Annotated in this window: 37 protein-coding genes; 26 read left to right on the plus strand and 11 right to left on the minus strand. The window is 74.6% G+C overall.

Going from position 1 to position 41,899, the window contains the following annotated elements; genetic code table 11:
- The 4 genes from ACFY0X_RS35730 to ACFY0X_RS35745 all read left to right on the plus strand — a co-directional run.
- Positions 1–96: acyl-CoA dehydrogenase family protein (locus ACFY0X_RS35730; protein ID WP_157849844.1), on the plus strand; the 96-nt coding region annotated here is incomplete at its 5' end.
- A 166-nt stretch (positions 97–262) separates the two neighbouring features.
- A complete protein-coding gene (locus tag ACFY0X_RS35735; protein ID WP_387760688.1) occupies positions 263–1,129 on the plus strand; it encodes an oxidoreductase in 867 nt (288 codons plus the stop codon).
- Positions 1,130–1,232: 103 nt separating this feature from the next.
- Complete coding sequence (locus ACFY0X_RS35740) at positions 1,233–1,721, plus strand: GNAT family N-acetyltransferase (RefSeq protein ID WP_387760689.1); 489 nt, start codon at positions 1,233–1,235, stop codon at positions 1,719–1,721.
- Between the two features lie 85 nt (positions 1,722–1,806).
- Positions 1,807–2,460, plus strand: coding sequence for a class I SAM-dependent methyltransferase (locus tag ACFY0X_RS35745; RefSeq protein WP_387760690.1), 654 nt, complete (start codon positions 1,807–1,809; stop codon positions 2,458–2,460).
- Positions 2,461–2,496: 36 nt separating this feature from the next.
- Here the strand turns inward: ACFY0X_RS35745 and ACFY0X_RS35750 are convergent, their stop codons facing one another.
- Positions 2,497–2,880 carry a MerR family transcriptional regulator gene (locus ACFY0X_RS35750; protein ID WP_387760691.1) on the minus strand — a complete coding sequence of 128 codons (384 nt, stop codon included), beginning with the start codon at positions 2,878–2,880 and terminating at the stop codon, positions 2,497–2,499.
- 203 nt (positions 2,881–3,083) lie between these two features.
- Here ACFY0X_RS35750 and ACFY0X_RS35755 point away from each other — a divergent pair, with 203 nt between their 5' ends.
- Both ACFY0X_RS35755 and ACFY0X_RS35760 read left to right on the plus strand, forming a co-directional pair.
- Positions 3,084–3,578 (plus strand): peptidylprolyl isomerase, encoded by a 495-nt coding sequence (locus ACFY0X_RS35755; protein ID WP_387760692.1) that lies wholly within the window; start codon positions 3,084–3,086, stop codon positions 3,576–3,578.
- Positions 3,579–3,862: 284 nt separating this feature from the next.
- Entirely contained in the window at positions 3,863–4,438 is a 576-nt protein-coding gene (locus ACFY0X_RS35760; RefSeq protein ID WP_387760693.1) for a hypothetical protein, read from the plus strand.
- Between the two features lie 77 nt (positions 4,439–4,515).
- On the opposite strand, the gene ACFY0X_RS35765 is transcribed toward ACFY0X_RS35760, so the two are convergent.
- The gene (locus ACFY0X_RS35765; protein ID WP_387760694.1) at positions 4,516–5,004 is read right to left on the minus strand and encodes a hypothetical protein; all 489 of its coding nucleotides are present in this window, start codon (positions 5,002–5,004) and stop codon (positions 4,516–4,518) included.
- A gap of 38 nt (positions 5,005–5,042) precedes the next feature.
- The gene (locus ACFY0X_RS35770; protein ID WP_387760695.1) at positions 5,043–6,356 is read right to left on the minus strand and encodes an LCP family protein; all 1,314 of its coding nucleotides are present in this window, start codon (positions 6,354–6,356) and stop codon (positions 5,043–5,045) included.
- Between the two features lie 415 nt (positions 6,357–6,771).
- Here ACFY0X_RS35770 and ssuE point away from each other — a divergent pair, with 415 nt between their 5' ends.
- The 5 genes from ssuE (at position 6,772) to ACFY0X_RS35795 (ending at position 14,375) form a co-directional block, all read left to right on the plus strand.
- Complete coding sequence (ssuE, locus tag ACFY0X_RS35775; RefSeq protein ID WP_387760696.1) at positions 6,772–7,326, plus strand: NADPH-dependent FMN reductase; 555 nt, start codon at positions 6,772–6,774, stop codon at positions 7,324–7,326.
- A 323-nt stretch (positions 7,327–7,649) separates the two neighbouring features.
- Positions 7,650–8,435, plus strand: a complete 786-nt coding sequence (locus tag ACFY0X_RS35780; RefSeq protein WP_387760697.1) for an ABC transporter ATP-binding protein — start codon at positions 7,650–7,652, stop codon at positions 8,433–8,435.
- Between the two features lie 19 nt (positions 8,436–8,454).
- Positions 8,455–11,022 carry an ABC transporter permease gene (locus ACFY0X_RS35785; protein ID WP_387760698.1) on the plus strand — a complete coding sequence of 856 codons (2,568 nt, stop codon included), beginning with the start codon at positions 8,455–8,457 and terminating at the stop codon, positions 11,020–11,022.
- A gap of 159 nt (positions 11,023–11,181) precedes the next feature.
- Positions 11,182–13,173, plus strand: coding sequence for a hypothetical protein (locus tag ACFY0X_RS35790; protein ID WP_387760699.1), 1,992 nt, complete (start codon positions 11,182–11,184; stop codon positions 13,171–13,173).
- A gap of 161 nt (positions 13,174–13,334) precedes the next feature.
- Positions 13,335–14,375, plus strand: a complete 1,041-nt coding sequence (locus ACFY0X_RS35795; protein WP_387760700.1) for a glycosyltransferase family 2 protein — start codon at positions 13,335–13,337, stop codon at positions 14,373–14,375.
- A gap of 212 nt (positions 14,376–14,587) precedes the next feature.
- Here ACFY0X_RS35795 and ACFY0X_RS35800 read toward each other — a convergent pair whose 3' ends face one another.
- The 3 genes from ACFY0X_RS35800 to ACFY0X_RS35810 form a co-directional block, all read right to left on the minus strand.
- The gene (locus ACFY0X_RS35800; RefSeq protein ID WP_387760701.1) at positions 14,588–16,207 is read right to left on the minus strand and encodes an LCP family protein; all 1,620 of its coding nucleotides are present in this window, start codon (positions 16,205–16,207) and stop codon (positions 14,588–14,590) included.
- 224 nt (positions 16,208–16,431) lie between these two features.
- On the minus strand, positions 16,432–17,601 hold the full coding sequence (locus tag ACFY0X_RS35805; RefSeq protein WP_387760702.1) for an LCP family protein: 1,170 nt from the start codon (positions 17,599–17,601) through the stop codon (positions 16,432–16,434).
- Positions 17,602–17,766: 165 nt separating this feature from the next.
- The gene (locus ACFY0X_RS35810) at positions 17,767–18,558 is read right to left on the minus strand and encodes a TIGR03089 family protein (protein ID WP_387760703.1); all 792 of its coding nucleotides are present in this window, start codon (positions 18,556–18,558) and stop codon (positions 17,767–17,769) included.
- 104 nt (positions 18,559–18,662) lie between these two features.
- Here ACFY0X_RS35810 and ACFY0X_RS35815 point away from each other — a divergent pair, with 104 nt between their 5' ends.
- The 4 genes from ACFY0X_RS35815 (at position 18,663) to ACFY0X_RS35830 (ending at position 21,491) form a co-directional block, all read left to right on the plus strand.
- Positions 18,663–19,910 (plus strand): peptidoglycan recognition protein, encoded by a 1,248-nt coding sequence (locus ACFY0X_RS35815; RefSeq protein WP_387760704.1) that lies wholly within the window; start codon positions 18,663–18,665, stop codon positions 19,908–19,910.
- 84 nt (positions 19,911–19,994) lie between these two features.
- Positions 19,995–20,906: a DNA-3-methyladenine glycosylase family protein gene (locus ACFY0X_RS35820; RefSeq protein ID WP_387760705.1), complete on the plus strand. Its 912-nt coding sequence runs from the start codon at positions 19,995–19,997 to the stop codon at positions 20,904–20,906.
- Between the two features lie 46 nt (positions 20,907–20,952).
- Positions 20,953–21,225, plus strand: coding sequence for a type II toxin-antitoxin system Phd/YefM family antitoxin (locus ACFY0X_RS35825; protein WP_387760706.1), 273 nt, complete (start codon positions 20,953–20,955; stop codon positions 21,223–21,225).
- Positions 21,222–21,491: a type II toxin-antitoxin system RelE/ParE family toxin gene (locus ACFY0X_RS35830; protein WP_387760707.1), complete on the plus strand. Its 270-nt coding sequence runs from the start codon at positions 21,222–21,224 to the stop codon at positions 21,489–21,491. The genes ACFY0X_RS35825 and ACFY0X_RS35830 overlap by 4 nt, the downstream gene beginning before the upstream one ends.
- A gap of 3 nt (positions 21,492–21,494) precedes the next feature.
- On the opposite strand, the gene ACFY0X_RS35835 is transcribed toward ACFY0X_RS35830, so the two are convergent.
- From ACFY0X_RS35835 to ACFY0X_RS35845, 3 genes are read right to left on the minus strand one after another with little or no spacing between them, the layout of a single operon-like run.
- Complete coding sequence (locus tag ACFY0X_RS35835) at positions 21,495–22,787, minus strand: coenzyme F420-0:L-glutamate ligase (RefSeq protein ID WP_387760708.1); 1,293 nt, start codon at positions 22,785–22,787, stop codon at positions 21,495–21,497.
- On the minus strand, positions 22,784–23,743 hold the full coding sequence (gene cofD / locus ACFY0X_RS35840) for a 2-phospho-L-lactate transferase (RefSeq protein ID WP_387760709.1): 960 nt from the start codon (positions 23,741–23,743) through the stop codon (positions 22,784–22,786). The genes ACFY0X_RS35835 and cofD overlap by 4 nt, the downstream gene beginning before the upstream one ends.
- A 42-nt stretch (positions 23,744–23,785) precedes the next feature.
- Entirely contained in the window at positions 23,786–24,454 is a 669-nt protein-coding gene (locus tag ACFY0X_RS35845; protein WP_387760710.1) for a cysteine dioxygenase, read from the minus strand.
- A gap of 624 nt (positions 24,455–25,078) precedes the next feature.
- Between ACFY0X_RS35845 and ACFY0X_RS35850 the strand changes: the two genes are divergently transcribed.
- The 3 genes from ACFY0X_RS35850 (at position 25,079) to ACFY0X_RS35860 (ending at position 31,163) form a co-directional block, all read left to right on the plus strand.
- Positions 25,079–25,351 carry a WhiB family transcriptional regulator gene (locus tag ACFY0X_RS35850; RefSeq protein WP_030062195.1) on the plus strand — a complete coding sequence of 91 codons (273 nt, stop codon included), beginning with the start codon at positions 25,079–25,081 and terminating at the stop codon, positions 25,349–25,351.
- Positions 25,352–25,577: 226 nt separating this feature from the next.
- On the plus strand, positions 25,578–29,429 hold the full coding sequence (locus tag ACFY0X_RS35855; protein WP_387760711.1) for a glycosyltransferase: 3,852 nt from the start codon (positions 25,578–25,580) through the stop codon (positions 29,427–29,429).
- A gap of 6 nt (positions 29,430–29,435) precedes the next feature.
- Entirely contained in the window at positions 29,436–31,163 is a 1,728-nt protein-coding gene (locus ACFY0X_RS35860) for a DUF5719 family protein (protein ID WP_387760712.1), read from the plus strand.
- Between the two features lie 58 nt (positions 31,164–31,221).
- Here ACFY0X_RS35860 and ACFY0X_RS35865 read toward each other — a convergent pair whose 3' ends face one another.
- Entirely contained in the window at positions 31,222–31,674 is a 453-nt protein-coding gene (locus ACFY0X_RS35865; RefSeq protein WP_049659268.1) for a metallopeptidase family protein, read from the minus strand.
- 164 nt (positions 31,675–31,838) lie between these two features.
- Here ACFY0X_RS35865 and ACFY0X_RS35870 point away from each other — a divergent pair, with 164 nt between their 5' ends.
- The 7 genes from ACFY0X_RS35870 to ACFY0X_RS35900 all read left to right on the plus strand — a co-directional run bounded on the left by ACFY0X_RS35870 (position 31,839) and on the right by ACFY0X_RS35900 (position 39,103).
- Positions 31,839–32,204, plus strand: coding sequence for a DUF3499 domain-containing protein (locus ACFY0X_RS35870; RefSeq protein ID WP_280686050.1), 366 nt, complete (start codon positions 31,839–31,841; stop codon positions 32,202–32,204).
- A gap of 129 nt (positions 32,205–32,333) precedes the next feature.
- On the plus strand, positions 32,334–33,719 hold the full coding sequence (locus tag ACFY0X_RS35875) for a phosphomannomutase/phosphoglucomutase (RefSeq protein ID WP_387760713.1): 1,386 nt from the start codon (positions 32,334–32,336) through the stop codon (positions 33,717–33,719).
- A 120-nt stretch (positions 33,720–33,839) separates the two neighbouring features.
- Positions 33,840–34,022: a Trm112 family protein gene (locus ACFY0X_RS35880; RefSeq protein WP_387760714.1), complete on the plus strand. Its 183-nt coding sequence runs from the start codon at positions 33,840–33,842 to the stop codon at positions 34,020–34,022.
- 190 nt (positions 34,023–34,212) lie between these two features.
- Positions 34,213–35,469, plus strand: coding sequence for an SIS domain-containing protein (locus tag ACFY0X_RS35885; protein WP_387760715.1), 1,257 nt, complete (start codon positions 34,213–34,215; stop codon positions 35,467–35,469).
- Positions 35,470–35,564: 95 nt separating this feature from the next.
- Positions 35,565–36,542 carry a cation diffusion facilitator family transporter gene (locus ACFY0X_RS35890; protein ID WP_387760716.1) on the plus strand — a complete coding sequence of 326 codons (978 nt, stop codon included), beginning with the start codon at positions 35,565–35,567 and terminating at the stop codon, positions 36,540–36,542.
- A 318-nt stretch (positions 36,543–36,860) separates the two neighbouring features.
- Complete coding sequence (ahcY, locus tag ACFY0X_RS35895) at positions 36,861–38,309, plus strand: adenosylhomocysteinase (RefSeq protein WP_387760717.1); 1,449 nt, start codon at positions 36,861–36,863, stop codon at positions 38,307–38,309.
- Between the two features lie 155 nt (positions 38,310–38,464).
- Complete coding sequence (locus ACFY0X_RS35900) at positions 38,465–39,103, plus strand: hypothetical protein (RefSeq protein ID WP_387760718.1); 639 nt, start codon at positions 38,465–38,467, stop codon at positions 39,101–39,103.
- 60 nt (positions 39,104–39,163) lie between these two features.
- Here the strand turns inward: ACFY0X_RS35900 and ACFY0X_RS35905 are convergent, their stop codons facing one another.
- Positions 39,164–40,177 (minus strand): RDD family protein, encoded by a 1,014-nt coding sequence (locus ACFY0X_RS35905; RefSeq protein ID WP_387760719.1) that lies wholly within the window; start codon positions 40,175–40,177, stop codon positions 39,164–39,166.
- Positions 40,178–40,484: 307 nt separating this feature from the next.
- On the opposite strand from ACFY0X_RS35905, the gene ACFY0X_RS35910 reads away from it, so the two are divergent.
- On the plus strand, positions 40,485–41,489 hold the full coding sequence (locus ACFY0X_RS35910) for a stage II sporulation protein M (RefSeq protein WP_387760720.1): 1,005 nt from the start codon (positions 40,485–40,487) through the stop codon (positions 41,487–41,489).
- Positions 41,490–41,899: the final 410 nt, after the last annotated feature.

A 41,899-nucleotide genomic window follows, 5' to 3' on the forward strand; every position in this document is an offset into this window, starting at 1 on the left:
CCGGTGGAGCGGATGATGCGGGACGCGAAGATCACGCAGATCTACGAGGGCACCAACCAGGTCCAGCGGATCGTGATGGCCCGCAACCTCCCGTAGTCCGTCACCTGCGACGACGTACGTCCACGGCCCCCGACCGCCCTTCCGCGGTCGGGGGCCGTATGTCGTCCGGCGTCGAACCGTCCTGGACGCGGCGCCCGCGCCGGTGTCATAAATGATCGTCAATTCGTTGCCGAGGCACGACGATTGCGGGATATCGACGATCATGGGAAACACCTCCGAGCAGCACCCCGCCGGCCGGGTCTGGCTGGTCACCGGCGCCAACTCCGGCTTCGGCCGGGCGATCGCCGAGGCCGCGCTGGCGGCCGGCGACACCGTGGTGGCCGCCGCCCGGCGCCCCGGGACGCTGGCGGACCTGGCCGCCGCGCACCCGGACCGGCTGTTCCCGGTCGAGCTGGACGTCACCGACCAGGAGCGGATCCCGGCCGTCGTCGAGGAGACGGTGCGACGGCACGGCCGGATCGACGTCCTGGTGAACAACGCCGGGCGCGGACTGATCGGCGCCGTCGAGGAGTCCACCGACCGCGAACTGCGGGACCTGATGGAGCTGCACTTCTTCGGCCCGGCCGCGCTCACCCGGGCCGTGCTGCCGCACCTGCGGGCCCAGGGCTCGGGCGCGGTGGTGCAGATGAGCAGCATGGGCGGCCGCTTCAGCTTCCCCGGGGTGGGCGCCTACTCGGCCACCAAGTTCGCCCTGGAGGGGCTGTCCGAGGCGCTGGCCAAGGAGGTGGCCGGCTTCGGGATCAAGGTGCTGATCGTCGAGCCCGGCGCGTTCCGGACCGGCTTCGCGGGCGGCGGCGCGCTCGCCCACTCCACCCCGATCGAGGCGTACGAGCCGGTGGTCTCCCCGGTCCGCACCGGGCTGCCGGACACCGACGGCAAGCAGCCCGGGGACCCGGCGCGGGCCGCCGGGGCGATCCTGGCCGCGCTGGCCGCCGAGCGGACCCCGCTGCGGCTGGCGCTCGGCAGCGACGCGGTGGACGGCGTCCTCGGCACCCTCGAAGCGGCGCGGCAGGAGGCCGAGGAGTGGGCGGAGGTCGGCCGCGGCACCGACTTCCCGGCCGGCGAGTAGCGGCCTCCCGGCGGGGCGGCCCGCCGTCGGGGCGACCCCCGGGCCCGCCGCCGGGCGGAAAAGCACGCGACGGCGGGCGGCCGTGCTCCGTAGGCTGCCCGCCATGTCGATCACGCCCGCCGAGCTCAGCCTGGCCCCCGTCACCCCCGAGAACGTCGATGCCGCCCTCGCCCTGCGGGTCCGCCCCGACCAGGAGGGCCTGGTCGCGCCGGTGGTGAAGTCGCTGGCCGAGGCGTACGCGTACGGGGAGACCGCCTGGCCCCGGCTGATCCTGGACGGCGAGCGGCCGGTCGGCTTCGTGATGGCCTTCTTCGACATCACCTTCTACCCGGACCGCCCCGGCGACCGCCCGCGCTCCGGCCTGTGGCGGCTGCTGATCGACGCCGGGCAGCAGCGCGGCGGCTACGGCCGCTTCGCCGTCGAGCAGGTCTGCGAGGAGGTCCGCCGCCGCGGCGGCACCCGTGCGACGGTCAGCTACGTCCCCGGCCCGGACGGCCCGGAGGGGTTCTACGCCCGTCTGGGCTTCCGCCCGACCGGGGAGCTGAGCGGGGACCAGACCGTCGCCGAGCTGGACCTCCCGCCGCTCGGCTGAGCGGCGGCGCCGCCCGTCTCCCGCCCCCGGGCCGGTCCGCGCGACCGGTGCCGCCGGCGGCGGCCGCCGGGTAGGGTCCCGGACCATGACCGAGCCGGACTTCCTCGCCGAGACCAGGGTGTTCTACGACGCCATCGCCGCCGAGTACGCCGACCGCTACCGGGACGCGCTGGGCGGGATGCCGATGGACCGGGCGATGCTGGCGCTCTTCGCCGACCTGGTCCGCGCCGAGCGGCCGGACGCCAGGACGGCCGAAGTCGGCTGCGGTCCGGGCCGGATGACCGGCCCGCTGCACCGGCTCGGCCTGGACGTGCACGGGATCGACCTCTCCCCGCGGATGGTCGAGCTGGCCCGGCAGGCCCACCCGGAGGTGCCGTTCAGCGTCGGCTCGATGTTCGACCTCCCCTTCGGGGACGGGGAGTTGACCGGTGTGGTGGCCTGGTACTCGATCATCCACACCCCGTCGGAGCGGCTCCCCGAGGTGTTCGCCGAGTTCGCCCGGGTGCTCGCCCCCGGCGGCCACCTGATGCTCGCCTTCCAGGTCGGCGAACGGCCCCTGCACCTGGAGCGGCCGTTCGGCCGCCCGGTGTCGCTGGACTTCCGCCGGCTGCGGCCGGAGCAGGTCGAGGAGCTGGCCCGGGAGGCCGGTCTGCCGGTCACCTCCCGTACGGTCCGCGAGCCGGAGGGGGACGAGAAGACCCCGCAGGCCTACCTGCTGGCCCGCAAGCCGAAGGGCTGAGCCCCCGGCGGGCCCCGAGCGGCCCTCGGGCGGCCCTCAGGCGGCCTCGGAGGCGGCCGGCGGCTGCCCGGAGGCGGCCGCGATCACCTCGTCCAGCACCTCGCGGGAGCGCAGCAGGTCGCTGATCGTCCGGTCGATCCGCTCGCGCTCGGCGGTGAGCTCGTCGACCAGCAGCGGGGTGGCGATCTCGCTCGGGCTGCCGTCGGAGTCCCGCATGCAGGGGAGGATCTTGTAGATGGTGCGGCTGTGCAGGCCGGCCGCGAACAGCTCCTGGATGTGCACGACCCGGTCGACGGCGGCCTCCGGGTACTCCCGGTGGCCGCCCTCGGTGCGGCGGGCGGCCAGCAGGCCCTGCTGCTCGTAGTAGCGCAGCGAGCGCTCGCTCACGCCCGTCCGCCGGGCCAGTTCGCCGATCCGCATGCCGTCCACCCCACCGTCCCGGTCATCCTGGTCGTCCCGCGCCAAGGCCTGAAGCCGGCATCGATGGTAGCTTCCCCGGCCCCGCTCGGGGGTGTGAACCGGACGACATGCCCGGGCCGAGCGGCCGGATAACACAGCCGCGTCCGAACTCGCCCGACCGGGGGTACCGAGCGTCGGGCAGATGATCGTGCCATCATCCCTGCATGTCTTCCAACGTTTTCTTCGACATCACGGTCAACGACGAGCCGGCCGGCCGGATCGTCTTCAAGCTGTACGACGACGTCGTTCCGCAGACCGCCCGCAACTTCCGCGAGCTGGCCACCGGCCAGAACGGCTTCGGCTACGAGGGCTCCGGCTTCCACCGCGTGATCCCCGCCTTCATGCTCCAGGGCGGTGACTTCACCAACCACAACGGCACCGGCGGCAAGAGCATCTACGGCGAGAAGTTCGCGGACGAGAACTTCCAGATCAAGCACACCCGCCCGGGCCTGCTGTCGATGGCCAACGCCGGCCGCAACACCAACGGCTCGCAGTTCTTCATCACCACCATCGTCACCGACTGGCTGGACGGCAAGCACGTCGTCTTCGGCGAGGTCGTCGAGGGCATGGACGTCGTGAAGAAGATCGAGGGCCTCGGCTCGCAGAGCGGCCGCACCTCGGCCAAGGTCACCATCGCCAAGTCCGGCGTGGTCGAGTAGTCACCGCCGCCACCTGGCACACACCGCCCCGGAGCGGGACGTCGGATCTTCCGGCCTCCCGCTCCGGGGCGGTTTCGTACCCGTTCGCTCCCGCTTCTGCTCCCGCTCCGGCTTCGGCGACCGGGCGCGGTGCGGTGCGGTGCGGCGGGCAGGGTATCCCGGAGCGCCGCCCTCCGGGCCGGAACCGGGCAATCCTGTCGCCCTGCTTCGCCGGGGCCCTACGCTCGACTTCGGACGCGGCCCGACCGCGGCCGAACTCGACTCTGCGGCAAGGTGGTTGACCGATGATGGAGCAGGGCGCCGACGACGGCGAGGTGACCTACGAACAGGTGACGGTGGTCTCCCTGGGCGGCTGCGAGCCGGTCGCCCCCGCGCGGTTCGCCGTCCGGGTCGTCCGCGAGGGCATGACCGTCAAGCGCGTGGCGGGCTACTGGGTGCGCTGGGACGAGCGGTGGGGCCCGGAGGAGGTCCGCCACCACGCCCGCTGGGTCGCGGACGAGGAGTACGTACGGCCGGAGACCGGCAGCCTGGACGGCACCCTCGCGGTGATGGTCGCCGCGTACTGGACGGACCCGGCGGGCGGCTTCCCGCGCCGCCCCGGCACCGAGACCGTGGTGACCTTCCGGCCCGGCGAGACCGAGCACGAACTGGTGCTGGAGCAGCCCGCCCCGCCCGTCCCGGCCGTCGCCCCGCACCGCCCGGCCTCGCTGTCGGTGCAGCTGACCCACGCGCGGTGGCTGAGCGGCGAGGAGCAGCCGATCCACTACGGTTTCTCGGGTGCCACCGAGGCGGCCGGCGGTGAGGGGGAGTGGCTGGTCCGCTTCCCGGAGTGCGGTACCGGCCTTCTGCCGTACGTCTAGCCGTACCCGCCCGGCGGTACCTCACAGCGGTACGCCACGGCCGTACGTCCGGTCCCGCGGCCGGCCGTGGGGGCGGTTCAGGAGGGGCTCGCGGCCGGCTGGGCCGGCACCGGCGAGGGCCGCCCCCAGTCGCCCGCCCGCAGGCCCACCCTGCGGGCCGGAACGCCGGCCCAGATCTCGCCGGGCCCGGTCGAGCGGGTGAGCACCGCGTTGGCCCCGACGACGGTGCCCGCGCCGACGGTCAGCACACCCTCCTTGCACACCACCTTGGCGCCCGCGCACAGCACCGCGCCGTCCTCGACCACCACCCGCCGCATCGCGCTCTCCTCCTGCGGCACCCAGGGGTCGGCCCGGCCGATGGTCACGCCGTTGTAGAGCGTCACGCCGGCGCCCAGGGTGGTGTACGGGTGCAGCACGGTGCCGAAGCCGCGGTGGAAGACGAGCAGCCCGGGCCCGATCTCGCAGGCGGCGGGCACCTCCATCCCGTAGAGCGCGAGCGCCTCCTGGACCAGGCGGCCCAGGAGGCGGTGGCGACGGCGGCGGATCAGTGCGGTGACGAGGGACATCCACCCATTGTGGTGGCGCGGTCACGGGAAGTGGCGGACTACTTGGACTCCGGCACCGGGGTGTCGTTCCGGAAGGCGTCGAAGAGCTGCTTGGACTGCTTGGCGTCCCACAGCACGGCGGACTCGCCGGTCTTGGTCCGGAAGTCCGGGTTGCCGATCGGCACGGTCACCGACTTGCCGCTGCCGCCGTTGACGTCCTTCATGGCGAGGAAGAGCGAGCCGAGGTCGGTCAGTCCGCAGTCCTCGTCGACGATCAGGGTGCCGAGCCCCGCGTCGACCAGCGGGTAGAAGGTGAACGGGTTCAGCAGGTTGCCCGGGGAGGCGGCCTGGTGGGCCAGGGCGCCGAGGAACTTCTGCTGGTTGCGCATCCGGCCGAGGTCCTGGTCGGCCATCTGGTGGCGCTGGCGGACGAAGGCCAGGGCCTGCTTGCCGCTGAGGGTCTGGTCGCCGGCCTTGAGGTCGAGGCCGGAGTCCTTGTCCTTGATGTCCTGGTCGATGTGCATCTCGACGCCGCCGATCGAGTCGACGATGCCGACGAAGCCGCCGAAGCCGATCTCGGCGTAGTGGTCGATCCGCAGGCCGGTGTTCTGCTCGACGGTCTGGACCAGCAGCCGGCCGCCGCCGTTGCCGAAGGCCGAGTTGATCTTCGCGGTGGTGCCCTTGACCGGCTTGCCGTTGGCGCCCGGGTGCTCGGGGATCGGCACCCAGGAGTCGCGCGGGATGCTCATCAGGGTGTTCCCGTTGTCCCCGACGTGCAGGATCATCATCGAGTCGCTGCGCTTGCCCTCGGTGTCGTGCCCGGTGTGCAGGTCGTCCTGCTCGGCGTCGGTGAGGCCCTGGCGGCTGTCGGAGCCGACGATCAGCCAGTTGGTGCCCTTGCCCGCGGCCGGGCGGCCGGGGTAGTCGGCGAGCACGTTCTCGTGGTTGATCTTGGAGTCCGCCCAGAACCAGGTGGAGACGGCGGTCACCATGACGGCGATCAGCACGCCGAAGACCGACCACTTCACGATCCGCCGGCGCGGCCAGCGCCGGGCCGCCGGGGGACCGGCCGGGCGGGAGCCGCCGGGACCACCAGGGCCACCGGGACCGCCGGGGCGGGCACCGGGGGCGCCGGGCCCCTGCGGCGGGACGCCGCCGAGCCGGGACGGCCCCGGCTGTCCCGGGTGTCCGGACTGCCCGGGGTACCCCTGGTGCCCCGGCTGCGCCGGGTGGTGCGGCTGCCGTGGCGCGGGTGCCCCCGGCCCGCGCGGGTTCAGCGAGGACGGCAGCGGCGGCTCGGCCGAGCCGCCTCCACCGTTGCCGCCGTACGGGTTCCCGCCGCCCCCCGGGCGGCCCTCCTGCCACGTGTTCATGCCGACGAGGATGCCCGACCCCGGTCGGGCTGACTCCCCCCGGGGTGCCCGCCGGGCCTCTTGTAGCAGTTTTGATGCACGTACCGGATCGTTCCGCCGCAACGTCCGGACATCCGGTGTTCCAGCTGCTGAAACGTTTCTTGACCAGCTCGAACGCCGCGTGCTTGCATTCCGGGCATGGACCAGCGTTGGGCACTCACGCGTCGGCGGCACGTCGACCTGCGGCGCGGTGTGGCCTGTTCGCTCTGTCGCGGCTGACGCGCGCCGCCCGTCGAGTCCCCGCACTCCCCGCACGTCCGCCGACGTAGCGCCCCCGGTGCCGCCCCCCGGCACCGCTCCCGGTACCGGCCTCCCCACCGCGGCTCCCTCCCCGCCGCCGCACCGCGCCGCCCCGCTTCCAGCCAGAGGTGAACCCATGGCCGTCGTCCTGTCCGTTTCCGGCTCCCCGTCCGCCACCTCCCGCACCACCCGCCTGCTGCGCCACGTCGACGCGCGGCTGGCGGAGCGCGGCCACCAGGTCGTCCCCTTCGAGGCCCGCGGCCTGCCCGCGCACGCGCTGCTGTCGGGCGACTTCGACCACCCCGGCATCGTCGCCGTCACCGAGCTGTTCGCCCGCGCCGACGGCGTGGTCATCGGCACCCCCGTCTACAAGGCCGCCTACTCGGGCCTGCTGAAGGCCCTGCTGGACGTCCTCCCGCAGCACGCGCTGGCCGGCAAGACCGTGCTGCCGCTCGCCACCGGCGGCTCGCCCGCGCACGTCCTCGCGGTGGACTACGCGCTGCGCCCGGTGCTCAGCTCGATGGGCGCCGGCCACATCACCCAGGGCTGGTTCGTGCTCGACCGCCACATCACCGTCCGGGAGGACGGGACGACCCTGGTGGAGCGCGCGACCGAAGCGCTGCTGGCCCCGGTGGTGGAGGGCTTCGCCACGGCCCTGGAGCGGCGGGCCGCGCCCGCGCTGGCGGGCTGACGGACCGTCGCCGCGGCCCGTACGGGGCGTCCCCGAGACGGGCCGCGGCGACCCCTAGGGGGAGCCGCCCGGTGCCCCGTAGAACCCTGGTTGGGCGGCTTCATTCCGGCGGATGACGAGCCCTCCGCCGACGACTCCTAACGTGGTTCACACATCCCCACCCGCCAGGAAGCGGCCCGGTTCCGTCGGGTCCGGTGGCCAGGTCCACCGGGAGGGTGGAGACAACTCCCGGTCGAGGACTACCGCCCGCGCCATGTCGCGCGGCGGGCGGGCCCGTGAGGCTGGGGGCCAACGGGTGAGCGCATCTTCCTTAGGAGAGTCCTGTGACGACGGCAGCAGCCGTGTACGACCCCCAGCTTCCCGGCGGAGCGTCCGCCGTCGCCGCGTCGGCCCGTCAGGTCACCAAGGCGTACGGCGCGGGCGAGACCAGGGTGACCGCGCTGGACGCGGTCGACGTCGACATCCAGCGCGGCCGGTTCACCGCGATCATGGGCCCCTCGGGCTCGGGCAAGTCCACCCTGATGCACTGCCTGGCGGGCCTCGACACGGTCAGCTCCGGGCGGATCTGGATCGGCGACACCGAGATCACCGGCCTCAGGGACAAGCAGCTCACCAGGCTCCGGCGGGACAAGATCGGCTTCATCTTCCAGGCGTTCAACCTGCTCCCGACCCTGACCGCGCTGGAGAACATCACGCTGCCGATGGACATCGCCGGGCGCAGGCCCGACCGGGCCTGGCTGGACCAGGTGGTGGAGACGGTCGGCCTGTCCGGCCGGCTCCGGCACCGCCCCGCCCAGCTCTCCGGCGGCCAGCAGCAGCGCGTCGCGGTGGCCCGGGCGCTGGCCGCCCGCCCCGAGATCATCTTCGGCGACGAGCCCACCGGGAACCTGGACTCCCGCTCCGGCGCCGAGGTGCTGACCTTCCTGCGCCGCTCGGTGGACGAGCTGGGCCAGACCATCGTGATGGTGACCCACGACCCGGTCGCCGCCGGCTACGCGGACCGCGTGCTCTTCCTCGCCGACGGCGTGATCGTCGACGAGATGCACGCGCCCACCGCCGACTCCGTCCTCGAACGCATGCGCCGCTTCGACGGCAAGCGCACCAGCTGAGCGGCGGGCCGACACCACCATGCTGCTCAAGACCTCACTGCGGAGCTTCTTCGCCCACAAGGGCCGGATGGCGCTCTCGCTCATCGCCGTCGTGCTGTCGGTGGCCTTCGTCTCCGGCACCCTCGTCTTCTCGAACACCGCCACCGGCACCTTCGACAAGCTCTTCGCCGCGACCGCCTCGGACGTCTCGGTCCAGCCGCCCAAGCCGACCGAGGACCAGGAGCAGCAGGCCGCCGTCAAGCCGCCGACCCTCCCGGTCGCGCTGGAGCGGCAGCTCGCCGCGCTGCCCGGGGTGAGGAACGCGGTCGGCCAGGTCATGGTCGAGAACGCCGTCCTGGTCAACCCGGCCACCAACAAGCTGGTCGGCCCGACCACCGGCGCGCCCACCCTGGCCGGCAACTGGACCGACACCCCGAGCAACCCGGTGAAGATCACCTCCGGTCACGCCCCGCGGGGCCCGACCGAGCTGGTGCTGGACGCCGACACCGTGAAGAAGGCCAAGCTGGGCCTCGGCGACCGGCTCCGGGTCGAGAACCCGCTCGGCAGGCACGACTTCACCATCGTCGGCATCGGCACCTTCACCACCACCAATCCGGGAGCGGCGCTCGCCTTCCTGGACACCCCGACCGCCCAGCGGGTGCTGCTCGGCGAGGAGGCCTTCAGCACCGTCGAGGCGTACGGCGACGGCAGCCGGGGCAACGACCGGCTCAAGGCGGACGCGCTGGCCGCGCTCGGCGGCGGGTACCAGGTGAAGACGGCGGCCGAGCAGAAGGCCGACCGCAGCGAGCAGGTCGGCAAGGGCCTCGGCTTCATGAAGTACGCGATGCTCGGCTTCGCCTTCGTCTCGGCGATCGTCGGCGCCTTCCTGATCGTCAACACCTTCTCGATGCTGGTCGCCCAGCGCACCCGGGAGATCGGCCTGCTGCGCGCCGTCGGCGGCAGCCGGCGGCAGGTCAACCGCTCGGTGCTGGTCGAGGCGCTGATCCTGGGCGTGCTCGGCTCGACCCTCGGGGTCGCGGCCGGCCTGGGCGTGGCGGTCGGCCTGATCAGGCTGATGAGCGCGATCGGCATGGACCTCAAGGCGGCCGACCTGCGGATCGGGCCGGACGTGTTCGTCGCCGGGTACGCGCTGGGCATCGTGGTCACCCTGCTCGCGGCCTGGTTCCCGGCCCGCCGGGCGAGCCGGATCTCGCCGATGGCCGCGCTGCGCGACCACGGCACCCCGGCGGAGTCGCGGGCCAACCTCGTCCGCACCGTTCTCGGCCTGCTGCTGACGGCGGGCGGCGGCGCGCTGCTGGTGCTCGGCGCGGGCGCGGAGAAGGCGGCCACCGGCGGCCGGTACCTCGGCCTCGGCGTGGTGGTCACCCTGGTCGGCTTCGTGGTGCTCGGCCCGCTGCTGGTCTCGGCCGTCGTCCGGGTGCTCGGCGCGCTGCTGCCGGCGCTGTTCGGCCCGTCCGGCAGGCTGGCCCAGCGCAACGCGATGCGCAACCCGCGCCGCACCGGCGCCACCGCCGCCGCGCTGATGATCGGCCTGGCGCTGGTGATCGCCTCCGCGGTGTTCAGCTCCTCGGCCGTCACCTCGACCAGCGCCCAGATCGACAAGTCGGTGGGCGCGGACTACATCGTCTCCGGCGGCCGCACCGCCGTCACCCCGGAGATGATCGACGCGGTCCGGCGGACCCCGGGCATCGACCACGTCACCACCCAGCGGTTCTTCGCCGCCAAGGTCCGGCTGCCGGACGGGCGGACGGCCAGGACCGACCTGACCGCCGTGCCGCCGACCTTCTTCGGCAGCGACTTCCGGCCGACCGTCGACTCCGGGGCGGCGGACTCGATCCAGCGCGGCTCGCTGGGGATCGGCGCCGCCTTCGCCAAGGACCACGGCCTGAAGGTCGGCGACCAGGTCACTGTCGAGTACGGCCAGGGCCGCACCCAGGCGGTGCCGGTGGGCGCGGTCTTCGGCCGGGGCGGGCTGTTCGGCGACGCCTCCTTCGTGGCCGTGGACACCATGGAGAAGGCCGTCCCGGCCGCCGAGCAGCCGCCGGTGTGGACCTTCTTCGCCAAGGCGGCCCGGGGCGCCGACGTCGAGCGGACGCTGGCCGCGATCGAGGACGCGCTGAAGGAGTACCCGCAGCTGACCATCAAGGACCGGGCCGGCTACAAGGAGCTCGCCCAGTCCCAGATCAACACCCTGCTGTACCTGATCTACGGGCTGGTCGCGCTGTCCATCACGGTCGCGGTGCTCGGCGTGGTCAACACCCTGGCGCTGTCGGTGGTCGAGCGGACCCGCGAGATCGGCCTGCTGCGGGCGATCGGGCTCTCCCGCCGCCAGCTGCGCCGGATGATCCGGCTGGAGTCCGTGGTGATCGCGGTGTTCGGCGCGGTCCTCGGCACCGGGCTGGGCCTGGCCTGGGGTGTCACCGCCCAGCGGGTGCTGCGGGAGCAGGGCCTCGGGACGCTCTCCGTCCCGACCGTCACGGTGGCGGTCACGCTGGCCGCCTCGGTGCTGATCGGCCTGTTCGCCGCGCTCGTCCCGGCCTTCCGGGCCGGACGGATGAACGTCCTCGCGGCCATCGCGACGGACTGACCCGGCGTCGGGGGGCGTCGGGCAGGGGGGAACGGGGGACAGGGGCCGGGTGCGCACAGCACCCGGCCCCTGCGCCTTTCCGCACCGCCGCCGGAGGCCTCCGCCGGGGACCTCCGCCGGGCAGGCGCTCCGTTTCCGGGGTGCTGAGATGATCGTCCGATGTTCCCCTCGGACGCCCCGCCCCTGCCCAGCGCCGCGCCCCTCACCAGCGCCGCCGCCGCCCGCTGGCGCGCCGCCCGGACCGCCTGGCGGCTGGACGGCCGCCGGCTCGCACTGGTCCCGCTCGGGTTCGTGCTCCTGGCCGGTGCGGTGGAGCCGGACGTGAGCCGCTGCAACGTCCAGAACGTCTGCCGGGACACCTGGGGCTCGGGGCTGGCCGGCTGGTCGGTGCTGGCCGAGATCGTCCTGCTGGCCACCAGGGCCCGCGTCCGGGTGCTCGTCCCGCCGGTCGTCCTGGCGCTGCTCTGGTACCTGCCCGGAGGCCTGGTCACCCCGGTCGCCCGCTGGTCGGCGGTGCTGGTCCACGGCCTGCTCACCGCCGTCCTGCTCGGCGCCGAGGCCGGCCGCCGCCGCGCCCGCCAGCAGCTGGACGAGCTGATGGCCCCGCCCGTCCCCTACCCGTGGACCGCCGCCGACGCGCCCTCGCCCGTCCACCGGGACGGCCCGCCCGTGCTGCGCCGCGCCCTCGGCGTCCTGCTGCTGGTGGTCGCCGCGGCCTTCCCGGTGTACGGCCTCTGGGCGCAGGCCCGGGCCTCCTCCGCCGCCGAGCGGGCCACCCGGGTGACCGGCACCGCCGAGGGGAGCGACCGGGACGGCGTGCTGACCGTCCGCTTCCAGCCGCCCGGCGGCGGCCCCGAGCGCACCGCCGCCCTGGACGTCCGGTGGCAGCGCCGCCCCCAGCCCGGCGAGCCCGTCCCGCTGCTGGTGGACGGCGACGCGGTGCGCGCCCTGGGCGACGACTACGACGTCTCCGGCCAGCTGAGCGCCGGCGGTCTGATCGCCCTGCCCGGCCTGGTGCTGCTCGGCTCGGCCGCCGTCGCGAGCGCCCGCCGGACCGGGCCCGCCTTCGTCGGCGCCGCCCCCGCGCTCGCCGTACGGGTGCGCGCCGACGCCCGCGGCGACCTGCTGGTGCTGCCGCTGGACGGTCCGCCGGACGGCCCCGGGCTCTGGCGGCTGGTCGAGCGCGACCGCTACCGCTGGGCCCGGCACGCCGCCCCGGACGGCGAGGCCGCCGCCTGGGTACCCGAACACCTGGCGACCGAGGACGAGGACGCCGACTACCCCGAACCGCCGCTCGACCACGACGAGGACGAGCCGGAGGACGAGGAGCCGTACGACCGCGTGACCCCGGCCGAGGCCGCCGAGCGGCTGGCCCGGGCCGGCCGCAGCGTGCCCGCCGTGCTGTACGTCGGCCCGGACGGCCCCGACCGCCAGCTCCTCGTCCGCCCCGGCGTGCTGGACGGCGACCCGCACTGGGTGGCGGCCGTCGTCGCCCCCGCCGCCCGGGCCCCGCGCTTCGGCCGGCGCTCGGGGCGCTACCGGGAGCGCGACCAGGCCGTCGCCGCGCTGACCGCCGAGGCCGTCGCCGCCGCCCCCGAGGCCGGGCCGGAGGCCGAGCCGCTGGCCGCCCGCCGCTGGGAGATGCCGCTGCCGCTGCGGGCGGCGGCCGGACCGCTGGCGGCGCTGGTGGTCGCCGCCGCCGTCGTGCTGCTCGACGACGACGGCTGGTGGGAGGGGCTGCTGCGCCCGCTGTGGATCGGCTCGCTGGCCATCCTCGCCTGCGCCCAGACGCTGTCCTGGCAGCTGGTGGCCGACCGCGACGGCCTGCGGGTGGCCACCGCGCTGCGCACCCGCAGCTACCGGTGGGCGGAGATCTCCGCGGCGGCGGTGCACCGCGACCTGCTCACCATCCGGCTGCACGGCGGCCGGGAGTTCTCCTTCTTCAGCCGTCCGACGGTCCGGCTGGCCGCCTTCTTCGGCGGCCGGTACGACCCGGTGGCGCTGGCCCGGACCGTCGCCACCGCCGCCCACCGGCCCGACCTGCGTCCGGCGCAGGCCCTGCCGGACCGGCTGGGCGGCCCCCAGCACCTGGTGAACCGGCTCGCGCTGACCGGGTACGCGGTCTTCACCGTGGCCCACTACGCACTCTGAATCCGCCCCGGACCGGCACCGGATCCACACCGCTTCCGGCCTGCGCGTAAGGGGTAGTACGGTGTCCTTGATCACAGGACCGGTGCCGCGCCGCGAGGCGCCCCGGGCCGCCCAGACCGGGACAAGACGGGGACACGTCCGCACCGGTACGGTTGGCCCCGATGAACACCAAGGCTGCTGAGGAGCTGCCGGCTGTTTCCGTGATCATGCCGGTGCTCAACGAGGAACGTCACCTGCGCACGGCGGTCCGGCGCATCCTGGACCAGGAGTACCCCGGGCCGATGGAGGTGGTGATCGCCCTCGGTCCCTCCACCGACCGCACCGCGGAGATCGCGGCCGAGCTGGTGGCGGAGGACCCGCGGGTGCGGACGGTGGCGAACCCCACCGGCCGGACGCCGGCCGGGCTGAACGCCGCGATCCGGGGCTCCCGGCACCCCATAATCGTGCGCGTGGACGGCCACGGCCTGCTCACTCCCGGCTACATCACCACGGCGGTCCGGCTGCTCGGCGAGATGGACGCGGCCAATGTCGGCGGCATCATGTACGCCGAGGGCGAGACCGAGTGGGAGAACGCGGTCGCCGCCGCGATGACCTCCAAGATCGGCGTCGGGAACGCGGCCTTCCACACCGGCGGCCTGGCCGGCCCGGCGGACACCGTCTACCTCGGGGTGTTCCGGCGCGAGGTGCTGGAGAAGCTCGGCGGCTACAACGAGGAGTTCATCCGAGCCCAGGACTGGGAGCTGAACTACCGGATCCGCCAGGACGGCGGCCTGGTCTGGTTCACCCCGCAGCTCAAGGTGACGTACCGGCCCCGCCCCTCGGTGCGGGCGCTCGCCAAGCAGTACAAGGACTACGGCCGCTGGCGCCGGGTGGTCACCCGCTACCACCGCGGCTCGGTCAACCTGCGCTACCTCGCCCCCCCGGCCGCGCTGGCGGCGGTCACCGTCGGGCTGGTGCTCGGCGCCGCCGTCCACCCGGCCTTCCTCGCGGTGCCCGGCGCCTACCTGCTGGGCATCCTCGGCGGCGCGGCGGTCGAGGGCCGCGGCCTGTCGTTCAGGGCCAGGGTGCTGCTGCCGGTGGCCCTCGCGACCATGCACCTCAGCTGGGGCTTCGGCTTCCTGACCTCACCGCGCTCGCTGGCCCGAAGAGTGATCGCCAGTGTCGGCCCGTCCTCCAAGGACGTGCTCTCGAAGGCCGGCTGATTCGTTTCCGCACCGCTGCCGGCGGTGCGCGCGGCGGCAGTTGACGGCGGGTCGGGTGCGCCCCGGATCGGGCCTGTCGCGAACTCCTGCGAACGGGCCGCGGCCGGCGCCGGGCCGGCGAACGGGCCGCGGCCCGCCGGGGACGGCCGCCGGCCGTGCTCCCGGACCGTCGGGCGGTACCGCGAGGAGGGCGGAACCCTCCTGCCCCGCGGCTACTTGGCGCAGACGTCGGTGTCGTCCGCCTGCACCCGCTGGAGGTCCTCGGGCGCCTCGGTGGGCACCGCCGGCGCGGTGGTGGGGGCGGCGTCCAGCACGTCCTTGCCGAGCACCAGCAGCAGCCCGCCCTTCGGGTCCGACTTCGCGGCCGGGCGGAGGGCGTCACCGGGCAGGCCGAGGGCGGCCGCCAGCGCGTTCGCCTCGGCCTCCAGGCCGGCCGGGTAGGCCACCGTGGTGGTCGCGGCGGGCGTGGCGTCGCTGCCCACCGCTGCCTTGGCGAAGCCCTTCGCCCGGAGCTTCTCCACGGTCGGCCCGGACTGCCCGCGCTTGCCGCTGCCGTTGCGCACCGTCAGCTGGACGCCCTTGGTGTCGGCGGCCTCGGCGGTGGCGGCCGGGGTGGTCGGGGCGGTGGCGGCCGGGGCCGGCGGCGCGGCCGCGGCTCCGGTGGCCGGCGCCTCGGGGGCGGGCGGGGCGGCGGTCTCGGTCAGCGAGCGGTCGGCCGCGACCATCGCGAACAGCCGCCCGGCGTCCGGCTGCTTGAGGATCACCCGGTTCTCGTCCTTGGGGTCGTCCAGGACGGGCGCGGTGGTGAAGGTGATGTTCTTGGTGTCCACCTTGCTGATGTCCAGCGCGAGGTCCTTGAGCTTGTCCACGCTGCCGATGCCGGAGTCCACGGTCAGCGCCTTGGTGGCGGCGTCCGCGAGCTTGTAGAGCTTGGTGGGGCTGGTCAGGGTGTCGTCGCTCTTGATCTTGCGGATCATCGAGCTGATGAACTGCTGCTGGAGCGGGATCCGGGTGAGGTCGCCGCCCTGGCCGACCGCGTGCCGGGTGCGGACGAAGGCCAGCGCCTCGTCGCCCTGCACGACGTGCCGCCCCTTGGTCATCTTCAGGTGGGACCCGGAGTCGTTGATGTCCTTGGCCGCGCAGACCTCGACCCCGCCGACCGCGGTGGAAAGGGTCTTCACCGCCTCGAAGTTGACCTGGACGAAGTGGTCGACCCGGATCCCGGTGGTCTTCTCGACGGTCTTCCAGGTGCAGCCCGCGTCGCGCCCCTCCTGGCCGAGGCTGTTGTTGAACTCGGACCGCGCCGAGCCCGGGATCCTCTTCCCCTGGGCGTTCTGGCACTCCGGGATCGGCACCATCAGGTCGCGCGGGAGGCTGACCACGGTCGCGTTGGAGCGGTCCTTGGCGATGTGGAACAGCAGCGTGGTGTCGGCGTGCCCGGTGCTGCCCTCGTCGCCGTACTCCCGCCCGAGGCCCTCCCGGCTGTCCGTGCCGATCACCAGGATGTTCAGCGCGTCCCCGGCGGCCGGGGGCCGCTCGGACTCGTCGCCGAGCTGGACCTTGACCGAGGTCAGGTTGTCGTTGAAGTGCCGGTACAGGTAGTATGCCCCGCCGCAGCCCGCCACCATCACCAGGGCGCCCGCCCCGGCCGTCCACTTGAGGGCCCGCCGGCGCCGGCTGCGCCTGGCGATCGCGGCCGCCCGCCGCCGACTGTCCCGACGGCCCTCCGGGGCCGGTGCCGCAGGCGTCTCGGCAGCCCGGCGGCGCTGCCGGGGGACGCCCGGCGCGGGCTCCACCCGGTACCGGCCGGCTTCCGGTTGCTCCTCGTGCACGGGGGTCCCCTAGCTTCGACCGGTCACGGCTGCGGACCACCCGTACGGACGGACCGATCCGGACACACTAGACGAGCCGCGCGGGGCAGTCGTTCCCGGTGTGATCTCCGCCATGTTCCGGCAGCGCGGAGGCAAATACCGCTCGTGGCCGAGCAATTGCGGAAACGACCGGAGCGGCCGGCGGCGACCGCGCGGGTCGGCCGGGGTGGTCGGGGGAGGCCGGCTCAGTGCGGGGCGCAGGCGTCCACGTCGGCGGTGCGTCCCTCGAAGGTGGGAGAGGCGCCCGCCGAGGGCGACGCCTTCGCCACCGCCGCCACCCCGCCCGTCGGGGCGGTCCCGGCACCCGGCCGGGGGCCCGCCGACGCGGTGGGGATCGCGCCGGGCCCGCGGCCCGGCGAGGGCGCGGACCCGGGCGGCCGGACGGCGACCGGCCGGTCGTCCCGCAGCGCCGCGAACAGCTGGCCGGTCTGCGGCTGCACGAACTCGTCCCGGTCCGAGTCGTAGCGGTACGGGCGGCGCGGCGCGGTCAGCAGGACCACGTCCGCCGAGGGGACGCCGCGCAGGTCCTGGGTGAGGTCGTACAGCGCGCCGAGCGAGGACAGCGCGCCGTCGGCCCGGACGGAGGACGTCGCGGCGTCCAGCACCGGCCACAGCTTCGCCGGGTTCAGCAGCACACCCTGCGACTGCACCTTGCGGACCAGCGCGGCCAGGAACTGCTGCTGGCGGCCCATGCGCTGGGTGTCGCTGCCGTCGCCCAGGCTCTCCCGGGCCCGGACGTAGCCGAGCGCCTGCTCGCCGTGCAGGGTCTGCCGGCCGGCGGGCAGGTCGAGCTTGGCGTCCTTGTCGTGGATCGGCTGCGGCACGCACACCTCGACCCCGCCGATGGTGTCCACCATCCGCTTGAAGCCGCTGAAGTCGAGGATCACGTAGTGGTCGATCCGGATGCCGCTCAGCTGCTCGACGGTCCGGATCGAGCAGGCCGGGCCGCCCGTCTCGAAGGCCCGGTTGAACTGCATCAGCGCCGGCCTGCTGCGGGAGCCGTCCGGCTGCTCGCAGGCGGGCACGGTGACCATGACGTCGCGCGGGACGGAGACCGCCGTCGCGTGCTTCCGGTCGGCGGCCACGTGCAGCAGGATCGTGGTGTCCGAGCGCTGGGTGCCCGCCTCACCGCCGTACGAGCCGTTCGCGCCGGAGCGGTCGTCGCTGCCGATCAGCAGGATGTTCTGGGCGCCCCGGGCCCCGGCGGTGCGGCTCGGGCGCTCGGCCTCCAGTTTGGCGAGCAGCCGGTCGGTGGCCGAGTCGGTGCGGATGTTGCCGTCCAGCGTGCGGTAGGCGATCCAGAGCAGGGCCCCGGTGGCGACCAGCAGGAACGCGACGGCGCCGGCGGTGATCATCAGCCACCGCCGGCGCCTGCGCGGGCGTCCGGTCCCGCCCGGAGGCGGGCCCGTGGGCGGACCGTCCCGCCCGGGGTCGTTCGTCGGGGGAGTGGCGGTCGGGGGGTGCTCGGTGTCGTCCTCGGCCATGGCCGGGATCCCTACCCGCCGGGGCCGCCCCGGGGGTCAGCCGAGGCGCAGTGTCACCCGTTCGGATTCCACCCGCTTCTCCCACTGCCCGGCGTCCAGCGCCTGCGAGTTGCGGCAGAGCACCACCGAGGCGCCGGCCGCCAGCGGCGCCAGCAGACCGGCCTCCAGACCGGTCCAGTCGTCGTACGAGAGGGTGGACAGGACGCGGTCACCGGGCTTCAGGCCGAGCCGCGCCGCGCCCTCCCGGGCCAGCGCCACGGTCTGCTCGCCCGTCAGCTTCAGCGGCAGCCCGTCCACCACGGTCTCCAGCGCCTGCCCGTCCGGGGCGACGGGGGAGTACGGCGCGAAGCGGTCGCCCTGGCCGGGCACCTCGGCGGCGTAGTCGAGGAAGCCGTCCGGACGCTGCGGGAAGCGGCCGCCGAGCGGCCGCAGGGCGAGCGCGACCCGCTCGCCCTCGCAGGCCTGGGCGGACTCCAGCCCGTCCGGGCCGCTGACCACCAGGTCGGCGGCGGCCGGGTCGCCGCCCGGCACCGCCGCCACCCCGACCGACCAGCAGGCCAGCAGCCAGACGGCGCTCTGCCAGTGGGCGGGCAGCAGCAGCGCCGCCCGGTCGCCGGGGCCGGCGTTCAGCTCGTCCTGGAGGAGGTTGGCGGTCTTGGCCACCCAGTTGTCGAAGGTCCGGGCGGACAGCTCCACCCGTTCGCCGGTGGCGTCGTCGTAGAAGGTGACCATCGGGGCCGCGGGATCGACCGAAGGGGTGCCGCCGCGCAGGAATGCGTGCAGCAGCTCGACGGGGGTGCGGGCATCGGCAGCGAAAGGCGCAGTCATGGTGCGCCCCAGCCTACGGCCTTCGGGTGGGCGGCCGGGAGGGGCGGCCGAACGGGCGCGCAGCGGCGTGGCGGGCGGGCGGGTTTGCGGCGACGATCCGGACTATGCGCCTCTCAACCACGGCCGCGCGCCGCTCGCTCCCGGCCGCCCTGCTCGCCGGCTGCACCGCCGCCCTGCTCCTCCAGCCCGCCGCCACCGCGACCCCCTCGCCGGCCCCGCAGCGCCACGACTTCGCCGGTGGCGGCTCGACCACCACGCTGCCGCTGCCCGCCGGGGCCGTCCTCGCCCCACGCGGCACCGAACCCTTCGAACTCCTCGGCCTCGGCTGGGACGGCCCGACGCGGGCGCTCGCCGACGCGGTGGTCCGGGTCCGCACCCGGGACGCGGCCACCGGCCGCTGGAGCGGCTGGCACCGCCTGGAGACCGAGGCCTCGGACGGCCCCGACGACGCGGCGCACGGCGCCACCGCCCCGCTGTGGACCGGCCGCAGCGACGGCGTCGCGGTCGAGGTCAGGCCCGGGCCCGCCGGAGTGCCGCCCGGGCTGCGGCTCGACCTGGTCGACCCGGGGCGGGGCGCACCCTCGACCGCCGTACGGACCCTGCCCGCGGAACCGCCCGTCGAGCCGCCGTCCGGTGGGCCGACGACGCCGCCGTCCGTCGAGCCGCCGAAGCCGCCGTCCGGTGGGCCGACGACGCCGCCGTCCGTCGAGCCGCCGTCGAGGCCGACCGCCGGGTCGGCCGGCGGCCAGGCCCCGCGCCCGGGGATCGTCACCCGGGCCGGCTGGGGCGCCGACGAGTCACTGCGCGACCAGGAGTTCGAGTACACCGGCCCGGTCCGCGAGGTCTTCGTCCACCACACCGCCACCGCCACCGACTACGCCTGCGCCGACGCACCCCGGGTGATCCGGGCGATCTACGTCTACCACGTGAAGACCAACGGCTGGCGGGACATCGGCTACAACTTCCTGGTCGACCGCTGCGGCACCGTCTACGAGGGCCGGGCCGGCGGCGTCGACCTGCCCGTCCACGGCGCCCACACCCTCGGCTTCAACACCGACTCCACCGGGGTCGCCGCGATCGGCACCTACGACGGCGACCAGCCGCCCGGCCCCCTCCTAGACGGCCTCGCCGCCCTCGCCGCCTGGAAGCTCGGCCTCACCGGCCAGCCCGCCGACGGCCGGACCCAGCTCACCTCCGGCTCGGACGCCAGCCGCTACCCCAAGGGCACCGTCGTCGACTTCGACGCCGTCTCCGGCCACCGCGACGGCGTCGCCACCGAATGCCCCGGCGCCGCCCTCTACGCCCGCCTCCCCGACCTGCGAGCCGCCGCGGCCGCCCTCCAGACCGGCTGACCCCGTGCCCGTCCGCCGTCCACCCGGCCTGTCCGGCCTCCCGCGTATCGTTCATATCCGGAGGCGACGCGGGAGGCGACGGCAGTGGAAGCAGTACGGCGCTGGCGTCCGGGCTTCCCGCTGGACGTCGCCCGCACCCTGCTCCCGCTGCGCCGCGGCCCGGCCGACCCGGCCTACCGCAGCACCGGGGACGGCGCCGTCTGGCGGGCCTCCCGCACCCCGGCCGGCATCGGCACCCTGCGGGTGCTGCCGCGCCCGGCCGCCGGCGAGGTAGAGGCGAGCGCCTGGGGCCCGGGCGCGGACTGGCTGCTCGACCGCCTCCCCACCCTGCTCGGCGCCCAGGACGCCCCGGAGTCGCTGGTGCTGCCGCCCGGCCCGCTGCGGGACGCCCAGCGCCGTACCGCCGGGGTCCGGCTGGCCAGGACGGGGCTGGTGCTGGAGTCGCTGGTCCCGGCGATCCTGGAGCAGAAGGTCACCACCGACGAGGCCTACCGCGCCTGGCGCACCCTGCTGCGGGACTTCGGCACCCCGGCACCGGGCCCGGCCGAGGGCATGCGGGTGGCGCCGTCCGCCCGCGAGTGGGCGCTGGTGCCGAGCTGGGAGTGGCACCGGGCGGGCGTGGACCCGAAGCGCTCCGCGACGGTCATGCGCGCCGTCCGGCTGGCGCCGCGGCTGGAGGAGGCCTCGGCGATGGGCCACGAGGAGTCCTTCGCCCGCCTCACCGCCGTCCCGGGCATCGGAATCTGGACGGCCGCCGAAACCCTGCAGCGCAGCAACGGCGACGCGGACGCGGTCTCGGTCGGGGACTTCCACCTCCCCAACCTCGTCGGCTGGGCCCTGGCCGGCCGCCCCCGCAGCGACGACGCCCAGATGCTCGCCCTGCTGGAGCCCTACCGCCCCCAACGCCACCGCGTCTGCCGCCTCCTCCTGGCCACCGGCACCCACGCCCCCCGCTACGGCCCCCGCCTGACCCCCAACGACCACCGCCACCGCTGACCGCGAACCCCCGCGCGGTGTACACATCCCTGTGTACGCTCGAGGCATGACTGACGCACTGAGCATCCGTGAAGCCCGCGCCCACCTCGCCGAGGTCGTCAGCCGGGCCGAGGCCGGCGAGATCACCGTGATCACGCGCAAGGGCGAGCGTGTCGGAGCGGTCGTGCCGATCGAGATCCTCGATGCCATAGAGGAGGCAGAGGACGAACTCCTGGCCCGTGAGGCGCGGAAGCACCTGGACGAGCCGACCGTCACCATGGCCGAGCTGCTGGTGGACCTGTTCGGCCCGCCGACGGACTCCGCCGGGAGCGCCGCGTGAAGTACGCCTTCGGATTCACCTCGCACGCCCGACGCCAGCTGCGCGCGATCGGCCGGCTCGAGGCGATGCGCATCCTCACGGCACTCACCGCGCTGGGGGACGACCCGTTCGCCGTGGGGCCCGACGTCAAGAAGCTGACCGGCAACGACGGCCTGTACCGGCTCCGCGTGGGTGACTTCCGCGTGGTCTACCAGATCCGCGGCGATGAGCTGCTGATCCTCGTCGTCCACGTCGGCAACCGCCGGGACATCTACCGCGGCCTCTGACCCCTACCGCACCACGACGAACGCGTCGGCCCCCCGCTCCCCCCGAGCCTTCGCCGGCTCCGCGGGCCGGCCCACCGCGACGGCCCCCATCGGGTCCCAGCCCGCCGGGAGGTCGAGCACCTCCCGCACCGTGTCGCGGCAGAACATGGTGGACGAGACCCAGGCGGAGCCGTAGCCCTCGCCGGTGAGCGCGACCAGCAGGTTCTGCACGGCGGCGCCGGCGGCGACGGTGAACATCTCCCGTTCGGCGGCGGCCCGGCGCGGGTCCGGGTAGTCGTGCGAGCCGTCCATCACCAGGCAGGGCACCATCAGGTACGGGGCGTCCCGCAGGACGTTGCCGCGGGCGGTGCGCCGGGCGATCCTCGCCTCGTCCCAGCCGTCGAGTTCGCGCAGGTCGCGCTGCCAGGCGGCGAGCATCGCGTCGAGCAGCCGCACCCGGGTGTCGGCGGACTCCAGCAGCACGAACCGCCACGGCGTGGTGTGGTGCGGGGCGGGCGCGGTGACGGCGGCGGCGACGGCGCGCCGGACGGCGGCCGGGTCGACCGGCTCGGCGGTGAAGGAGCGGACGGTGCGCCGCAGGGTGACGGCCTGCCGCAGCGCCTCGGAGGTGCCGAGCCGGAACATGTCGTCCACCGAGGGCCGGACCAGCGGCCGCACGCCCTCGCCGTCCTCGGCGGTGACCAGGTGGCCGAGTCCGCGCACGACCGCCACCGGGACGCCGGTGGCCTTGCCCTTGACCAGGTCGGCGGCGGCGGCGAGTTCGTCGGCGGTCGCGGTGACCGTCATCTCCAGCGCGTTGCCGTGGCTGTCGGTGCGGCCCCGGTGGTCCTCCAGGACGGAGAGGCCGGCGGCGCCGATCGCCACGTCGGTCAGCCCGTTGCGCCAGGGCCGTCCGAAGGTGTCGGTGACGACGACGGCGAGCCGGACGCCGGTGAGCTGCTGGAGCCGGGCCCGCAGTGCCCGGGCGGAGGCGTCCGGGTCCTCGGGCAGCAGCAGCACGGTACCGGGGGCGGTGTTGGACGCGTCGACCCCGGCGGCGGCCATGACGAAGCCGTTGCGGTTCTCCACGATCCGGATCGGCCCGCGCCGGGCGACCAGTCGGACGGTCTCGGCGTCGATCGCGGCCTCGCGGTCGGCGGCGTGCAGCAGCCGGCCCTCGGCCTTGCTGACGATCTTCGAGGTGACCAGCAGGATGTCGCCGTCCCGGTACGTCCCCGCCTTGGCGACGAGTTCGCCGAGGTCCGCCCCGGCCGCGACCTCGGGCAGCCCGTCGACGCCGATGACCTCCAGCGTCACTTCCGCACCTGCTCCACCAGCGCGAGCGCCGTACGCGCCATCTCGGCGGTGGCCTCGACGTCGGTCATCAGCAGCGGGACGGCCCGGCAGGCGATCCCGGCGGCCTCGACGGCGGCCACCGAGGCCTCGTCGACGGTGTCCACCAGCCAGCCGTCGATCAGTTCCGAGCCGTAGTTCAGCGCGACCGCCTCGGCCGTGGCCTCGACGCCGACGGCGGCGAGCACCTTGTCGGCCATGCCGCGCACCGGCGCCCCGCCGATGATCGGGGAGAGCCCGACCACCGGAGCGGCCGCGGCGGCGACCGCCTCCCGGATGCCGGGGACGGCGAGGATGGTGCCGATCGAGACCACCGGGTTGGACGGCGGGAACAGGATGACGTCCGCCTCGGCGATCGCCTCCAGCACGCCCGGCGCGGGCTTGGCGGTGTCCGCGCCGACCGGGACGATCGCCTCGGCGTCCACGGCGGCGTGCAGCCTGACCCAGTACTCCTGGAAGTGGATCGCCCGGCTGCCCTGCTCGTCGGTGATCCGCACGTGGGTCTCGACCCGGTCGTCACTCATCGGCAGCAGCCGCACGCCCGGCTTCCAGCGCACGCACAGCGCCTCGGTGACCTGGCTGAGGCTGTACCCGGCGGTGAGCATCTGGCTGCGCACCAGGTGGGTGGCGAAGTCCCGGTCGCCGAGCCCGAACCACTCGGGGCCGACGCCGTACTCCTTCATCTCCGCCTTGATGGACCAGGTCTCGTCGGTCCGGCCCCAGCCCTGCTCCTCGTGGATGCCGCCGCCGAGGGTGTACATCACGGTGTCGAGGTCGGGGCAGACCTTGAGGCCGTAGAGGTGGATGTCGTCACCGGTGTTGCCGATGACGGTGATCTCGTCCTGCGGTCCGACCGCCGCCCGGAGTCCGCGCAGGAAGCGCGCTCCGCCGATTCCGCCTGCCAGTGCCACGATGCGCATGGGGCTCATCCTGCCACGGTCGGACTGCCCGTCAGCCCGTGGTCAGTGCGACCCGGCCGGCGCCTGCCGCCCGGGGTGCTGCTCCGGGTGCTGCTCGGGGACGGCGGGGGCGCCGTACTGGTTCATCTCGGTCAGGCCGGGGGCGTAGAGGTGGATGGAGACGGCGGGTTCGAGGGCGCCGTTGACGACCTCGTGCAGGTAGCCGGAGGAGAACACCCTCTGCCCGCCGGGCCGCAGCACCCGGGCCCCGTCGCCGGCGTGGGTGAGGGAGCGCTCGATCAGCTCGCCCCGGACGACGCTCATCACGCCGGAGGACTCGCCGTGGTCGTGGAAGCCGCTGCCCTGGCCGGGCAGCCAGCTGAGCAGCCAGACCTCGTAGCCGGGGCCGGTCTCCAGCCGGGCGTACCAGCGGGTCAGCGCGTCGTAGCGGACCAGCGGCTCCCAGCGGTCGCGGTCGGCGGCGATCTCACGCACCAGCCGGGCGTACCCGGCGACGGTGGTGGGGTGGGCGGGCAGGTCGGTGCGGGCCAGGTGCGGGAAGGCGAGCGGGTCGCCCGCGATGGAGACGTCGCTGAGGCCGTCGGCCCACCGGGGGGTCCGGGCGTCGGCGGTGGTGCCGGTACGGGCGGTCGCGGTACGGACGGTGGCGGGGCCACGGCGGGCGAGCTTGTTGCGGTCGCGGTTCCGCTCGCGGATGCGGATCATGCGCACGGGAGTCGTCCTCGGAGGAGTCGGCCGGGTTCGTCGGGATCGGCCGGATCCGGGATGTCCTGGGACGGGAGTCGCGGGCGGCCTCTGTGCTTCCTGGGGGCGGCGCGCGGTGGGACGCGGGCGCCTAGATACAGCAGGAACAGAGGCGACAACAGAAGTTCACGGCACGGCGGAGGGTGGAACCGCTCCGAGGGCTGGCGAACTCTGACATAGGGAAAAGGAGACCGCATCCGCGGGGGCGGTGTCAAACCGCAGGATGCGGCATTCGGGTGGGTTAAGTCCGGATCTTGCCCTGATGGGGTGATTCATCACTCTCTATGTTTCGATGGGAAGATCGCCGGGAAGGCAGGCCGATGACCGGCCTGTGGCGGTGACCCTGCGTCACCTGGTGAATGGTTGCGGATGGTTCGGCGCTGTTCAGGACCTTGAGGCAGAAGGTCCGATGTGTCCGGATATGTACACTATTCGTAACGGCTTGGTGCCAGGGAGTGAATCCCGGCCCCAATACCAGAGCTCGGCTTGACTGGGCCAGAGTGACGCAACTGTAATTTCACTCGTGTCGTCAGCCGCACGAGGCAACGGCAACCACGGGGACGCCAAGTAGGGGCAGAGGAGGCGCGCCACATGAGCGAGCTCTTTGAGCTGTTGATCGGGGACGGCATCGCGGAGGACGAGGAGGAACTCGGTTGGCAGGAGCGCGCGTTGTGTGCCCAGACCGACCCGGAGTCCTTCTTCCCCGAGAAGGGCGGCTCGACCCGCGAGGCCAAGAAGGTCTGCCTCGCCTGCGAGGTCCGTTCGGAATGCCTGGAGTACGCGCTCGCCAATGACGAGCGCTTCGGCATCTGGGGCGGCCTCTCCGAGCGCGAGCGCCGTCGGCTCAAGAAGAGCGCGGTCTGACCGGGCGGCCCCCTGCCCCCGCTGACCGACCGACAACGACGGACAGCCGCACAGCTGTACGGGCGCCTCACCGCAACGGTGGGGCGCTTTCGTGTTCCCGGGGCCCCCTTCACCGTCTCCGCACGCACACCCCGGACGAACCGGCCACCCGGAGCCGTTAGTGTGGTGCGCCATCCGGTTGCCGTTCACCGGCTGTGTCCACCGAGAACTGGGGCCCGCGCACTCGATGACCGTCTACAGCCACCAGAGCGGCTTCACCGCTTCCCGGCCGCCCGCCTATCCGCGCCACCTGGTCACCGCCGTGGTCGTCTCGCACGACGGCGCCCGCTGGCTCCCGCAGGCCCTGGCCGGCCTGCTCGGTCAGGACCGCCAGGTCCAGCGGATCCTCGCCGTGGACACCGGATCCACCGACAACTCCCCGCAACTGCTCGCCGACACCCTCGCCGACTGGCTGCCCGACAGCGGTCCGCTGGTCCTCGGCCGCCGGGCCGGCTTCGGCACCGCCGTCGCCGAGGCCGTGTCGGGCAGCGCGCCGCTGCGCGCGGAGGACCTGCCGTACCGGCTCGACCCCTCCGGCTACGACCCGGTCACCGGCGGCTGGGACGACTTCGGCGACCCGCTCGCCCAGGAGGACGACCTCGGCCGCGGCGGCCCGCGCGAGACCCGGCCGGTCGAGTGGCTCTGGCTGCTGCACGACGACTGCGAGCCGCAGACCGACGCGCTGCGCCGACTGCTCCAGGTCGCCGACTCCACTCCCAGCGCCGCCGTGGTCGGCCCCAAGCTGCGCAGCTGGTACGACCGCCGCCAGCTCCTGGAGGTCGGCGTCACCATCGCCCGCTCCGGCCGCCGCTGGACCGGCCTCGACCGCCGCGAGCAGGACCAGGGACAGCACGACCAGGTCCGTCCGGTGCTCGCCGTCTCCAGCGCCGGCATGCTGGTGCGCCGGGACGTCTTCGAGGAGCTCGGCGGTTTCGACCGGGCCCTCCCGCTGATGCGGGACGACACCGACTTCTGCTGGCGGGTCAACGCCGCCGGCCACCGGGTGGTGGTCGCCCCCGACGCCGTGCTGCGGCACGCCGAGGCGTCCGCCCGCGAGCGCCGCCCGATCGACTGCGGCCCCTCCCACCCGCACCGGGTGGACAAGGCCGGTGCCGTCTACACCCTGCTCGCCAACTGCAAGGGCGCGCTCTTCCCCTACGTCCTGCTGCGGCTGGTGCTCGGCACCCTGGTACGGGCCGTCACCAACCTGCTCGGCAAGGACCCGCGCCAGGCGTTCGACGAACTCGCCGGCCTCGGCCACGAACTCGTCCGCTTCCCGAGGCTGCTGGCCGCGCGCAAGCGCCGCGCCCGGTCCCGGGCGGCGGACGCCCTGGACGACCGCACGCTCTTCCCGGCCCCCGGCGCCACCACCCGGCTGGCGGTCGAGGGCGTGGTCGGCTCGCTCGGGATAGGGGGCGGCGACGACACCGGCGGCCGGCACGGCTCGGCCGAGGCCGGCGGCGACGAGGACGCCGAGGACCTGGTCGTCGAGCAGTTCGCGCTGCTCAAGAAGCTCGCCCGGCGCCCGGCGCCGGTGCTGTTCGCCGCCCTGCTGGTGTTCGCGCTGGTCGCCTGTCGCGGCCTGCTCGGCAGCGGCGGGCTGTTCGGCGGCGCCCTGCTGCCCGCGGCCGACGGCGCCGGCGGCCTCTGGTCGATGTACGCCGACGCCTGGCACCCGGTCGGCACCGGCTCCACCGCCGCCGCACCGCCGTACCTCGGCGTGCTCGCGGTGCTCTCCTGGCTGCTGTTCGACCACGCCGACCTCGCGCTCACCCTGATCGTGGTGCTCGCCGTCCCGCTGTCCGCGGTCAGCGCCTACCTGGTGTCCCGGCCGCTGCTGGACTCCAAGATGGTCCGCGCCTGGGCCAGCGCCGCCTACGCGCTGCTGCCCGCGGCGACCGGCGCGCTCGCCCAGGGCCGGATGGGCACCGCCGTGCTCGCCGTGCTGCTGCCGCCGCTGGCCCGCGCCGCCGCCATCGCGGCCGGCCTCGGCATCCGCGCGGAGAGCGCCGCCCAGGGCGCCCGCCCGGGCTGGCGCCCGGTCTGGATGACCGTCCTGCTGCTCACCCTGGCCACCGCCTTCGTCCCGATAACGTGGGCGCTCGCGGTGCCGCTCTGCCTGGCGATGCTGGTCGTCGCGGTGCTGCGCGGCGGCGCCTTCGGCTCCGGCGGCAGCGCGCTGCGGCTGCTCGGCCTGCGCGTCCTGGTGATCCTGGCGGTGCCGGTCGCGGTGCTGGCCCCGTGGTCGCTCACGGTGCTGTCGCACCCGCAGTGGCTGCTGCTGGAGGCCGGGCTGCCCGGACTGCACGGCGCCGGCGCGAGCGCGGCCGGCCTGCTGCTGGTCAACCCGGGCGGCGCCGGGGTGCCGCCGATCTGGCTCTCCTCGGGCGTCGTGCTGGCCGCGCTGGCCGCGCTGCTGCGCGCCGACCGCCGCCGCGCGGTGCTCGCGGCCTGGGGCGCGGCCGGCGCCGGACTGGTCTTCTCGGTCGTGGTGGCGGGCACCTCCGTCACCCCGGCCTCCGGCGGCCCGGCGGTGCCCGCCTGGGCCGGCCCGGCCACCCTGATCGCCGGGCTCGCCCTGCTGGCCGCCGCCGCGATCGGCGCCGACGGCGCCAACGCCCGCGTGGCCGGGATCGCCTTCGGCTGGCGCCAGCCGGTGGCCGCCCTGGTGGTGGCCGCGGCCGTGCTGGCCCCGCTGGGCACCGGCCTGTGGTGGGCGCTGACCGGCGCCGGCGGTCCGCTGCACCGCGGCCAGTCGGACCAGGTCCCGGCGTTCATCGCCGAGGAGGCCGGCACCACCGACCGGGCCCGCACCCTGGTCGTCACCGGGGAGCCGGGCGGCGGCGCGGTCCGCTACACCGTGCTGCGCGGCGCCGGTCTGACGCTCGGCCAGGCCGAGTCCACCGTCGATCCGGCGACCGGCACCCAGGACGGCCTGAACAAGATGGTCGGCAGCCTGCTGGCCGGCTCCGGCGCCGACCAGGCGAGCGCCCTGGCCGGCTACGGCATCGCCTACGTGCTGGTCCAGCAGCCGGTGATCGACGTCTTCAAGGACGTCCTGGACACCACCCCCGGCCTGGTCAAGGCCAACCAGGACGGCGCCGCCGCGCTCTGGCAGGTCAACGGCACCCCCGCGGTCCGCGCGGTGATCACCGCCCCGGGCGCCAACCCGGTGGTCGTCCCGTCCGGGGCCCGCGACCTGTCCGCCACCGTCCCGGCCGGTCCGGACGGCCGGGTGCTGCGGCTCGCCGAGTCCGCCGCCCCGGAGTGGAAGGCCACCGTGGACGGCACCGCGCTGGAGCCCACCACGGTCGACGGCTGGGCGCAGGGCTTCAAGCTCCCGGCCGCCGGCGGGAAGCTGAGCGTCACCCGGGAGGGCGGCGCCGCCCACACCGGCTGGATCTGGGCCCAGGTGCTGCTCGGCCTCACCATCCTGGTGCTGGCCCTGCCCGGCCGCCGCAGCCACAAGGACGACGACCTGCCCGAGGAGGTGGTCGCCGCCGCCGCGCTGGCCGCCGCCGCCCAGGCGCAGGCCCCCGCCCCCGGCAGCCGCCGGGCCCGCCGGATGGCCGAGCGCGGCGAGGGTGCCGAGGGCACCGAGGGCGGTGCCGAGGAGTCCGGGGTGTACGACCGGCCGGGCGCGATCCCGGCGCAGCCGACCGGCGAGCCGGTGACCGGGGCCGTCCAGGCGGCCGCCGCCGTCCAGGACGCCGAGCAGTACACCGACCCGTACCAGGCGTACCAGCAGGCCGACCCGTACAGCTACGACCAGTACGCGGCCCAGCAGCCGGTCGCCGCGCCGTACGGCGGCCAGGGGTACGACGGCCAGGGCTACGACGCGCACCGGCAGCAGGGCTACGAGCAGCCGTACCAGCCCGCCGAGCAGCAGCCGTACGGCTACGACGCCCACGGGTACGACGGCAGCCGGCAGCCGGAGCAGCAGCCCTGGGAGCCCGGCCGGCAGGGCGAGCCCTACTACGACCCGAACGACCCCAACGGCCCCGGCCGGTACCCGCACCAGCACGGATCGGGGAGCTGACCCGCGATGAAGAAGCCCGCATTCAGGAAGAAGTCCGGCGCCGGCGAGGCCGCCGAACCGGCCGGGACCGCCTTCGCGGCGGAGCCGTCCGGCCCGGCCGAGGCCGCCCGCTCCGGTCGCGGCCCGTTCCGCGGAGGGGCCGGCGGCGCGGCCAGGACCACCCAGTCCCTGCTCGCCGCGGCCGTGGTGCTCGCGGCGGTGTTCGGCATCGCCCAGCTGCGCGCGCCGGCCGTCCCGGCCAAGGCGGCCACCGGCGCCGCCCCGACCACCGCGCAGGTCGAGCGGACGTCGGCGGTCTGCCCCCAGCCCGTCCAGGGCCTGACCGGCTCGACCACGCTCACCGCCTACACCCCGCCCGGGACGGGCGCCGCCACCGGCGGGGCCGGCTGGCTCTCCGACGCGGCCGCGCCCGCCGTGCCCGCCGCCCAGCCGACCGCCGCGCCGGCGGCCCCGGCTCCGCCCGCCGCCCCGGCGCCGACCGGCTCGGCCGCCCCGAGCGCCCCGGTCCAGGACAAGAACGCGGCGCCCGCCGACGCCCGGCTGACCGTGCCCAAGCCCGGCACCCCCGCCACCGGCCCGGCCGCCAACGGCGACACCGCGCCCGGCACCGGGGCCGTCGCCACCGGCGCCCTGGCCCCCGGCTTCACCGTCACCCAGACCACGGTGGTCACCGAGCAGCGCGGCCTGGGCCTGTCCGGCCTGACCTGCACCCCGGCCGGGACGAGCTTCTGGTTCGCCGGGGCCAGCACCGCCGGCGACCGGGTCGACTACGTCAGCCTGGTCAACCCCGAGTCCTCCGCCGCGGTGGTGGACATCAAGCTGTACGGCGACAAGGGCCTGATCGACAACGACGCCGCCAACGGCATCACCGTCTCGCCCGGCAGCTCCCAGGCCGTCCTGCTGTCGACCCTCAGCAAGGGCGCCGTCGCCGACCTCGCGGTGCACGTGGTGGTGCGCTCCGGACGGGTCGGCGCCGCACTGCACGCCGCCGACGCCGGCAAGGGTGCCGACTGGATCCCGGCCTCGGCCGACCCGGCACCCGTCCAGGTGCTGCCCGGCCTGCCCGCCGACACCGCCTCCGCCCGCCTGGTGGTCTGGGCGCCGCCGGAGGACGACGCCGACCTGAAGGTCCAACTGTCCGGCAAGAACGGCTGGTTCAGCCCGGCCGGCAACGAGTCGATCCACGTCAAGGCGGGCATGGTGGCCGCCGTCGACCTCGGCAAGGTCACCCGGGACGAGGTCGCCGGGCTGCGGCTGTCGCCCAGCGACGACAAGCACCGCACCCCGGTGGTGGCCGGGCTGCGGATCGACCGGGCGGCGGCCAACGGCAAGAGCGACGCGGCCTGGCTGGCCGGCAGCAACCCGGTCGGCGCCCGCGCCACCGTCGCCGACAACCGGGCCGGCGCCTCCACGCTCTACCTGACCTCCAGCGGCGAGGCCGCCACCGTCCGGGTCACCGCCTCGGCCGGCAGCGGCGGCGGCACCCCGGCCACCAAGGAGGTCCAGCTCCCGGCCGGCGGCACGGTCGCCCTCCCGGCGCCCGAGCCGGCCGGGCTGAACGGCGTCTTCGCGCTCACCGTGGAGACCGTCTCCGGCGGCCCGGTCACGGCGGCCCGGATGCTGTCGCTGCCGGCCAAGGACGTGCCGATGTTCACTGTCCAGGCGCTGCGCGACGACCACAGCACCGTCAAGGTCCCGCAGGCCGGGCAGGACCCGGGCGTCGTGCTGCGCTGAGCGGCGGACGGGGCGGCACCTCCGGGTGCCGCCCCGTCGGGCTCGGTCCTCGTCGGGCTCAGTCCTCGTCGTAGCGCGGGTCGATGGCGTCCGGGGAGAGCCCCAGCAGCTCGGCGACCTGCTCGATCAGGATCTCGTGCACCAGCGCCGCGCGGTCCTCCCGGGTCTTCGCCCGGATCTCCACCGGCCGCCGGTACACCACGATCTGGCTCTTGCGCCCCTGCTGGCCCGGCGAGACCCGCCCCAGCGGCACGCCGTCCTCGGCGTCGGCGCCGTCCGGCTCGTGCAGCGGCACCTCCTGGACGGCGAACTCCACCTCGATCAGCTGCGGCCAACGCCGTTCGAGACGCTCCACCGACTCGCGCACGTAGTCGTCGAACAGTTCGGAGCGGGTGAGCGAGATCGGCACCTGGGGCGGCGCCAGCGGGCCGCGCAGGCCCCTGCCGTGCCGGTCGCGGTGCCGGGGGCGGCGCGCTGGGCCTGTCGATGACTGCGGTGCGGAGCTGTCCATATCACTGCCGAGGGTAGTCCTTGGACGGTCGGAAGTGGACCACTCCGACGGGGAATCGCACGGGGCGGCGGATACACGCCCCCGGCGCCCGGACGGCGACACGGCACCCCCTCCGGGCAGGCGGTCTTCGCTCCCCGGCGGGGAGTGCGGTACCGTCCACCCTCGTGAGCTCTGTACGTCGTTGTTCGCGGACCGCGTGCGGCCGGCCGGCCGTCGCGACGCTGACGTACGTCTACGCGGACTCCACCGCCGTCCTCGGGCCGCTCGCCACCTACGCCGAGCCGCACTGCTACGACCTGTGCGCCGAGCACGCCGAGCGCCTCACCGCCCCGCGCGGCTGGGAGGTCGTCCGGCTCGCCGCCGAGGCCGGGCCGCTGCGCCGCAGCAGCGACGACCTGGAGGCGCTGGCCAACGCCGTGCGCGAGGCCGCCCGCCCGCAGACCCCCCGTCAGGGCCGCGCCCCCGAGGGCGAGTCCACCGAGGGCGGCCGCCGCGGCCACCTCCGGGTCCTGCGCTCGCCCGACAACTGAGGACTCACCCGGCACGGGGCGTTCGTCCGGCCCGGGTACGCTGCCCGTCTACCGTCACCGCGCCCGTCGACCGGACCCGCGGTGGCCCAGACGTTCCGTGATCAGTCCTAAGACCAGGGTGGAGCCGCAGTGCGCGACCTCAAGCAGCTCGTGAAGGCGTACGACGTCCGGGGCGTCGTCCCGGACCAGTGGGACGAGAGCCTGTCCCGGGCCTTCGGCGCCGCGTTCGTGCAGGTCACCGGCGCGACCGCGATCGTGGTCGGGCACGACATGCGGCCCTCCTCCCCGTCGCTGAGCCTGGCCTTCGCCGAGGGCGCCGCGGCCTACGGCGCCGACGTGGTGCAGATCGGGCTGTGCTCCACCGACCAGCTGTACTACGCCAGCGGCAGCCTCGACCTGCCCGGCGCGATGTTCACCGCCAGCCACAACCCGGCCCAGTACAACGGCATCAAGCTGTGCCGGGCCGGCGCCGCCCCGGTCGGCCAGGACACCGGCCTGTCCGAGATCCGCGAGCTGGTCGAGTCCTGGACCGCCGAGGACGACACCGTCACCGTCCCGGTCAGGGACGTGGAGCCGGGCTCGCTCTCCGCCCAGGACACCCTGCGCGGCTACGCCGACCACCTGCTGGGCCTGGTCGACCTCACCGCGATCCGTCCGCTGAAGGTCGCCGTGGACGCCGGCAACGGCATGGGCGGCCACACCGTGCCGACCGTCTTCGACGGCCTGCCGATCGAGCTCGTCCCGATGTACTTCGAGCTGGACGGCACCTTCCCGAACCACGAGGCCAACCCGCTCGACCCGAAGAACCTGGTCGACCTCCAGGCCAAGGTCCGCGAGGTCGGCGCCGACCTGGGCCTGGCCTTCGACGGCGACGCCGACCGCTGCTTCGTCGTGGACGAGCGCGGCGAGCCGGTCTCCCCGTCCGCGATCACCGCCCTGGTCGCCGCCCGCGAGATCGCCCGCGCCCGGGCCACCGGCGAGGCCGAGCCGACGATCATCCACAACCTGATCACCTCCTGGACCGTCCCCGAGGTGGTCCGCGAGCTCGGCGCCAAGCCGGTGCGCACCCGGGTCGGCCACTCCTTCATCAAGCAGGAGATGGCCGAGACCGACGCCGTCTTCGGCGGCGAGCACTCCGCGCACTACTACTTCCGCGACTTCTGGCGCGCCGACACCGGCATGCTGGCCGCGCTGCACGTGCTGGCCGCGCTCGGCGGGCAGCCGGGCACGCTGTCCGAGCTCACCGCGGAGTACGACCGCTACGCCGCCTCCGGCGAGATCAACAGCACCGTGGCCGACCAGGCCGCCAGCACCGCCGCCGTCCGCGCCGCCTACGCGGGCGCGGAGGGCGTCACGGTGGACGAGCTGGACGGCCTGACCGTGGCCGGCCCGGACTGGTGGTTCAACCTGCGCGCCTCCAACACCGAGCCGCTGCTGCGCCTGAACGTCGAGGCCAAGGACCCGGCGAGGATGGCCGAACTGCGCGACGGCGTGCTCGCCGTCGTCCGCGGCTGACCCCGCACCCGAGCACCGCGACCGGGGCCCGCGCCTGATCACGGGCCCCGGTGCCCCGGCCGGTAGGGTTTCCTATCGGCCGGGGCACCTCCGTGCCACCCACGAACCCTGGAGAGCCCCATGAAGCTCGAATCCTTCCTGCTGGAGATCCTGCTCTGCCCGCAGTGCCGGGCCACGCTCGTCGAGGGCGGCACCGAGGAGCAGCCCGAGCTGGTCTGCACCGGAACGGACTGCGGCCTCGCGTACCCGGTCCGCGAGGGCATTCCGGTCCTCCTGGTGGACGAGGCCCGCCGCCCGGCCTGATCCTGGGGGCGAAGCCCCGAGTCCGACGTTCCACCGCAGGTCGCGAAAGGCTTCCCCGCACCCGCGGGGTCAGCCGCCCACCGCAGGTCGCGAAAGGCCCTCCCCGCAGCCGCGGGGGCCGGCCGCCACGCCCCGACCGCCCGGCGCGCAACGGAACGCGCGCCCAGGACCGCAGCCGGAGGTTTGCCGCATGCTCGACGACACCCTGCTCGACGATCCGGCCGCCCTCCGGCGCGCCGACCGCGACCGCGCCCTGCTGGCCCTGGCCGGCGCCGGCGCGCGGGTCCGCACCGCGCTGCGGCAGGCCGAGGCGGCCGGCCTGGACCGGCTGCGTCCGGACGGCCGCCCGCGCGCCGTCCTGGTCGCCGGGCACGGCAGCGCGCTGACCGCCGCCGAGATGCTGTCCGCGCTGGCCGGCACGGCCTCCCTGGTCACCCCGCTGCCGCCGACCGAGGCGGCCGCCCCGCGCGCCGACCGGGCCGGCGCCCCGCCCGCCCTCACCGCCGGGCTCGGCTGGCAGCTGCCCGGCTGGGCGGGCCCGCTGGACCTACTGGTGATCAGCTCCGCCGACGGCGGCGAGCAGGGCCTGGTCGGCCTCGCCGAGCAGGCGTACGCGCGCGGCTGCGCGATCGTCGTCACCGCCCCGCCCGGCAGCGCGCTGGCCGAGGCCGCGCTGCAGGTGCGCGCGCTGCCGCTGCCGTTCGTGGCCTCGGTGGCGCCGGAGGACCTCGCCCCCGTCCCGGCCGCCGAGCCGGACCTGCCGCCCGAGGACCCGGCGGCGCTCTGGTCCCACCTCACCCCGCTGCTGGCGCTCGCCCAGAAGATCGGCCTCACCCAGCTCCCGTACGACGCGCTGCCGGCCGTCGCCGACCTGCTGGACGCCACCGCCGTGCGCTGCCGCCCGGACGCCGCCGCGTACACCAACCCGGCGAAGGGCCTGGCCGCCCGGCTGGCCGGGACGGTCCCGCTGCTGTGGGCCGAGGGCCCGATCGCCGGGGCGGCCGTCGCCCGGTTCGCCGCCCAGCTGGCCGACCGGGCCGGCCGCCCGGCGCTGGCCGGGCCGCTGCCGCAGGTGCTCACCGCCCACCGGGGCATGTTCACCGGGCAGTTGGGCGGGGGCGCCGACCCGGACGACTTCTTCCGCGACCGCGTCGAGGAGCCGGACCCGCTGCACCTCCAGGTGCTGCTGCTGCGGCACGCCCCGGGCGCGGCCGGTACGGCGCAGGACGGGCAGGACGGGCAGGACGGCCCGGCCGAGGTGCCGGAGGACGACCCCGGGCCGCGCGGCTTCGGGGTGACCAGGGCGCACCGGCTGGCCGCCGCGCACGACGTCCGGCTGACCGAGTACGCGAGCGCCCGGCCGGACGCGCTGCACGCGCTGGCCGACCTGGTCGCGTTGACCGACTTCGCCGCCGTCTACCTGGGGCTCGCCGCCGCGCAGGCCTGAGACGTCGGCCGGTCGGAGCCCCCCGGCCGGTACGGTAAGCGCTCGACGAGCAGATCGCCCCGTCGAGCAGATCGACCCGTGAGGATTGCGAAGGCATGAGTACCGAAGGCGGCACCAAGGCACTGATCGCGGCGCTGTCCGCGAACCTGGCGATCGCGGCGGCCAAGTTCACCGCCTTCGGCTTCACCGGCTCCTCCTCGATGCTGGCCGAGGGCGTGCACTCGGTGGCCGACTCCGGCAACCAGGTGCTGCTGCTGATCGGCGGCAAGCGGGCGCGCCGGGCGGCCGACGAGGAGCACCCCTTCGGGTACGGCCGCGAGCGCTACGTGTACGGCTTCCTGGTGGCCATCGTGCTGTTCAGCGTCGGTGGCCTGTTCGCGGTCTACGAGGGCTGGCACAAGATCAGCCACCCGGAGACGCTGGACGCCTGGGGCTGGGCCGTCGGCGTGCTGGTCTTCGCCATCGCCATGGAGGGCTGGTCCTTCCTGACCGCGATGCGGGAGTCCAGCAAGGCCAAGGGCCGGCAGGGCTGGGTGCAGTTCATCCGCACCGCCAAGGCGCCGGAGCTGCCGGTGGTGCTCCTGGAGGACACCGGCGCGCTGATCGGCCTGGTGCTCGCGCTGTTCGGCGTCGGGCTCACCGTGATCACCGGGGACGGCGTCTGGGACGGCGTCGGCACCCTGTGCATCGGCGTGCTGCTGGTGGTGATCGCCGTGGTGCTCGCCCTGGAGACCAAGTCGCTGCTGCTCGGCGAGTCGGCCGACAAGGAGTCGGTGCACCGGATCCGCGAGGCGCTGGTGGACGGCGAGACGGTCACCCGGGTGATCCACATGCGCACCCTGCACCTCGGCCCGGAGGAGCTGCTGGTCGCCGCCAAGGTGGCCGTCAACGCGGAGGACAGCGCGGCCCGGGTGGCCGAGGCGATCGACGCCGCCGAGGAGCGGGTCCGCGCGGCCGTCCCGATCGCCCGGGCGATCTACCTGGAGCCCGACGTCTACAGCGCCGAGAAGGCTGCGGCGGGCGACGACCCGGCCGCCACGCCGGGCGGTCCCGGCCCGGGCGGGGCGCACTGACCCCGGTCCGCGGCCAGGCCCGGGAGCGGGTCGGGGCGGGGGCCGAAATCGGTCATCGGCGGACGACCGGCAGGGCCGTCGGTGTAGATTCGTCACCAGAGCCAGAACGTCGCTGCTGATGGCGGTCGATCGGCGGTCGGCATCCCGTGGGGTGTGCGCCGGTCGAGGGAGAGAGGTCCTCCGACGGTTTGTGCTGCGCAACGGAAGCCGGTCCACCACGGACCCGGCCCTTCCGGCGTGGCCGTGCACCCGTACGGCCGACGCGCGCGACGCACGCCCGGACCTATGGCCCCACCCCCCTCAGCGAGGAGCAGACGCATGTCGACCGACATCACCGGTGACTTCAAGGTCGCCGACCTTTCCCTGGCGCCGTTCGGCCGCAAGGAGATCCAGCTGGCCGAGCACGAGATGCCCGGTCTGATGGCGATCCGCGCCGAGTACGCCGAGGCGCAGCCGCTGGCCGGCGCCCGGATCACCGGCTCGCTGCACATGACCGTGCAGACCGCCGTCCTGATCGAGACCCTGACGGCGCTCGGTGCCGAGGTCCGCTGGTGCTCCTGCAACATCTTCTCCACCCAGGACCACGCGGCCGCGGCCATCGCCGTCGGCCCGGAGGGCACCCCGGAGAACCCGCAGGGCGTGCCGGTCTTCGCCTGGAAGGGCGAGACCCTGGAGGAGTACTGGTGGTGCACCGAGCAGGCCCTGACCTGGCCTGACGGCAAGACCCCGAACATGATCCTGGACGACGGCGGCGACGCCACCCTGCTGATCCACAAGGGCGTCGAGTTCGAGAAGGCCGGTGCCGCGCCGGACCCGTCCACGGCGGACAACGACGAGTTCCGGATCATCCTGGAGCTGCTCAACCGCACCCTCAAGGACACCCCGAACAAGTGGACCGAGGTCGCCGCCACGATCAAGGGCGTGACCGAGGAGACCACCACCGGTGTCCACCGCCTGTACGAGATGCACCGTGACGGCAAGCTGCTGTTCCCGGCCATCAACGTCAACGACGCCGTCACCAAGTCGAAGTTCGACAACAAGTACGGCTGCCGCCACTCGCTGATCGACGGCATCAACCGCGCCACCGACGTCCTGATCGGCGGGAAGGTCGCCGTCGTCGCCGGCTACGGCGACGTGGGCAAGGGCTGCGCCGAGTCGCTGCGCGGCCAGGGCGCCCGCGTGATCATCACCGAGATCGACCCGATCTGCGCGCTCCAGGCCGCGATGGACGGCTACCAGGTCACCACCCTGGAGGAGGTCGTCTCGATCGCCGACATCTTCATCACCACCACGGGCAACAAGGACATCATCCTTGCCTCGCACATGGAGAAGATGAAGCACCAGGCGATCGTCGGCAACATCGGCCACTTCGACAACGAGATCGACATCGCGGGCCTGTCGAAGCTCCCCGGCATCGTGAAGACCGAGGTCAAGCCGCAGGTCCACGAGTGGCGCTTCGCGGACGGCCACACCATCATCATGCTGTCCGAGGGCCGCCTGCTGAACCTGGGCAACGCGACCGGCCACCCGTCCTTCGTGATGTCCAACTCCTTCGCCAACCAGACGATCGCCCAGATCGAGCTGTTCACGAAGACCGAGCAGTACCCGATCGGCGTCTACGTGCTGCCGAAGCACCTGGACGAGAAGGTCGCCCGCCTGCACCTCGACGCGCTGGGCGTGAAGCTGACCACCCTGACCCAGGAGCAGGCCGACTACATCGGCGTTCCGGTCGAGGGCCCGTACAAGGCGGAGCAGTACCGCTACTGATCGCATCGCCCGACGGTCCGACGGCCGGCGCCCTTCCTCCGGGGGCGCCGGCCGTCGGCGTCGGCGGGGCGGCGGCGCCTTGTCGCGGCGTCCGCCGCTCTCATGCGGGTACCGGGCGGAAGGTTGCACGCGGACGCGCACGTAGGCTTTCCGGTATGCCTAACGGCCGGTACTCGCTCCACGACAGCCACGACCACCTGCTGCTCGGGGAGGAACGCTTCAGCTGCGCCCCCGGCGCGGCCGGGTGGCGGTACGTCTCCAAGACCTACGCGCCGGACGGCCGGGTGCTCGGCAGCACCGACCTCACGCTGGACTCGCGCGCCCGGCCGCTGCGGATGGAACTGCGGGCCGGCGGCTGGCAGGTGCGCGGCGGGGCGGTGGACGGGGTGGCCTGGGTCCGTACCGACGCCGCCGACCCCGGCGGCGAGCACGCGACGGAGGGCCACGACCGGGCGCACGCCTTCACCGGCCGCTCGCCGGGCTTCCTGGTCGCCACCGCCCGGCTGCTGCGGCTGCGGGAGGGGGCGAGCGCGCGGGTGCGGCTGGTGGCGTTCACCGAGCCGGTGCTGGCGCCGCGCACCCTCGACCAGGGATGGCTGCTGGAGGGCGTCGACACCCACGAGACGGACGAGGGGCCGCTGCTGGTGGAGCGCTACCAGGTGGCGGACCTGGAGACGGGCGAGCAGCAGGTCGTGCACCTGGCGGGCGACGTGGTGCTGGCGGCGGAGGGGATCGAGCTGGAGGAGCTGGAGTCGGCGCCGAACGCCTGGCGGGTGGGGGCGGAGGAGGAGTAGCGGGCCGTACGGCCGGGGCGGCCCGGCTCGGGCGTACCACCCGGTCCGGGGCGGACCGGTTCAGGCGGGCGGGGCGAAGCCGGTGTCCGCGGCGGGCTTGTCGAAGGACGGAGCCGGCGGTGCGGCGGGTGCGGCGGGCGGGGCCGGAGCCACGGGCGCGGGCTGCTGCGCCGGCAGGCCGAGGACCCGGGCGGGCCGTCCGCCGGCCGGGCCCGTCGGAACCGGCGCGGGGAACGGACCGGAGGCCGGGCGGGGAGCGGGCACCTGGGCGGCGGCCGGCGGGGCGAAGGGCGGCCTGCCCGCCCACAGTTGCTCCTGGGCCCGCGTCCACTCCCGCCGCTGGCGCTCGGTGAGCACCGCGCCCAGGTACGCCGCCGGGTGCAGCCCCGGGGCGATCGGGTGGCCGATCCGGTCGGACAGGTCCTCGGCCAGCCGGGTGGACATCCGGAGCATCACCGCCGGGTCCAACTGGCGGATCCGGCCCAGCAGTTGGCGGATGGCGAGCCAGAGCGGCTCCGGCACGGCGGACAGGTCCATCGCGACCAGCTCGTGGCCCATCGCCTGCAGCAGGTGCGGGTGGACCGGCGGCAGCGGGGAGGCGGAGCCGCCCGCGCCCGGGGTGCGCTCGCGGACGACCACCGTCCCGGCGAAGATGTCGCCCAGCCGCTTGCCGTCCGAGTGCACCGCCGACGTGATCACGGCCGGGGCACCGGTCAGCACGATCATCTCGAAGAAGCCGACCAGCCCGCGCACCAGCGAGTGCCGGAACCGCACCGGCCCGCCGTCGGTGCGCACCACCCGCAGGCCGAGCGCGGCCTTGCCGAGCGAGCGGCCGCGGGTGAGGGTCTCGACCATCACGGGGACGGCCACCAGGAAGAAGACGGTCAGGCCGATCATCGTGGCGGCCAGCGCCGCGCCGTCCAGACCGATCAGGGCGATGCTCAGCGCCAGCGTGAACACCAGCAGGGCGGCGAACTCCACCAGCAGGTCGATCACGATCGCCAGGGCCCGGCTCGGAAGCTTCGCCGTCTGGAGGCCGAGGACGACCGCCTCACCCGTCACCAGGTCGCTCAAGACACCCGTCCGTTCACGTTCTTGGAGCCCGTACGGCTCGCGCATGGAGATCCGGCCCCGGGGAGGGCGGCGGTGCCGGGGGAGGGAACCACCCCGGATCGGCTCCCCGTGACCCGCTCCCCGCCGTCTGATCCGCAGCCGCAAACATACGGGGCCCGGTGGGCGCACGGGAAGTGAGATCCCGACGGCCGGGGCGACGGCCGCTGCTGGCATGCTGGGCCGCACGTGTCCGCCGGCACCCGCCCGCCCGGACCGACCCGCCCGCGCACGCACGTCCGCGCCCGCCGCCGATCAGGGAGCCGCCGAAATGGACCTGGACGTCTTCGTCGCCACCCACCAGGGGGAGTGGGCCCGACTGGACGCCCTCGCCCGTCGGCGCCGGCTCAGCGGGGAGGAGGCCGACGAACTGGTCACCCTCTACCAGCGCGCCACCGGACACCTCGCCAAGGTCCAGGCCGCCGCGCCGGACCCGGCCCTGGTGAGCCGGCTGACCGGCCTGGTCTCCCGCGCCCGCAGCGCGGTGACCGGCGCCCGGACCAACGGCTGGCAGGACGTCGCCCGCTACTACGCGGTGAGCTTCCCGGCCGCGCTCTACCGGGCGCGCCGCTGGTGGATCCCGGTGGCGGTCGTCTCGATGGCCGCCACCGCACTGCTCGCGTGGTGGATGGCCAGCCACCCCGAGGTCCGCAACAGCCTGATCGCCCCCGAGCACCTCCAGGAGCTGACCCGCCCCGGTGGCCAGTACGAGTCGTACTACTCGGACCGGCCGGCCAGTTCCTTCGCCGCACAGGTGTGGACGAACAACGCCTGGATCGCCGTGCAGTGCCTGCTGTTCGGGATCGCGCTGGGCATCCCGGTGCTCTACGTGATGTGGACCAACGTGCTCAACCTCGGCATCGGCGTCGGGCTGATGGCCTCCGCCGGGCGCCTCGACGTCTTCCTCGGCCTGCTCATCCCGCACGGCCTGCTGGAGCTGACCGCGGTCTTCGTGGCCGGCGGCCTCGGCCTGCGCCTCGGCTGGACGGTCATCGATCCCGGTCCGCGCACCCGGTCGGTCGCGCTGGCGGAACAGGGCCGCTCGATCATCGGCATGTCGATCGGCCTGGCGACGGTCCTGGCGGTCTCCGGCGTCCTCGAAGCCTTCGTGACCCCGTCCGGCCTGCCGACCTGGGCCCGCATCTCCATCGGCGTGCTCGCGGAGGCGGCTTTCCTCCTCTACGCCCTGGTGCTGGGCCGCCGGGCCGCCGAGGCCGGGGAGTTCGGCGATCTGGACGAGTCCGACCGGGCGGACCTCCAGCCCGTCGCCGCCTGAGCCGATGTGATCGACAGGCCCCTGACCTGCTAGTCTTCCTCTCAGCCCGGTCAAACCATTGACGTGGTGAGGGTGGGCTAGTAGGTTTGAACGGTTGGGACTGACTGGACAACGGTCGGGCCCGGGCGCTAGTGTCTACGACACCGCCGAATCGAGGCGAGCGCGTTTCACGAAATGCGCGCCCTCCGACGAAGCAAATCCCGCGGACTGAACACTCCGAAAGCCTTTGATAGGCTTGGGAACGAAGTCGCAGGAAATCCCGCCAGCGGGAATCGGATGAATGAAACTCCGGAAAACGGAGCGGAAAACGTCTGGTAAGCTGGAAACACGAAAGAACGAAGCCCGGAGGGCCTGCTGGAAGGCGGCTCGAAGGAAGCGTCCGTTCCTTGAGAACTCAACAGCGTGCCAAA

Source organism: Kitasatospora sp. NPDC001547 (assembly GCF_042894165.1).
Lineage (GTDB): Bacteria > Actinomycetota > Actinomycetes > Streptomycetales > Streptomycetaceae > Kitasatospora.

Bases quoted from the DNA above. Each gene is read 5' to 3' on its own strand.
- ACFY0X_RS35755 (WP_387760692.1), top strand. From the start codon at position 3,084: ATGTCTTCCAACGTTTTCTTCGACATCACGGTCAACGACGAGCCGGCC.
- ACFY0X_RS35740 (WP_387760689.1), top strand. From the start codon at position 1,233: ATGTCGATCACGCCCGCCGAGCTCAGCCTGGCCCCCGTCACCCCCGAG.
- ACFY0X_RS35850 (WP_030062195.1), top strand. From the start codon at position 25,079: ATGAGCGAGCTCTTTGAGCTGTTGATCGGGGACGGCATCGCGGAGGAC.
- ACFY0X_RS35885 (WP_387760715.1), top strand. From the start codon at position 34,213: ATGCTCGACGACACCCTGCTCGACGATCCGGCCGCCCTCCGGCGCGCC.
- ACFY0X_RS35790 (WP_387760699.1), top strand. From the start codon at position 11,182: ATGTTCCCCTCGGACGCCCCGCCCCTGCCCAGCGCCGCGCCCCTCACC.
- ACFY0X_RS35865 (WP_049659268.1), bottom strand. From the start codon at position 31,674: ATGGACAGCTCCGCACCGCAGTCATCGACAGGCCCAGCGCGCCGCCCC.
- ACFY0X_RS35745 (WP_387760690.1), top strand. From the start codon at position 1,807: ATGACCGAGCCGGACTTCCTCGCCGAGACCAGGGTGTTCTACGACGCC.
- ACFY0X_RS35795 (WP_387760700.1), top strand. From the start codon at position 13,335: ATGAACACCAAGGCTGCTGAGGAGCTGCCGGCTGTTTCCGTGATCATG.
- ssuE (WP_387760696.1), top strand. From the start codon at position 6,772: ATGGCCGTCGTCCTGTCCGTTTCCGGCTCCCCGTCCGCCACCTCCCGC.
- ACFY0X_RS35910 (WP_387760720.1), top strand. From the start codon at position 40,485: ATGGACCTGGACGTCTTCGTCGCCACCCACCAGGGGGAGTGGGCCCGA.
- ACFY0X_RS35785 (WP_387760698.1), top strand. From the start codon at position 8,455: ATGCTGCTCAAGACCTCACTGCGGAGCTTCTTCGCCCACAAGGGCCGG.
- ACFY0X_RS35815 (WP_387760704.1), top strand. From the start codon at position 18,663: ATGCGCCTCTCAACCACGGCCGCGCGCCGCTCGCTCCCGGCCGCCCTG.
- cofD (WP_387760709.1), bottom strand. From the start codon at position 23,743: ATGCGCATCGTGGCACTGGCAGGCGGAATCGGCGGAGCGCGCTTCCTG.
- ahcY (WP_387760717.1), top strand. From the start codon at position 36,861: ATGTCGACCGACATCACCGGTGACTTCAAGGTCGCCGACCTTTCCCTG.
- ACFY0X_RS35900 (WP_387760718.1), top strand. From the start codon at position 38,465: ATGCCTAACGGCCGGTACTCGCTCCACGACAGCCACGACCACCTGCTG.
- ACFY0X_RS35890 (WP_387760716.1), top strand. From the start codon at position 35,565: ATGAGTACCGAAGGCGGCACCAAGGCACTGATCGCGGCGCTGTCCGCG.
- ACFY0X_RS35860 (WP_387760712.1), top strand. From the start codon at position 29,436: ATGAAGAAGCCCGCATTCAGGAAGAAGTCCGGCGCCGGCGAGGCCGCC.
- ACFY0X_RS35770 (WP_387760695.1), bottom strand. From the start codon at position 6,356: ATGAACACGTGGCAGGAGGGCCGCCCGGGGGGCGGCGGGAACCCGTAC.
- ACFY0X_RS35825 (WP_387760706.1), top strand. From the start codon at position 20,953: ATGACTGACGCACTGAGCATCCGTGAAGCCCGCGCCCACCTCGCCGAG.
- ACFY0X_RS35735 (WP_387760688.1), top strand. From the start codon at position 263: ATGGGAAACACCTCCGAGCAGCACCCCGCCGGCCGGGTCTGGCTGGTC.
- ACFY0X_RS35760 (WP_387760693.1), top strand. From the start codon at position 3,863: ATGATGGAGCAGGGCGCCGACGACGGCGAGGTGACCTACGAACAGGTG.
- ACFY0X_RS35855 (WP_387760711.1), top strand. From the start codon at position 25,578: ATGACCGTCTACAGCCACCAGAGCGGCTTCACCGCTTCCCGGCCGCCC.
- ACFY0X_RS35750 (WP_387760691.1), bottom strand. From the start codon at position 2,880: ATGCGGATCGGCGAACTGGCCCGGCGGACGGGCGTGAGCGAGCGCTCG.
- ACFY0X_RS35765 (WP_387760694.1), bottom strand. From the start codon at position 5,004: ATGTCCCTCGTCACCGCACTGATCCGCCGCCGTCGCCACCGCCTCCTG.
- ACFY0X_RS35880 (WP_387760714.1), top strand. From the start codon at position 33,840: ATGAAGCTCGAATCCTTCCTGCTGGAGATCCTGCTCTGCCCGCAGTGC.
- ACFY0X_RS35810 (WP_387760703.1), bottom strand. From the start codon at position 18,558: ATGACTGCGCCTTTCGCTGCCGATGCCCGCACCCCCGTCGAGCTGCTG.
- ACFY0X_RS35805 (WP_387760702.1), bottom strand. From the start codon at position 17,601: ATGATCACCGCCGGCGCCGTCGCGTTCCTGCTGGTCGCCACCGGGGCC.